The organism is Pantoea sp. Taur (assembly GCF_009830025.1).
Classification (GTDB): domain Bacteria; phylum Pseudomonadota; class Gammaproteobacteria; order Enterobacterales; family Enterobacteriaceae; genus Pantoea; species Pantoea communis.
This window is the reverse complement of sequence record NZ_SZZZ01000006.1, coordinates 171,855-227,917: the sequence shown is the minus strand read 5'-3', so window position 1 is coordinate 227,917 and position 56,063 is coordinate 171,855. Positions and strand designations below refer to the sequence as shown.

Here is a 56,063-nt window from a genome sequence, read left to right as displayed (position 1 = left end):
CTGGCGTAAAAAGCTGCTGCGTCATGGAATTGCGCTGTATGAGATGAAGCCGCAAGCCAACGCCAGTGACGCCCCGCATGACCGCGGGTTAACCGGTAATTCCGGTTCGAGCTTGCATGCGAAAACCTTCACCGTCGATAACCGGAAAGTGTTTATCGGCTCCTTCAATTTTGACCCCCGCTCTGCGGTGCTTAACACCGAAATGGGGCTGGTGATTGAGAGTGAAACCCTGGCGCAGCAAACTCATCAGCGTTTTATTGCCGGGATGCGCGATCGCGCCTGGACACTGCGTCTGGACAACTGGGGGCGGGTGAACTGGGTTGAGTATCCCGGTGAAGCAGGTGAGGTGGTGCACAAACATGAGCCGCAGTGTACCTGGATACAGCGACTGCTGGTGCGATTGGTGTGGCGCTTACCGGTGGAGTGGTTGTTGTAAATGACGCAGGACATGCTGGCGCACCGGACAACAATCGCCCCCACATTGTGGGGGCTGATGCCGATTACCGTGTAGCAGAGGGCGCTTTAACCGCATTGCGCTGAGGTTTACCGGAGAACAGGAAACGCAGCAGTGGGATGCGCAGATGGATTTCATACAGCATAAAAGCAATGCCAAACACCATCAGCAGACCGACAAAGAAACCTAGCGTGTTGCTGCTAATATGCGGGGTAACGTAAATGCCATACAGAATCGTCAGCGGATGGTGCACCAGATAGATAAACAGTGAGGCATTGACTAAATACATGATGCGCGGGGAATGGCTGTTCAGCAGCTTGTGACCAAAGCTAAAGCAGACATTCAGCATACAAAGTCCCATCAGGGTTGAGATCACCTCATCAATTTCATACAGCCAGCCATCGCCGCTGCTGTATCGCTGATTCAGGCTGTAAGCGATAAATACCGCAATGGCGCCAAAACACATCACCGGATTGAAACGCACAAACAAGGCTTTGAGCGCCTGATGTTTCCATGCTAATGCGCCCAGCATAAAGAACGGCAGGAACGTCAGGGTTTGCATCACGGCCACGCTGAACAGACCATCGGCGAACACGGCCGGTACGGCATAGAACAGCGCGCGGCGGAACAGACACCAGACCAATGCATAAGCCAGAAATGCCAGCGTCAGTTTCCCCCAGCCTACCTGCTGATAATCAATCTTCCGCTGCTGAGTGCTCAGCCAGCGGAAGGTCAGCATGCCGAATGCCGTCAGAATCACTAAAACCAGTAAAAACCACAGGTGAGAAATCAGTTCCCACGCCAGCGTGTTGTACTTGTCATACAAAGAAAAGCTATCCCAATGACCCACTTTGTCGGTCAGATTTTTTAGCATAAAAAACTGCGGCAGGGTAATGAGCGGAATGGCGGTTAACAGCGGGATACCTACACGCTCCATGCGGACCTTCAGCCAGTGTTGTGGCTGGTAGCGCAGGTAAAGCATGTAGGAAAAATAACCAGAAATAACAAAGAACACCTGCATGCGGAAGGCGTGGATGAAGTCATTCAAAACGGTTAACCACATCGAGGCATCGTGGCTATTCACGGCCCAGCGCTGTGTGGAGTAAATCAACGAGACGTGAAAGGGCACGCCTAATAACATTAAGTACGCTCGAATGGAGTCGAGAAAATATTCGCGTTCGGGTTTTGCTGAACTCATAAGCTTCCAATTTGTCAGTTTACTTGCCGGTTTCACCCTGAAACCGGATTATGCTGGATGAAAATTCTACCGCCTGTAAACAGCGTATACTATCAGGTGATTCTGTATCTTAACCTGAAGGGTTTAATTATCCGAAAAGCACACTTTCAGCTTACAAATCAGCGGAACAATCTTGTGCATAAGCTGTCGGAAAACCGAATAATCCTTTAAGATAAACGGGTTTGATCTGAGCACACGAAAGGGGGGGATGTGCTAAATAAAGTGAATAAAAAAGTGGGACTGGTAAAAATGCGCTGGGTAGGCGCGGCAGTTCTGCTGGCGTTGTACGCCAACAATAGCTGGGCGTTCAACATTGATGATGTGGCAAAACAAGCCAAGGCGCTGGCAGGGAAAGGTTACGAAGCGCCGAAGAGCAATTTACCCTCTCAGTTTCGTGATATGAAATTTGCGGATTATCAGCAGATCCAGTTTAACCACGACAAAGCATACTGGGGCAAACTGCGCACGCCGTTTAAGCTCGAGTTTTACCATCAGGGCATGTATTTCGATACGCCGGTGAAAATTAATGAAGTCACCGCCTCATCAGTACGTGAAATCAAATATAACCCTGACTATTTCAACTTCGGCAACGTGAAACACGATGCTGATTCCGTCAAGAACCTCGGGTTTGCCGGATTCAAAGTACTGTATCCTTTAAACAAAAAGGGTAAAGACGACGAAATCACCAGTTTCCTGGGCGCCAGCTATTTCCGCGTGATTGGCGAAGGTCAGGTGTATGGTCTTTCAGCGCGCGGCTTAGCGATTGATACTGCACTGCCATCAGGTGAAGAGTTCCCGCGCTTTAAAGAGTTCTGGATTGAACGTCCAAAACCTCAGGACAAGCAGCTGGTGATCTATGCACTGCTGGATTCGCCACGTGCGTCCGGTGCTTATCGCTTCATTATCAAACCGGGCAAAGAGTCGACGGTGGATGTACAGTCTAAGGTTTACCTGCGTGACAACGTCGGCAAACTGGGCGTGGCACCACTGACCAGCATGTTCCTGTTTGGTGCTAACCAGCCATCACCGGTGACCAATTTCCGTAACGAGTTACATGACTCGAATGGGCTGTCCATTCACGCGGGCAACGGTGAGTGGATTTGGCGTCCGCTGAACAACCCGAAACACCTGGCGGTGAGCACCTTTACCATCGAAAATCCGAAAGGGTTCGGATTGCTGCAGCGTGGCCGTGATTTCAGCCATTACCAGGATCTCGACGATCGCTACGATCTGCGTCCAAGCGGTTGGGTTGAGCCACAGGGTGACTGGGGTAAAGGCCGTGTCGAACTGGTCGAAATCCCGACAGCGGATGAAACCAACGACAACATCGTGGCTTTCTGGACGCCTGAGAAATTGCCAGAGCCGGGCAAAGAGATGAATTTCCAATATCGTCTGCACTTCACGCGTGATGAAAACCAACTGCATCAGGATGATGTGGCATGGGTGAAAAACACGCTGCGTTCTGCGGGTGATGTGAAGCAGTCTAACCTGGTACGTCAGCCGGATGGCTCAATTGCCTTTACTATCGACTTCGTCGGTAAAGCGATGAGCAAACTGCCGGACAATACTCAGGTCGCGCCTCAGGTCAGTGTAGGCAACAATGCCGACGTGGTTGAGCAGAGTGTACGCTACAACCCGGTGACCAAAGGCTGGCGTTTGGTATTGCGTCTGCGCGTGAAAGATAACAAGCAGCCGACCGAAATGCGTGCGGCGCTGGTGAGCGGCGACAAGACATTGACGGAAACCTGGAGCTATCAGCTACCTGCCAATGAATAAATCGACTTTTTTACCTCAATCTTACGTGGAGGCCCTGCCGCTTGATGCGGCGGGGCGCGCTCGTCTGAGTGATTCGTTACAGAATGCCCAGGCGTTCCACGCTATTCATACGGCGCTGGGGCAAGATGTTGCCGCCAGCGATCGCCCGGATGATGCGCCGCTAAAATCGGTGTCATCACGCGTACAGATGGCCTGGCCGGATTCACTGGCCGAGGGTCAACAACTCAGTAAGGATTATCTCGACCGCACCACGCTGAAGGCGATGCCTAAAGTGAAGCGCTCGCTGATGTTCCCTGAGATCTGGCGCACCAACCCGATCGCGCGTGCATGGGATTCTATGCGTGGGAAAAAATCCACGCCGCGTTATGCCACAGCGGAAGAGCAAAAGACCGAAGATAAGTGGCGTCATGTCGGTTCTATGCGCCGTTATGTCCTGCTGATTCTGACGATTTTACAGACGGTAGTGGCGACCTGGTACATGAAAACCATTCTGCCATATCAGGGCTGGACGCTGCTCGATCCTATCGAGTTGTTTAACCAGAACTGGCTGCAGTCGGTAGAGCTGATCCTGCCTTACATTTTGCAAACCGGGATATTGTTCCTGTTTGCCATTCTGTTCTGCTGGGTGTCCGCTGGTTTCTGGACCGCGTTGATGGGCTTCCTGCAGTTGATGATGGGTCGCGACAAATACAGCATTTCGTATTCGACCACGGGTGATGAGCCGCTCAATCCGGAGCATCGTACTGCGCTGATCATGCCGATCTGTAACGAAGACGTTGAACGCGTATTCGCCGGTCTGCGTGCCACCTGGGAATCGGTGCAGCGCACAGGTAATGCCGAGCACTTCGATGTCTATATCCTGAGCGACAGCTACGATGCTGATATCGCCATCGCTGAGCAGAAAGCCTGGATGGAGCTGGTGCGTGATGTCGGAGGCGCAGGCAAGATTTTCTATCGCCGTCGCCGTCGTCGTGTGAAGCGTAAAAGCGGTAACATCGATGACTTCTGCCGTCGCTGGGGCAGCAATTACAGCTACATGGTGGTGCTGGATGCTGACAGCGTGATGAGCGGTGAGTGTCTCACCGGACTGGTGCGCATGATGGAAGCCAATCCGAACGCCGGTATAATCCAGTCGTCGCCAAAAGCGTCAGGCATGGACACGCTGTATGCGCGTTGTCAGCAGTTCGCGACCCGCGTCTATGGCCCGCTGTTTACCGCCGGTCTGCACTTCTGGCAGTTGGGTGAATCGCACTACTGGGGCCATAACGCCATCATCCGTGTTCAGCCGTTCATCGAGCACTGTGCGTTAGCACCGCTGCCTGGTGAAGGTTCTTTTGCCGGTTCAATTCTGTCACATGACTTCGTTGAAGCCGCGCTGATGCGCCGTGCCGGTTGGGGAGTGTGGATCGCCTATGATCTGCCGGGCTCTTACGAGGAACTGCCGCCGAACCTGCTGGATGAACTGAAGCGTGACCGTCGCTGGTGCCACGGTAACCTGATGAACTTCCGCCTGTTCCTGGTGAAGGGGATGCACCCGGTTCACCGTGCGGTGTTCCTGACCGGTGTGATGTCTTATCTGTCAGCACCGTTGTGGTTTATGTTCCTCGCCTTGTCCACCGCGTTGCAGGTGGTACATACGCTGATGGAACCGACCTACTTCCTGCAACCGCGCCAGCTGTTCCCGGTGTGGCCGCAGTGGCGTCCTGATTTGGCGATCGCGCTGTTCTCTACCACGTTGGTACTGCTGTTCCTGCCGAAGCTGCTCAGTGTGGTGTTGATCTGGTTCAAAGGTGCCAAACCGTATGGTGGTGCCATTCGTCTGTTCTGCTCGCTGATTCTGGAAATGCTGTTCTCGGTGTTGCTGGCACCGGTGCGTATGCTGTTCCACACGGTATTCGTGGTCAGCGCGTTCCTCGGCTGGGAAGTGGTGTGGAACTCACCGCAGCGTGATGACGATGCTACACCATGGGGCGAAGCTTTCCGTCGTCATGGTTCTCAGATGCTGTTAGGTATCGTTTGGGCGGCCGGTATGGGTGTGCTCGATCTGAACTTCTTATGGTGGCTGGCGCCGATTGTGTTCTCACTGATTCTGTCGCCGTTTGTGTCGGTGATGTCGAGCCGTGCAACGGTGGGACAGAAGAGTAAGAATGCGAAGCTGTTCCTGATCCCGGAAGAGTATGAACCACCAAAAGAGCTGGTTGATACCGATCACTACCTGCAGTTGAACCGCGAGCGGGCGTTGAAGAATGGCTTTATGCATGCCTTGTTCAACCCGGCATTCAATGCACTGGCAACCGCAATGGCCACGTCGCGTCACAAACAGAGTGCGTTGCTGGATCATGCACGCGACCGCCGTGTCGATCAGGCACTGAGCGATGCGCCTGAGAAACTGAACCGCGAGCAGCGTTTGCAGCTCATCAGTGACCCAGTAGTGCTGGCGCGCGTGCACTCACGCCTGTGGGAAAGTGCAGAGAAATATCATCAATGGGTGGAGAGTTATCAGAAATTGACACTCAATCCTGAGGCGCTTCCACAGCGCTAACCTCGAAAACCTAAAAGCGGCAGCGATGCCGCTTTTTTTTGCCAACATTCTGACTAACACAATCTTTACGCGCACAGGTGTAGTTATTCCACCCGTGACCCGGTTAAACTAACGCCAGTTCATTGTGAGTAAATGTTGTGAATTATTTCCTTAAATTAACCCTATTGTGTGCCACCACACTCGTGTTGAGCGGCTGCGGCAGTATTATCAGCCGAACCATCCCAGGACAGGGACATGGCAGCCAGTATTATCCTGGTGTGCAATGGGATGTGCGTGACGGGCCATGGCGCGTGCTGACCATCCTTGATCTGCCACTCTCGCTGGTGATGGATACGCTGTTGCTGCCCGTCGATGCCAGCCACGGCCCTTACGAGTAACGCTTACGCCCATTTATCCGATGGGCTATCGTCATCTTCCCATTCCTCTGCCGCAGCTTCACCCTCTTCGAGATCGCGTGGTGGCTCCAGCTGGAATTCCCCTTCATCCCACTCGTGCAGGGTGTTTTCCGACTGCCACTCCTGACGCAGTTCCACCTCGTCGAAATCGCCGTCAAATATCGCCTGGGCTGCTTCGCCGCTGCAGATCGGCAGGCATTCACCTTGCTCATCTTCACCGTCAAAGAACTCTGCCTGCCACATGATGTCACCATCCTGCATCACGTACTTTTGTAGCGAGAACTGGCTCACGCTGGCATCGTCTTCGTGCACATCCGTCTGGCTGGCGAGAAACTCCTCGCGTGCGGCGTCGATAGCTTCTTCAAGCGTGCTGTACAAGCTCATAATGAACTCCATGTCTGTTGAAAGGGATTTCACAGAAGAATAGACGAAAAATGGAAGTGTGCAGGGCAGGCATAGAATAACGGCGGGCGGATGAATGCAATTCAACCGCCCAAACCGTTTAGATCATCTTTTGCGGGAAATGCAGTACAGGACGTACTGACTCGCGAATAATAGGAGCAGAGTAACGAATGCAGCATTTAATACAGGGTTTCACCTTTTTAAAATTAATACGAGCGGTTGATAAAGCCTGATTTAAATTATAGAGCGTACCGATAAAAACCATATCCTCCTTAACGGGTAGACGTTTACACTCTTTCCGATGCAAGAGGTGGTAGCCCTCTTGATCAGTACTGATTGTCACGTAGTAATAGATGCCTTTATTCATATTATAGGTTCCTGCGATATATTTGCTGTGTGTAATCTTTTTATATTTTTAGAAGGGCAGTTATTTGGCTAACTGTCACGGTTGAAATTAACTGGAATCGATTTCGCTAACAAATTCCAGAAAGGAATAAGCATAGCTCTTCTTTTGTAGAAACAGAATATAAAGGGGGTGGACTAAGACAATACCTTGTTATGTAAGTTAATTTTACTGGATTGATAAGCGGAGCAAAAGCATTCAGCAATATTAAATAGGAATAGGCCTGGAATGCGTGAAAATTAGATCCGTGGCCACCTGTTTCAATTGATGAAGCTTTTTGATGCTGCTGGATGAGAATTCAAAGAGATGCGCATTTTAGTGTTTACATTTCGTTAACAAAGATTAATATTCTGCATTTCTACAGGTTATTCTGCTCCATGGATCAAGTTAAAGCTGGACCGAACAATGCCATCAGCCTGAATTCAGACTGGTCCGGTTTGACTAAAATTGACAGACTATCGTCGTGAAATAACGCAAATTTCTTCAGGAAAGCGTGGAGCACAGACTGTGCTCCACATCACATTAATACAGCGATGGTTGACCTTCAGGGCGGGTTTTAAAACGGCGGTGCAACCACATGTACTGCTCTGGTGCCAACAGAACGGTTTCTTCAACCACTTTATTCATCACGATAGCGGTATCGAGTTCATTCTCGAGCGAGAACTTATGGCGAATGTCAGGCATCATTTTAAGCTCATAACCGCGTCCGTTGGGCAGGCGGCGGGCGAGAAACGGGATCACGCTGGGATTGCCCAATCGAATCAACATATGCGTGCCCGTGGTGGTTGCCGCATCCTGCACGGCAAAGAACGGGGCAAACACGCTACTGCGCGGGCCATAATCATGATCAGGCGCGTACCAGATGATGTCGTTGTTCTTCATGGCGCGAATCATGCCTTTGAGATCTTTGCGATCCAGCATGCTCTTATTTGAGCGCATGCGTCCCCAGGTTTGCAGCCAGTCGATGAGCTTATTGTCATTCGGCCGGTAAACGCCAATGCCTGGGTTGTGCATGCCAAACACGCGAGCACCCAGCTCCAGCGTCAGGAAATGCATGCCAATCAATAAAATGCCGCGTTTTTCCGCAAGCGCATGGCTGACGTGTTCGAGCCCGGAAGTGGCCACCCATTTTTGAATACGCCAGTCAGGCCAGAACCAAGCCATACCGGTTTCAATCAGCCCCATGCCAACCGATTCAAAGTTGTGCTTCACCATGGCTTCACGTTCGCTGGTAGGCATATCCGGAAAACAGAGTTCCAGGTTACGTTGCGCGACTTCCACACGACGTTTTAAGAAGCGCATGGCAATGCGGCCCAGGCCACAGCCAATCGTATGCAGCACCGGGTAAGGAAGTAACACCAGCAGATAAAGAAAGCCGATACCTATCCAGGTCAGCCAGTAACGCGGGTGAAGAAGTTCACGGGAAAATTGGGGAAGTTGAGTCATGGAAATGTCAGTATCCTGCGTCTTGTGCCAGAGAGTCCGGTTTCTGTTATTTGTCGTGATTATGCCATTTTTTCGTGCTGACTGAAATCAAGCATAGCCTGCAGGCGGGTGTAAGGCAGTCAGATTGCGCATTAATCTACAACTGCGGCGGAGAATTGCGTCGGTAATCACGCCATTCAGGATTATCTGACCAGGGGCTTTGCATCGAGCGGAATTCAGGTATCATGTGCGCGCTAAATTTCTCTGATTGCTAACAGGATCGAACACCATGCCAGTGTTACATAACCTTGTTTCCAATAAAGAGCTGAAAGAACGTATGCTGGCTGAAAACGAGCCGCGTACCACAGTCTCTTTTTACAAGTACTTCCAGATTGCCGACCCGAAAGTCTTCCGTGATGCCCTCTACATTGCGCTAACAAAGCTCAAGGTCTTTGGACGCGTCTACGTGGCAAAAGAGGGGATCAACGCGCAAATAAGCGTTCCTGCCAGCCAGTACGAAGCCATGAAAACTGCACTGTATGCGTTTGACCCGGCGTTAAATAACCTGCGAATGAACATTGCGCTGGACGATGATGGCAAATCTTTCTGGGTACTGCGCCTGAAAGTTCGTGAGCGCATTGTGGCCGATGGCATTGAAGATGAAAGCTTTGATGCCAGCGATGTCGGTGCCTATTTAAAAGCCGCAGACGTCAATGCGATGCTGGATGATCCCGATGCGGTGTTTGTCGACATGCGTAATCACTACGAATTCGAAGTGGGCCATTTCGATCAGGCGATGGAAGTCCCGGCCGACACCTTCCGCGATCAGCTGCCGATGGCCGTGGATATGCTGCAGGAGCATAAAGACAAAAAGATTGTCATGTACTGCACCGGCGGGATCCGCTGCGAAAAAGCCAGTGCGTGGATGAAACACAAAGGCTTCAATGATGTTTACCACATTGAAGGCGGCATCATTGAATATACCCGCCGTGCGCGTGAGCAGGGTTTGCCTGTCCGTTTCAAAGGTAAAAACTTTGTGTTTGATGAACGTATGGGCGAACGTATTTCTGACGATATTCTCTCGAGTTGCCACCAGTGCGGCGTGCCGTGCGATAGTCACACTAACTGCGTCAATGACGGATGCCATCTGCTGTTCATTCAGTGCCCGAGCTGTGCGGAGAAATACCACAACTGCTGCAGCCCGCTGTGCATGGAAGAGGCGACATTAACACCGGAAGAGCAGCGTTCACGCCGCGCAGGCCGTGAAAACGGTAATAAAGTGTTCAACAAGTCGCGTGGTTTACTCAATATGACGATGGCGATCCCCGCGCCAGAGAAAAAGTAAACGACATCCAGCCTGAAGTCACATGATCTCAGGCTGGCTCTGACTTACTGCCGCACACCTTCCACAGAAACAATCAGCTCTGCTTTCTGCGATGCCGGTCCAAGATCTTTAGTGATATTGAATTCCTTCAACACAATTTCACCGTGAGCTTCAAAGCCGGCACGATAGCCACCCCAGGGATCTTTACCTTCGCCCAGCAGGCGTGCATCCAGGGTGATCGGTTTTGTCACGCCATTGAGCGTCAGATCACCTGTGATCTTATAATCGTTACCCTCTTTTTTGACTGCCGTTGAGGCGAAAGTCGCTTGCGGGAATTTGGCGGTGTTAAGAAAATCGGCACTGCGAATATGCTTGTCGCGTTCGGCATGGTTAGTGTCGAGGCTGGCGGTGTTCAGCGTGACGCTAACCTTATCGCTCGCAGGGTTAGCTTCGTCAAAGCTGAAAGTCCCGTCAAAATCCTTAAACGTGCCGTATAACCAGCTATAACCCAGGTGCTGGATACGGAACTGTACGAAGGCGTGCTGGCCTTCTTTATCAAATTTATAGTCTGCTGCGCTGGCCAGCAAACTGGTGCCTAACAGACTGGCGGCACTCAGTGTCAGTAGCGTCTTCTTGAGCATTTTACTTCTCCTTTTCAGAGGTTAACGGGATGCGGTAACCCAGCATCCTTTTCAATGTGACGTCTCGATCAATAAAATGGTGTTTTAATGCCGCCAGCCCATGCAGCGCGGAAAACAGCACTAATCCCCAGGCCAGCCACAAATGCAGATCGCCAGCCAAATCAGCCTGTTCACCTGCTCCACTTAACAGGGCGGGCACTTCGAACCATCCGAACACAGAGATAGCTTTGCCATCGGCGGTCGATATCAGGTAGCCGCTTACCAGTAGCAGCAACAACAAGCCATACAACAGCCCGTGAGCCAGGCTGGCGGAGCGGCGAATTAAGGGAGAATAGTGTGGTAAGAGTGCGGGTGGGGGAGAAATAACACGCCAGCCAAGGCGCAGCAGTAATGTGGCAAATAGGAGCATGCCAATGCCTTTGTGGATTTCCGGGGCGCTGTGATACCAGCCATCGTAATATCCCAATCCGACCATCCACAGACCCAGCGCAAACATGCCGTAAATGACCAGCGCCATGAGCCAATGCAACATAATCGTCATTAGCCCGAAATGTTGTCTGGAGTTACGCCACATACAAGTGAATCCATATCTGGAAATAGGTGGTAATAAGCATCCATACTTTGAAATATGAAAGCAATTAAGCTTACCTTTCTATAAAATTTAAAAAGACATTCGGAAATTGTGCGTTTATATCGATGTCTGCGTCAGAAATATTGACGATGGTTGTATAGGTGGCGGGGAAATAAAATTGAATTGAATATTGCTACACCTAATGCGGCAATCTTAACGCTAAAATGTCAGGAAAGAACTGTTAATGTAAGCTTGCGTCAATATAAGGCTGGCGCCTGAGGCGCCAGCGAGACAACGTTAAGCAAAGCGCGAAAGTGAAAACGGCTTCAGGTCAAAGGAGAAGGGCTTATCCTGGGCAAATTCACTGGCAAGTTCACCTAATACGCTGGCAAATTTAAATCCGTGTCCACTCAAGCCGGTAATAATTAATCGATTTGGCTCGCCTGGAAGGGTATCTATAATAAAGTCTTCGTCAGGTGTGTTGTCATAACTGCAGGCCTCACCGTGTAAGCAAACGCCAACCCCCGGTAAGAACTGACGCAGGAAACTGAAGGCTTCACTGCCATCTGCAGCGATACTGCCGAAAGGTTTACGATCTTCGGGTTTCTGCATCAGCTGCCCGCCATCGTGACGTCCCACTTTTAATGCATTGTTGTCGGCAGGGAAGCCATAAAAGTGACTGCCATCAGGCATCTCCACCGTGAAGCCTGGAAATTGGTTGTTCTCGCTATAACGTCCATCTGCCTGATACCAGGCAAAGACTTTACGCACCGGTTGTACTGGCAAATCTTTTACCAGCTCACTCACCCAGGTTCCGGCACTGACCAATAATTTACGCGCGCGAAACACGCCGTCGCGGGTAGTGACTTGCTGCAAGTCACCATCGCGTGCGATCTCACTCACCGGGCAATTAAACAGTTGTGCGCAGCCCGCCTGTTCAGCCAGCTGTATCCAGCTACGAACCGCCTGCTCACATTTCAGGAAGCCGGAGTGAGGTTCGAATACCCCAATGTAGCCGTCGGGCACAGAGATCTGCGGCCAGCGCTTGCGCACTTCGTCTGCCTGCAGGATTTTTACTTCCAGTTGATACGTTTTGGCGCTGTCGATGACATTTTGGATAAATGAGGAAGTGAGGGGGGCCAGATTGAGGATGCCGCTTCGATGCATAATGCGTTCACCGCTCTGACGTTCCAGCTCATCCCACAAGGTTTGTGCGCGCAGCACCAGCGGGACATAGCGTTCACCTTCGCCATAGGCATGGCGGATCAGGCGTGTTTCACCGTGGTGTGTGCCCTGGCTGTGCGGAGGATGGGCACTATCAATCATCAATACCGATAAGCCTGCCTGGGTTGCGTAAAAACCGGCGGCGGCTCCCACCGATCCGCTGCCCACCACAATCAGATCATAAACCATAACCACATCACTCCTGCCAAACGACGAAATTTTTCAACAGCATAGCAAAAAAATCGTGTCCATGAAAAAGGCACCCTATTGGGTGCCCTTTCACGCGAAGTAAGAAATTAGTGCTTTTGATTATCGCGTAGGTATTGCTCTGTGGACTCAATCTTTGCAATGCCAGCTTCGAGTATCGAGATGAACTGTCTGGCTACGTCGGTAGTCAGCCAGTAGGTGGGTCCCACGTCAGCTTCTTCTTCTTTCTGATCCTGCGATGATAGCGAGTGCAGGCGGATCATCATGGCGTCATAACTGTCTACGGTACTGATGTCCCATCCAACCAGCGGATGAGTCTGAATGACGTCTTTATTTCTGTCCATTATAACCTCCTTATTACTCGTTAAACGAAGTGCTTCTTGAGGTTCAATGCGGCTTTTCTTGCACTAGCGGAACAATTATAACATGAAACAGGCGGTACAATAGTTAAAACGTGTGGCGATTAAAAAGAGAACGATAATAAATGCGTTCAGAATGCGACTTTTGTCGAATAATAAAGTGCCCGCTGCTTCGGGCCTTTATTCGATAATCGTGACAGTGGCTACACCTTAGTTATCGGCGGTGTTAGGGGAAAACTTTACGCTGCAGCGACAAGTAAAAAAAGGCCAGTTTCAGGCCTGCGCTTCTGGAGGCAGCTGGCCATTACGCCGCTGAATCTCTTCAGCCAACCGAGTAAAGTGCTGCTGTAACTGTGCGTCGTGGTTCTGATTTTGCGCTTCGAGCGACAGATTATGCACCAGTAACTGACTGGCGCGATCGTCGAGGCAGAACGTCAAACTGGCAAAGGCATTTTCCAGCACCGTTAAACGTCGCTGCTGTTCAGCAATTAATGCCAGCAATTCACCGAAGGTCATCGCCTCTTCTGGTTTTTCAGTAGTCATGTAAAACACCTCCCGTAAGCATGACGAGGCAAGGATAGGGGATCGTTAAACATGAGTCTAGATGCAGCGACTTTATCTGGCGAGAGGGAAATTAAAACAAAAAAACCGGGTGGCGAAACCCGGCAAAAACGGCACAGTGGCAGTTAATCAGTAATAAACCAGTCGTCTGCGCTTTCCCACGTTTCTTGTAAAATATCGCTAATGCGTTCGCGTGACGCTTTACAGCCACCAAAAACGCTCAATTGATTGCCACCCGCATAACGGACTTTGACATGGTGATCGTCATCGGGAAAATCACGGGAAATACGACGGGTAAGTTCGGCACTGAGTGCATCCAGTGCACCTGCGGGAAGGGGCTGAGTTTTCGCTACGGTAATTTCAACACGCATAAAAGCCTCCGGGATAATATACTGGTTATTTGTACAGTAAAATTATCCCAAAGGCAAGCTGTGCAATATTATTCTTTGATACGCCAGTTTAGGGTTTCACCTGCCAGGAACGGCACCAGCTTGTCATCGGCCACGTTGATGGTGTCCTGCACTGTCCAGGACTCACGTACCAGCGTCAGTGTGCCCTCATTCAGCGGCAGGCCGTAGAAGTTCGGACCGTTTTCTGAACAGAACGCTTCGAAATGTTCCAGCGCATTCAACTCTTCGAATACCGTGGCATAAGCAGGCAGTGATGTCGGGGCGTTAAACACACCGGCACAGCCGCAGCTCGCCTCTTTAAGGTGACGAAGATGTGGTGCGGTGTCCGTGCCAAGGAATACGCGACGATTGCCGCTGGCCACCAGGCTGCGCAGCGCTTCCTGATGAATATTGCGTTTCAGGATCGGCAGGCAATAGAGATGAGGGCGAACACCGCCCACCAGCATGTGGTTACGGTTAAACATCAAATGCTGTGGTGTAATGGTGGCACCCAGCAGGTCGTTGCCCGCAGCCAGATATTCTGCCGCTTCTTTAGTGGTGATGTGTTCCATCACCACTTTCAGGGCTGGGAAGCGCTGACGCAGCGGTTCCAGCACGGTTTCGATAAAGCGTGCTTCACGGTCAAAAATATCGATGTGCGAATCCGTGACTTCACCGTGTACCAGCATCGGCATACCGATCTGCTGCATACGATCCAGCACGCTGGCAATGGAGTCAATATTGGTGACGCCGTGGCTGGAGTTGGTGGTGGCATGCGCGGGATAGAGTTTCGCTGCGGTAAAAGTCCCGTTGCGGAAGCCACGCTCAATTTCATCCGCATCTAATGAATCGGTGAGGTAGCAGGTCATCAGTGGCGTAAAAGCGTGTTCAGCGGGCAGCGCAGCCATAATGCGCTCGCGATAGGCAATGGCGGCCTCGACGCTGGTCACCGGTGGAACCAGGTTTGGCATGACAATCGCACGACCATTGACCGCACTGGTATAAGGCAAAACTGCATTAAGCATCGCGCCATCGCGCAGATGGATATGCCAATCGTCAGGGCGGCGAATCGTGATTTGCTGGGGTTGGGCTGTCATTCAAAAAGGCTCCGGCTGAGAAAAAACGAATGGGCACGTTTAGGCCGGGGAGTAATCATAAGGGTGTGAGCAACCGTTTGCACGGGATTTTATTGCCGGAAACAAAAACCGCACCCGAAGGTGCGGTAGTTGAGGTTAATCCGTAAACGGAATCACCAATTGTCCCGGTTTCACTTCAATACCCTTGGCAAATTTCTTCGCCAGTGCTTCCCCTTTACTACGGTCTTCGCTCAGCACATAGGCAGGCTTCTCATTGAAGTAGCGTTTGAGAGACTCATTAAGATAAGGCGTCAGTGTTTTCATGATGGACGCCATCTTTTCTGGTTGTACTTGCGCGTCGACAATTTCAATATCATGCAGATAAATCGCGCCTTCCTGTGCATTGAAAATCGGCTGCGCTTTCATCTTCAGCTGCATCTCAGCCTGCTGCGGACCAAACAGCGAGCTGACATTGATGTTTGCTTTGCCGGAGAGGGTAATCTTACCGGGTTCTTCACGCCCAATCTGACTGGTGAGATCGCTGAGCACGATGTGTGCATTGACCAGCCCGGATACGCCGACGTCTTTTTCGAAGTTATTGCGCTTCTGCAGCGCTTGATTCACTTCCTGTTCGCTAATGGTGTATTGCGTCAATTGATTACAGCCGCTCAACAGCACGGCTAAAAACAGGGCTAATAGCCCAGACATCGCCTTTTTCATAGATCCTCATCCTGAACGATACGGCAAAACAGCCATAGCCTGCCTGAAACCGGGCCAGGTGTCACCAGGAGAGGGATGAGAAACGCCGCAGCGTTTCTCATCGGACGGGGCTATGCCGCGATGGAAGAGAGCAGGTTAATCTGGGTTTGCTTCGCCATATTGTCGCGGTAATCCGCTACGCGACTCGGCCATTCGATGCCAGCCACTAAGGTGAGCGAACGCAGGAGCGGAAACAGATTGATATCGTCTTCAGACAGTTCGCCATTCACGGCATTGGGTTTGACGATGAGCTTATCGAGTTGACGCAGGTCATCACTGATGTTTTTTATCAGCCCGGGCGCGTGTTTACGTAGCTCAGTGAAATCTCCGACGCTGGCCTGTTTTTTCTCACGGAAGTAACTCCGCGCTTCCGGCGTGGCAAATTCCGCAAACGAGGCATCAGCGATGCGCGGAATCAGCAGCTTATTGATATAGCCGTTAACGCGGCGCAGCCATTCGCTGATGGCGGGGTTGTTTTTGCCATTAAGCAGCGGCTCGCGATCCTGCTTATCCACCAATCGGACAATGTCCATACTCTCTGGCATCGCACTGCCATCGGCTTTTTGCAGAATGGGGGCCATCTTCTGCCCGATGAGTTTTTTTGGCATCTGCTCATCGTCATTGAGCATAACGATCAATTCAACCGGCAGGTTCTTTAAGCCAAAAATCATGCGTGCTTTCACGCAGAAAGGGCAGTGATCGTAGATGTAGAGTTTCATCCCGTTTCTCCTGTGTAAATCTAAGGGTGACAAAGGTCACCCTTTTTCCGGACGTGCGGGAAGTATGGAAGAGATCCTCCGAAGGGGCAAACTAGCTGCTGAAGATGATCGGTGCCACCGGGCGCGGCTGGAACTGCCACCACAATGCCAGCAGAGTGATGATGCCAACGCTGCTCAGCAACATCCAGGGCAGTTCAGGCAGAGCCAATTGCTGGCCCATGTCGAACATCCACCCACCACCGGAGTAGCCAATCAGACCGCCGATGGCCAGACCTAAACGACTGAATCCCATGTAACTGCCCCGCGCGCGTGAACTGGCCAACGATGCGCTGAGCGTCTCGCGTGCCGGTTCGGCGATGATGGACCCCAGGTAGAACACGCCGATTAACAAAAACAGCGAAGGGAGAGATTGGGTCATGCCGACAGGCAGCAGGCTAAAGGTCATCAGGAATAAACCCGCCATAAGCCGGGTTTCCAGGCGGAAGCGTTTTTCGCTCCAGCGGGCCAGCGGATAGAGCAGGCTGAGCGACAGCATGGCTTCGATGGCGTACATCCATTTCACGGCGGCGGGCGCACCAGCCACCTGATTCACCATCACCGGCAGCATCAGCATGACCTGCACGGCCAGAATGTAGTAGCCGGTCAACGTCAGCACATAGAGGCGAAAACGTTTATCCTGCCAGACACGCTGCATACCTTCGCGCATCGCAATGCGTTCGGTTGAGATGCGCCACGCCGGTAGCCACACGGCGTTAAATATCGCCGCAGCGACAAACACCGCTGCACCCACCCAGCACACCAGGCGGAAATCCCACGCCAGCAACCAACTGCCAATCAGCGCCCCTAGCACCGCTCCCGCGCTGTCCTGCATCATCAGCAGCGAGAAGAAGCGACCGCGTTCACGAGCGCGCACCAGTTTCATCACCATGGCGCTGCGGGGTGGGTCAAACAAGGTGCCACCGAGTCCGGAAAGTAAACAGGCTAGCCACAGCATCCAGGGTTGATGCGCCAGCGCCATGCAGGCAAATCCGGCTGCGCGCATCAGCATGCCCGTCACAATCAGCGGACGTGCGCCAAAACGGTCCGCAATCGCGCCGCCGAAAATGCCTAGCCCCTGCTGTACAAATTGACGCAAACCCAGCGCGATACCCACCATTAACGCCGCCCAGCCCAGTTGCTCAACGAAATGGATAGAAATCAGTGGAAATACCACGAAAAAGCCTAACACCACCAACATGTTATCGACTAAGAGGAATGTTTTACCGAGGCGTCGTGCCCGCGCTACCCGAGACATGCTTAATCCTGAGCAAGAGAAGAGAAAAGTGACCAGTTGGTCTATTTTCCGCCTGCGCTGACGGGAAAGACAGCGTATCCAGGATGATATTTTTTCATCGAATCCGCAGAAAAATTAATCCTGGATAAGGATGAATTGCGTGGCAGGGTCTTGAGGGTTTTACCGTAGTGAAAGGGACGGTTATAGTGAGAAGTATCGCCTCAGGCGTACATCTTTCTTAAAGTTATGGATTTCAGGAGTCATGATGTTTGGCTATCGTTCTGCTGGACCCCGCGTGCGCCTGACTACCGATCGTTTGGTGGTCCGTTTAGTTCACGAGCGCGATGCCTGGCGATTGGCAGATTATTATGCAGAGAACCGCGTCTTCCTCAAACCCTGGGAGCCGGTGCGCGACGAAAGCCACTGCTACCCCTCAGGCTGGCAGGCACGCCTTGGGCTGATCGCGGATATGCATAAACAGGGCTCTGCCTACTATTTTGTGCTGATGGACCCGGAAGAGCATGAAGTGCGCGGAGTGGCCAATTTTAGCAACGTGCTGCGCGGTTCATTTCACGCTTGTTACCTCGGTTACTCATTAGGCGAGAAGTGGCAGGGGCAAGGCATGATGTTTGAAGCGTTGCAGTCAGCGATTCGCTATATGCAACGACAGCAACGCATTCACCGCATTATGGCTAACTATATGCCGCATAATCAGCGCAGCGGTGATTTGCTGGCGCGTCTCGGATTCGAGAAAGAGGGTTATGCCAAAGATTACCTGCTGATTGATGGACGCTGGCAGGATCACGTGCTGACCGCGCTGACGTGGCAGGAGTGGACCGCGGATCGTCGTGGACAATAAAAGGAAAACCGCATGAAGATGGCTTTATCGGCGCAGGCGCTGCGTGTGATCGGTTGCCTGTTAGAGAAACAGGTCACCACTCCGGATCAATATCCGCTTTCCCTTAACGGCGTGGTCACCGCCTGTAATCAAAAATCCAACCGTGAACCGGTGATGAACCTGAGTGAAATGGAGGTGCAATCTCAGCTTGATGAGCTGGTGAAAAAGCATCTGGCCACCTCCAATAACGGGTTCGGTCAACGCGTCAGTAAGTATGAACAGCGCTTCTGTAACTCTGCATTCGGTAATTTGCAGCTTAACAGCGCAGAAGTGGCGGTGCTGACGCTACTGTTCTTACGCGGCGCACAGACGCCGGGTGAGCTACGTACCCGTAGTGGACGTTTGCATGAGTTCAGCGATATGAATGAGGTCGAGCAAACGTTGAACGGCTTAATCACCCGTGATGACGGCCCGATGGTGGTGCGTCTGGCACGTGAGCCGGGTAAACGCGAAAGCCGTTATATGCATCTGTTCGGCGGCGATGTGGCTGAAGCACCCGCCGCGAGCACGGATGAGATGGACAGTGAAGATTTGGTCAGCCGGGTTGCGCAGTTGGAACAACAGGTGGCTCAGCTGCAATCCCAGCTGGAGCACCTGTTGCAGAAGGAGCAATAACATGACGCTACGTATCGGTATTGTTGGATTAGGCGGCATCGCGCAAAAAGCCTGGTTGCCCGTGTTGTCGCACGCCACCGACTGGCAGCTGGCAGGGGCGTTTTCGCCGAATCAGGCTAAAGCCCAGCCGATTTGCGACAGCTACCGCATGCCATATTTCAGTCAGCTGGACGCGCTGGCAGCCGCCAGTGATGCGGTCTTTGTGCACAGCAGCACCGCCAGTCATTTTGAAGTGGTGCAGGCGTTGCTGCTGGCGGGCAAAGATGTTTGCGTGGATAAACCATTAGCCGAAACCCTGCAGCAGGCGGAAGCGCTGGTGGCACTGGCAGAGAAGCGCAAACGTAAACTGATGGTGGCGTTTAATCGTCGCTTTGCGCCACGCTATCAACAGTTGAAAGCGGAAATGCCGCGAGCGGCTTCACTGCGTATTGAGAAGCATCGCGCGGATAGCGTGGGTCCAGGGGATTTGCGCTTTACTCTGCTGGATGACTACCTGCACGTGGTGGATACGGCGCTGTGGCTGGCAGGGGGCAAACTCACGCGTGAGCAGGGCTTTATTGAAACCAATGAGGAGGGGGCGATGCTGTACGCCGAACATCACTTCTCGGCGGGAGCGTTGCAAATCACCACCAGTATGCATCGTCGCGCCGGCACACAGCGCGAAGTGGTGAGCGCCATCTGCGACGGTGACTACATCGAAATTAATGAGATGCGTGATTGGCAGCAGGAGAACCTCGGCGGCTTACGTACCGACCCGGTAGCCTCCTGGCAAAGCCATCTTGCTCAGCGTGGTTTCAGCGGTGCGGCACAGCATTTTATCCAGTGCGTACAAAATCAGACGATGCCTGAAACCAGCGGTGAACAGGCGCTGGCGGCGCAGCGTCTGGTGGAAAAACTGTGGCGCGATGCCGAACAGGAATAACCCCTTGTAACACTCAATGCTGGTCATTTCCCGCCGTGGCAGTAGACTATCGCCGGACATCAGCAGATGTCCGCGCTAAGCTGCTCATTTATCCGACACTTTTCAGGATGCGCCACTCAAAATGAATTTGTTGAAATCGCTGGCTGCGGTCAGTTCGATGACCCTTTTTTCCCGCGTGCTGGGCTTTGCCCGTGATGCCATAGTGGCACGCGTTTTCGGTGCCGGTATGGCCACCGATGCCTTCTTCGTGGCCTTTAAACTGCCCAATTTGCTGCGCCGTATCTTTGCGGAAGGCGCCTTTTCTCAGGCGTTTGTGCCCATTCTTGCCGAATACAAAAGCAAGCAGGGCGAAGAGGCCACACGCGTATTTGTGGCCTACGTTTCCGGCTTGCTGACGCTGGTGCTGGCGGTGGTGACGGTGCTCGGCATGATTGCCGCACCCTGGGTGATTATGGTCACTGCGCCCGGATTTGCTGATACCGCCGATAAATTCGCGCTGACCAGTTCGCTACTACGCGTTACCTTTCCTTATATTCTGCTGATCTCCCTGGCGTCGCTGGCCGGTGCGATACTCAACACCTGGAATCGCTTCTCGGTTCCGGCATTTGCGCCGACGTTATTAAACATCAGCATGATTGGCTTTGCGGTGTTTGCTGCCCCGCATTTCCATCCACCGGTGATGGCGCTGGCATGGGCTGTGGTGGTCGGTGGGGTGTTGCAACTGTTCTACCAACTGCCGCACTTGAAGAAAATCGGCATGCTGGTGTTGCCGCGCCTCAACCTGCGTGACGCCGGTGTATGGCGCGTCATGCGCCAAATGGGACCGGCGATTCTTGGCGTATCGGTGAGCCAAATATCCCTGATCATCAACACCATTTTCGCCTCATTCCTCGTCTCGGGTTCAGTGTCGTGGATGTACTATGCTGACCGTTTAATGGAGTTCCCGTCGGGCGTATTGGGTGTCGCACTGGGCACGATTTTGCTGCCATCGTTAGCGAAGAGTTTCGCCAGCGGCAATCATGATGAGTACTCGCGTCTGATGGATTGGGGCCTGCGCCTCTGCTTCCTGTTGGCCCTGCCGAGCGCCGTTGCCCTCGGCATTCTCTCTGGCCCACTGACCGTGGCACTGTTCCAGTACGGTAAATTCACCGCGTTCGATGCCGCCATGACGCAGCGTGCGCTGGTGGCGTATTCGGTAGGATTGATGGGGCTGATTGTGGTCAAAGTGCTAGCGCCCGGATTCTATTCGCGTCAGGACATTAAGACCCCGGTGAAGATTGCGATTGTGACGCTGATCATGACGCAGGTGATGAACCTGGCGTTTATCGGCCCGCTCAAACATGCCGGATTGTCGTTGTCGATTGGATTAGCGGCTTGTCTAAATGCCGCGCTGCTGTACTGGCAATTACGTAAACAGGATATCTTCCAGCCGCAGCCGGGTTGGTTTAGCTTCCTGGTGCGTCTGATGATTGCGGTTGTGGTCATGGCAGCAGCGCTGCTGGGCATTCTGCATGTGATGCCGGCCTGGGAAGAAGGGCAGATGTGGTGGCGGTTACTGCGTCTGGCTGCAGTCTGTGCTATTGGCGGTGGTGCTTACTTTGTCATGCTGGGTCTGTTGGGCTTCCGCCCGAGAGATTTTGCCCGCCGCACGCTGGCATAAAAAAATCCCGCCTCGGCGGGATTTTTCTTTATTAACCTTTGCGGCTGAGCGTCGACTGACCTTTGCCTAATCCATCGGGACCGTAAAACGCCTGAGTCTGGTGCGGTTTCAGTACCGAGAGCGCATCATTGGTGAAGCTGATTTGATGCTGCAGCAGAATACCGTTATGAGTGTTGGTATCGCGCAAACGGCGGGTATGCTGCTGAATGCTCTGCCAGCGGCGTTCACGATCGCTGTGACCATCATAGGGCGCCTGAGTACCGAGTGATTTTTCGGTATTTCGGCGCATGTCGTCCAGATAATTCAACGTCGTCAGCAGCGCGCTTTTATCTTCTGATATGCGCTGCAACAGGTTGCCATTAACCTGGCCGGCAGACAGTTGCTGTTGCTCTTCATCCATCACCACAGTGAGTGAAGCCAGCACGTCCTGCATTTTATCTAAGGTGGTCAGCAGATTGTCCATTGGGATTAGTTACCCTCTAAATACGCCTTGGTATCGGCGATCAGCGCGTCGGCGATCTTACCGGTATCCATTTTCAGTTCGCCATTACGAATAGCGGTTTTCAGTTGTTCAACACGTGCAGTGTTGATGTCTTTGCTGCCCGGCTGCATTAACTGCGCCTGAGCCGTGCTCAACTTCACTTCAGCACCGCTTTCACTGGTGCTGGCGTTGGTTGAAGCAGTAACGTTTTGGCGCACCTTGCCGTTGTTATCGTTGGTGTCGCGGGATTGTACAGTGCTCACCGGAATTAAAGGCTGCGTTCTGTCGATGCTCATGGTCGTGCTCCTGTAAGGTCAGCTGAGGGTCAGTCAACTGAGTCAGCATAGGGTAATGTCTTTGTTGATATCTCTATCGGCAGAACAACAAGGTTCTTTAACGCTTTATAGCGATATCAGAATATTCCCATCCGCGTCGACGCGCCCACTGACAACCTGACCATTTCCCATGCGCACGCGCACCATTTGTGCCGCGCTGGCGTTGTTCAGCGCACGTCCTTCGCTACTGGCATTAAACCCGTTTCCGCTGGCTACCACCATCACATTTTGTCCTGCTTTAACCCGCCAGGGCTGACGTAGCATCATCGCGGTCACCGGCTGTCCAGGCGGGATATCGCGCAGCGCAATCGCATCGGCCACGCTGTTGTTATCGAACAGGGCTCGCGGAGGCAGTTCATCCAGACGCCCGGTCTCGAGACGGAAATCATTCGGGTCGAGGGTACTGCCACGTGCGACCTGACGGCTGGCAACTAAATACTGACCGGTCACCTGTACCTGAACCTGCAGGAAACGACGATTCTGATCGCAACTGGCGGCAATGCTGAGATTACCCCACTGGCGGCTGTTGCCCGGCAGTTGTAACGCCGGTGCCTCGCAGGTCGGCCACTGCTCTTTGGGCGTGCGCACCACTACGGTCATCCCCGCGGCATGTTGCGGATCGCGCGCTTTAAAAAACTGCGTTAACTGTGCGGTCAGGTCCGCCGCATGGCCGGGCAGCGCGAAGGCCAACAACAACGTGGCCAGCAAAGATAAAGAACTGCGCATAAACGCCTCCTGTCGAGAAGATGGCCTGAGTCTACTCTTCGCGCGAAAAATTCAATGTCAAAAATAGCCGTGATTTTTGCTGCTATTCAGACGATCGCCCTTGCATTTGTCCACTTAAGCTGTCAGCTCGATATTCTCATTCGCGGAGGAAGCATGCTCGACAAACTCGATGCCGCGCTGCGATTTGGTACAGAAGCGTTAAATCTGCGTGCTCAGCGCCAGGAAATCCTGGCGTCCAATATTGCCAACGCCGATACCCCGGGCTACCAGGCGCGGGATATCGACTTTGCCAGCCAGCTGAGCAAGGTGATGGAAAATGGTCGCGCGGAGGGGAGCAGCATGGCGCTGAAAGTCACCTCTTCACGCCACATCGCTGCTGAAACCAACTCTCAGCCATCCATGGACCTGATGTACCGCATTCCCGATCAACCTGCCGCGGATGGCAACACCGTGGATATGGATCGTGAACGTACGCAGTTTGCTGATAACAGCCTGAAATACCAAACCGATCTCACCCTCATCAGTAGCCAAATCAAAGGCATGATGAGCGTTCTGCAGGGGCAATAACCATGGCATTGCTGAATATTTTTGATATCGCCGGTTCTGCGATGACCGCGCAATCACAGCGCCTCAACGTCAGTGCCAGTAACCTGGCCAACGCCGACAGCGTCACCGGGCCGGATGGCCAGCCTTATGTGGCAAAACAGGTGATATTCCAGACCGATGCCGCCCCTGGCGCGGCGACCGGTGGCGTCAAGGTCGCGGGCGTGGTGAACGATCCTACCCCAGCCAAATTGGTGTACGACCCAGGTAATCCGATGGCGGATGAGAAGGGTTACGTCAAGATGCCAAACGTCGATGTCGTATCAGAAACCGTTAACACCATGTCAGCGTCTCGCAGCTATCAGGCCAACGTCGAAGTGTTGAACACGGTGAAATCAATGATGATGAAAACCCTGACGATGGGTCAATAACGGAGCATAAATATGAGCGTAGCAGTCGGCGTTAATGCCAATCTTGACCCAACGGTACTGAGTTCAACCAGTTCATCGAGCACTGGAAATACTTCAGAAGACCTGCAGAACCAGTTCCTGACCATGCTGGTGACGCAGTTGCAGAACCAGGACCCCACCAATCCGATGGATAACAGCCAGCTCACCACGCAGCTGGCACAGATCAACACCCTGAGCGGCATTGAGAAGCTGAATACCACCCTGGGTTCCATCTCTGGCCAGCTCACCACCAGCCAGTCGCTGCAGAGCACTACGCTGATCGGCCATGGTGTGATGATCGATGGCAGCCAGATCCTGGTTGGTAGTGGTACCACGACACCATTCGGTGTCGAGTTAACTACCGCATCCACAGCGACCACGGCGACGATCAAGGACAGCAGCGGTACGGTGGTTCGCACCATTGATTTGGGTGCGCTGTCTTCCGGTGTGCATACCTTCTCGTGGGACGGCACCGATGCAAATGGCGCTACTGTTGCAGACGGTAAATATTCAGTATCCATTGCAGCCAGCAATGGCACAACACAACTGGTGGCTCAGCCGCTCAACTATGCCTACGTCAATGGCGTGAGTACGGTCGATGACACCTCCAAACTGGATCTCGGCACCATGGGCTCCGCGACCCTCGATGAAATTCGTCAGATTCTCTGATTAACCTTTTAGCAGGAGAAATAATATGTCTTTTTCACAAGCGGTAAGTGGTCTGAGTGCTGCCTCCAGTAACCTCGACGTCATCGGTAACAACATTGCCAACTCCGCCACTGCCGGCTTTAAATCCAGCACCATCTCTTTTGCCGATATGTTCGCCGGTTCAAACGTGGGTATGGGTACGAAAGTGGCTGCAGTCATCCAGAACTTCAACGATGGCACCACCACCACTACCAGCCGTGGTCTCGATGTGGCATTGAGCGGTAACGGTTTCTTCCGTATGACCGACTCCAGTGGAGCAGTTTATTATTCACGCAACGGTCAGTTTACTTTGGATGAGAACCGTAATCTGGTGAACACCCAGGGTCTCTCAGTAACCGGATATCCGGCCACAGGGACTCCACCGACAATTCAAACCGGTGCAAACCCGGTCGCGCTGAGTGTGCCTACCACTCAGATGTCAGCACGTGCCACAACGACTGCGACACAAGTAGCGAATTTGAACTCAACCAGTACTGCATTGGACGATACCGCATTTGATGCCTCCAACGTCGACACTTACAACGCCAAAAGTACGGTAACCGTGTATGACTCACAGGGTAATGATCATGCTTTGGATCTGTACTATGTGAAAACGGCTGATAACACCTGGAGTGTTCACGCTATTGATTCCACGACAGGAACAAGCGCTGGCGATTTTGCAGCAGTCTTTGACTCTAGTGGCAACATGACGAGCTTAGGCGGTGTGGCTGGAGCAACTTCAGTATCCCTGACCATCAACGGTTCTAATGGGGCCGCAGCAGGGCAGGCAATCACATTGAGTATGAGTGGTAGCCTGCAGCAGAACACCGGGACGACTACATTTGGTAACCCAACTCAGGATGGATACGCGCCTGGCGATCTGACCAGCTACGCGATTAACGACGATGGCACTATCACAGGCACCTACTCCAACCAGCAGACTCAGTTGCTTGGTCAGATCGTACTGGCAAGCTTCTCAAACCCAGAAGGTCTGAAATCCGAAGGCGACAACGTCTGGTCAGCCACCAGCTCTTCAGGTCAGGCTGCTATTGGGCTTGCCAACACCGGTACTTACGGTTCGCTCACTTCGGGTGCACTGGAGGCGTCTAACGTCGACATGAGCCAGGAGTTGGTCAACATGATCGTGGCGCAGCGTAACTATCAGGCCAACGCCCAGACCATCAAAACGCAGGACCAGATTCTTAACACCTTGGTTAACTTACGTTAATTCGCTAACGGGATTGCACTATGGATCACGCAATATATACCGCGATGGGCGCCGCCAGTCAGACGATGGAACAACAATCGGTGACCGCCAGCAACCTCGCCAACGCCTCAACGCCGGGCTTTCGCGCCCAGCTCAACGCGTTGCGTGCGGTGCCGGTCAACGGCTGGTCGCTGCCGACGCGCACCTTAGTGGCTGCCTCAACGCCGGGTGCCGATATGACGCCAGGGGCGATGGACAACACCGGACGCCCGCTCGATGTGGCCGTACAGCAAGATGGCTGGCTGGCGGTGCGTACCGCTGACGGTTCTGAAGCCTATACCCGCAACGGCAACATGCAGATCAGCTCGACCGGTATTTTGACCATTCAGGGCAATCCCGTGATGGGCGATGGCGGTCCAATCGCCATTCCACAAGGCTCCGAACTGACCATCGCGGCTGACGGTACCATCACTTCGCGTAATGCGGGTGATGCACCGAACGCCACGGTGCAGATTGGCAAGCTGAAGCTGGTTAAGGCCACGGGCAAAGAGTTACAGCGTGGTGACGACGGCATGTTCCGTCCAACCCAGGCGACGCAGGCGACACGCGGTGCGGCTTTAGCTCCTGATGCAACGGTCGCGGTCATGCCAGGTGTGTTGGAAGGCAGCAACGTTAAGCCAGTGGAAACCATGGTCGACATGATCGCCAACGCCCGACGTTTCGAGATGCAGATGAAAGTCATCACTAACGTCGATGAAAACGAACAAAAAGCCAATCAACTGCTCAACATGAGCAGCTAAGGCTTAAGGAAAACAACATGATTCGTTCTTTATGGATCGCTAAAACCGGCCTTGACGCCCAGCAAACCAATATGGACGTCATTTCGAACAACCTTGCGAACGTTTCAACCAACGGGTTTAAACGTTCGCGTGCCGTGTTCGAAGATCTGATGTATCAGACGCTGCGTCAGCCGGGCACGCAGTCATCGGAACAGACCACATTGCCTTCAGGCTTGCAGATTGGTACCGGTGTGCGCCCAGTGACCACCGAGCGTCTGCATACCCAGGGCAACTTGTCGCAGACCAGCAACTCAAAAGACGTGGCGATCAACGGTCAGGGTTATTTCGAAGTGCAGATGCCAGACGGTACCTCTTCATATACGCGTGACGGTTCATTCCAGGTAGATCAGAACGGTCAGCTGGTGACCAACGCCGGCTATCCGGTTCAGCCTGGGATCACTATTCCGGCGAACGCCACCAGCATCACCATCTCGCGTGACGGTGTGGTGAGCGTGACGCAGCAGGGGCAGACCAACCCAGCGCAGGTGGGACAGTTGACGCTGAGCACCTTTATGAACGATGCGGGCCTCGATAGCCTGGGTGAAAACCTCTATCAGGAAACGCAGGCATCCGGTGCGGCGACGCAGAGTACGCCAGGGCAGAACGGCGCTGGTTTGCTGTATCAGGGTTATGTTGAAACCTCTAACGTCAACGTGGCGGAAGAGTTGGTCACCATGATTCAGACGCAGCGTGCTTATGAAATCAACAGCAAAGCGATCACCACCTCTGATCAGATGCTGCAGAAATTAACCCAGGTTTAATCTGGGGCCGTTGGGCCAGCCTGGCTGGCCCGATTAAGAACATGAATAAGGTCAGAACTCCGTGGCGAAGCAAGTGATTCTCAAGCCTGGGCATTGGTTAGTAGCCACGCTGCTACTGACATTAAACGGTTGTGCGTTAGTCCCGCGTACGCCTCTGGTGCAGGGTGCCACAACGGCAGAACCCACGCCTTCCGCACCGCCAGTGGTAAACGGTTCCATTTTCCAGGGCGTTGCGCCACTGAACTATGGCTATCAGCCGCTGTTCGAAGACCGCCGTCCACGTAACATTGGCGATACTCTGACGATTACGCTGCAAGAAAATGTCAGCGCCAGCAAAAGTTCTTCAGCCAATGCGAGTCGCGATGGCAGCAACAGCTTTGGCGTGAGCACTGTGCCAACCGGCCTGAGCGGTCTGGTCGGCGCCGCCGGTGAGAAAGCCGGACTGGATGCCAATGGCAAAAATGACTTCGCTGGCAAAGGTGGCGCAACGGCCAATAACACCTTTACCGGCACAATCACCGTCACCGTGAATCAGGTGTTGTCGAATGGCAACCTGCGCGTGGTCGGTGAGAAACAGATCGAAATTAACCAGGGAACCGAATTTATTCGCTTCTCCGGTGTGGTTAACCCACGCACCATCAGCGCCAGCAACGCCGTGTTGTCAACGCAGGTGGCCGATGCACGTATTGAGTATGTCGGAAACGGGTATATCAATGAGGCGCAAACCATGGGCTGGTTCCAGCGTTTCTTCCTGAACGTGTCGCCGATGTAATCGAGGTAATGATGAAAATGAACACTCTGCTGCGTCTGAGCCTGAGTCTGCTGCTCGGTGTCAGTTTGATGGCCCAGGCTGACCGCATTCGCGATCTGACATCCGTACAGGGCGTGCGCGAAAACCAGCTGATCGGTTACGGCCTGGTGGTGGGGCTTGATGGGACAGGTGACCAGACAACGCAAACCCCGTTTACCACCCAGACGGTAAGCAACATGCTGTCGCAGCTCGGTATCACCGTGCCCACCGGCACCAATATGCAGCTGAAAAACGTGGCGGCGGTTATGGTCACGGCAAAGCTGCCGTCGTTTGCACGGCAGGGGCAGAATATTGACGTAGTGGTCTCTTCGCTGGGTAACGCCAAAAGCCTGCGCGGTGGCACGCTGTTAATGACGCCGATGAAAGGGGTTGATAACCAGGTGTACGCGCTGGCGCAGGGAAATATTCTGGTAGGCGGTGCAGGTGCATCTGCAGGTGGCAGCAGTGTGCAGGTTAACCAGCTAAACGGTGGCCGCATTACTAATGGTGCAACGGTAGAGCGCGAGCTGCAAAGTAACTTTGGCAGCCAAAACACCATCAATCTCCAACTGAATACTGAAGATTTCACCATGGCGCAGCGTATTGCCGATGCGATTAATAGCCGTGGCGTGGGTTCAGCGCAACCACTCGATGCGCGTACCGTGCAGATCCGCGTTTCACCCAACAACAGTTCACAGGTGCGCCTGCTGTCAGAAATCCAGAATATAGACGTTTCCGTACCGGTTGAAGATGCCAAAGTCATCATCAACTCGCGTACCGGTTCGGTGGTCATGAACCGCGAGGTAACGCTCAATACCTGTGCTGTGGCGCAAGGCAACTTGTCGGTGACAGTGAATCAGCAGCAGAACGTCAGCCAGCCGAACACGCCGTTCGCCGGTGGACAAACCGTGGCGACTACGCAGACGCAGATCGACTTGCGCCAGAGCGGCGGAGCCTTGCAGCGTGTTAACGCCAGCGCCAACCTCAATAACGTGGTCCGTGCCCTGAACGCCCTGGGCGCAACGCCGATTGAGCTGATGTCGATTCTGCAGTCGATGCAAAGTGCAGGCTGTCTGCGCGCCAAACTGGAAATCATCTGATGACCGATACGCAATCGCTGATGAGTGCGGCCTATGACAGCCGCTCACTGAACAACCTGAAACGCGAAGCAGCCGCCGACCCGAAAGGGAAGGCGCTGCAGGTGGCAAAACAGGTTGAGGGAATGTTCGTACAGATGATGTTGAAAAGCATGCGTGAAGCGTTGCCGCAGGATGGCATCTTCAGCAGCGACTCAACGAAGATGTACACCTCAATGTACGATCAGCAGATTGCGCAGGAAATCGGTAAACGCGGGCTGGGTATGGCGGATTTGATCGTCAAACAGATGCAGCCCGCGCAAGAGCCTGATGAAACCGCTGGCACGGTACCGATGAAGCTGGATAACAGCTTCATTTATAGCAATCTGCCTTCCAACCAACTGGAGCAGATGGTACGCAAAGCGGTGCCGCGTCTGCCGGTCTCGCCGTCCAGTTTCCCAGCGGATAGCAACGACTTTATTGCCCAGTTATCCCAACCCGCGCAGGCTGCGAGTCAGCAGAGTGGTATTCCACATCACTTGATCCTTGCCCAGGCGGCGCTGGAATCGGGTTGGGGACAACGCCAGATTCTGACGCGCGACGGCAAGCCGAGCTACAACGTGTTTGGCATCAAGGCCGGTGGTGACTGGAAGGGCGCAACCACCGATATCATGACCACCGAATATGAAGGTGGCGTGGCGAAGAAAGTGCGTGCCACCTTCCGTGTGTATGGTTCCTATATGGAAGCACTCAGCGACTACGTCAAACTGCTGTCCAATAACCCGCGCTATGCCGCCGTTGCCAATGCCGCAACGCCGGAGCAGGGCGCACGAGCCCTGCAGGCAGCGGGCTACGCCACCGATCCGAAATATGCGCAGAAATTGGTGGGAATGATCCAGCAATTCAAAAACATGGGCGAGAAAGTCGTGAAGGCGTACAGCCAGGATATCACCGATTTGTTCTGATTTTTTATCTCAAGTTTCACTTAAGCACGCCGATAACCATCATAAGCTGCGGGCGTTTTAGCCCGCCCAATCGCACTGATGACTGCCAGCCCGGTTAACGGGAAATAAAGGAACCGAGATGTCCAGCATAATTAACTCAGCGATGAGTGGGCTGAGCGCCGCACAGGCCGCATTAAGCACCACCAGTAACAACATCAGCAACTACACGGTAGCGGGTTACTCACGTCAGACCATCCTGCTTAGCCAGTCCAATAGTACGTTATCAGGCACCAGCTACTACGGTAACGGCGTGAATGTCACTGGTGTGCAGCGCGAATATGATGAGTTTATTACCGCGCAGTTACGCGGCTCCAGCGCTAACTACAGTGCAGTCAACACACAATATAATCAGATTTCCAATATCGATGATTTACTGTCGACGTCGACTACCAGCCTGTCGACTTCCATTCAAAGCTTCTTCACCAACGTGTCTAACGTGGTGAGCAATGCGAATGATCCATCAGCACGCCAGTCGATGCTGAGTTATGCGCAAGGTCTGGTCAATCAATTCCAGACCACGGCGCAATATCTGACAAGTATGCAAAACAGTGTTAACACGGATATCACATCGAGCGTTGACCAGATAAACACATATACCAGTCAGATTGCAGACCTTAATGTGCAAATTGCCAAACTAACCACGGCAAGCGGTGCGGCACCAAATGATTTATTGGACCAGCGTGATGAGCTAGTCAATAACCTGAACAATGTGGTTGGCGTGACTGTGTCGCAGCAGGATGGAAATTACATCGTATCCATGGGCAGCACGACATTGGTCAGCGGCAAAAATACCACCCAACTGGTGGCGATGCCATCCAGTAGTGATCCTTCACGCATTACCGTAGGTTATGTCGATAAGCTAGCGGGTAACGTGGAAATTCCTGAGAAGACACTGACGACCGGTTCATTAGGTGGGCTGTTAGCCTTCCGTACGCAAGACCTTGATACAGCACAGAATCAATTAGGCCAGTTGGCCGCAGCCTTCACCACCAGCTTCAATGCGGTGCAAACCGCAGGGTATGACAGTAACGGTAATCAAGGCACTGATTTCTTCACCATTGGCAGCCCAACCGTATTAAGCAACACCAAAAACACCGGTAGTGCAACGGTGACGGCTGAGTGGTCTGATAGCAGCGCATTGAAAGCATCGAACTACACGGTGAGTTATGACGGCACCAACTGGTCTGTAACGCGTATGTCAGACAACGTAAAAGTGACGGCGACACCCGGCACCGATGCGGATGGGAATACCACACTGAGTTTTGATGGTCTCGATCTTACCGTAAGTGGAACTGCTCAGGCGAAAGACAGTTTCCTGGTCAAACCGGTGCAAAATGTTATCGGCGACATGTCGGTTGCCATCACTGATGAGTCGCAAATTGCTGCTGCATCCTCAGCGACCAGCGGTGAAAGTGACAACACCAATGCGCAGAAAATGTTGGATCTGCAGGATGCAAACCTGGTGAATGGCAACGCCACGCTGGCACAAGCCTATGCCACCATCGTGAGCACCGTTGGTAATAAAACCAGCACGCTGGAAACGGCTAGCACCACCCAGGAGAGTGTGGTGAGCCAATTGACCGACCGTCAACAATCCGTGTCTGGTGTTAACCTCGATGAAGAGTATGCCAACCTGACTAAATATCAGCAGTTTTACACGGCGAATGCCCAGGTATTGCAAACAGCGAACACGATTTTTAATGCGCTGATTGGCATCATGAGCTAAGTAGAGAGAGGATAAAAGCCCATGCGTCTTAGTACTAATATGATTTTCAACCAGCAGGTCCGCGGGATTACCGAGTCACAGGCATCCTGGTTGAAAGTGGGGCAGCAGCTTTCCAGTGGACTGCGCGTTAACACGCCATCAGACGATCCTATTGCTGCGGCAAGCTCAGTTGTGTTGGCGCAGTCACAAGCAAAAAGTAGTCAATATGCCACTGCGCGCACTTTTGCTACACAAAGTCTGTCGTTGGAAGAGAACACACTGCAAAGCGTCACCAATGGCATTATTGATGCGCAGTCCGCGCTTGTTGCGGCGTCAACCGGCACCTTGAGTGATGACGATCGTGCATCCTATGCCACTCAGCTTCAGGGCTTACGCGATCAGTTACTTGGCCTGGCGAACAGCAAAGATGCAAGCGGTCGTTATATCTTTGCCGGCTATAAAACAGAAGCTGAGCCGTTTAGCGATACCGGTACAGGTGTTACCTACGTCGGCGGAAGTGATGCCATCAGCCAGAAGGTGGATGACAGCCGCACGATGACGGTAGGAAACACCGGTGACTCTGTCTTTATGTCGATCACCAGCAATGCGAAAACTGAGCCTGACGGCAGCGCCAGTGAAACTAATTTGTTTAATATGTTGGATAGCGCCATTGCAGCACTGAAGGTGCCACAAGATGATGCCGATGATGCAACTAAGCAAGCATTCCAGGATGCAATGGATAAAACGAACCGCGGCCTGAGCAACTCTTTGAACAATGTGTTGGCGGTTCGCTCGGATGTCGGTATTAAACTCGACGAACTGGACACGCTGGATTCCCAAGGTGATACCAATGACACCATCATGGCGACTCAGATGAGTAATCTGGTGGAAGTGGATTACACCCAGGCTATCTCCAGCTACACCATGCAACAGACAGCACTGCAAGCGTCTTACAAGACCTTCACTGATATGTCGAAGATGTCACTGTTCCAGCTGAATTCATAAGATCTGACTTGAAAATTTGAGCGTGCTTAAACCGGGCGCGCTTAGTTTCTCCCACCGCCTTTTGGGGCCGTGGGATTTTTTTTGCCTGTCATTTCGTCGCACCGTTCATCGCACCTGGCACCTGCGGAGCCGCGGTCTGTTTGTGTACTCTGCCAGATCACCACCTCTTCGCACCTGCCTCCTGCGGCGCAGCGGTCTGTTTGTTTACTCTGCCAGATCATCACCAGTCATTGCGGCAGAGCAGGATCGACAGGCAATAAAAAACCCCGAACCAGTCGGGGTTTTGTTAACGCTGATTAGCAACTAAGACTTAAACGCTTTCCGGACGTGTAGCCGGTGCCGTCGCCTGATGCGTGGCGCTATGGCCGCCCGCAGAGCCACGGCCTTCGAAGTCAAACGGTGGGCGAACCCAATCGCTGTGACGAACGACTTCTGGCTCCCATGCCGGAGCAGGTGCTTTGGTCATCGGCGCCGTGGCGTGGTGCTTCCAGCGGGTTTGAGCGTTGCTCACTGCGGTATCACGTGCAGCAACAGGAGCATGCGGTTCAGTAACCGGTGCAGCAGGCGCTTCAGCAGCCACGGGTGCAGCCAGTACTTCTTCCACTTGCGCCGCAACAGCAGGCTCAACGTCAGCAGGCGCTTGCTCAACCGCTGCAACAGCAGGCTGAACTTCAGCAGGCGCTTGCTCAGCCACGGCTTCGCTTACCTGTGGTGCGGTAATTTCCGCAGCAGGGACTTCTTCAGCCGGTGTCACTTCAGTAGCAGAAACTGTTTCAGTCGATGCAGGCGCCGCAGCCGGTGCCACTTCAGACGATGCAGCAGCAACTTCCGTAGCGGGTGCAACTTCAGCCTGAATATCTTCAACGTCATTAGCGATGACCGTGTCAGCCGGTGCCGTTGTCACTTCATCGGCCGGTACGGCTTCAGCAGCGGTTTGTTGTGCAATCTGCTCAACTGCGGCAGAAATCACGGCAGGCTCTTCGTTAACAGGCGCAGCGACTGGGGTCAGGTCATCGGTGTTCACCACCGGCACTTCAGTGTGTGCCTGTGGTTCAGACTGATGAACAGCCTCTTGCGCTGCTGGCTGAGCAACTTGTTCTGCTGCTGCCGCAACCGGCAGTGCGTCCGTTTCACCGGTATGTTGATAGCTGTAATCAGGCATTTCGTTCAGCGCTTCCTGAGAGGAGAACTGATCGTGGGCCTGAGCAACCGGGTAGGTAATCCAGACTTTGCCGGATGCCATCTCTGGAGAAGAGGCAGCCGATTCCAGCGGCATGGCAGATTGGGTTGGGTAACGCTCATCACGGTAGCGACGACGACGTTGGCCGCTCACGCGCAGATGACGTGGTGAACGACGTGAGCGACGCGGCATGTTGGCGCTATCACGGTTCTCGTTATCATCCTGTTCATCCTGAGCGACTTCAGATTGCTCATTGAATGCAGTGCGCTGTGCATTTTCCACAACCGCTTCCGTGGCTGCTGGTGCTGGGATGGCTGCCGCCACTTCGCCAGTATCACCCACGCGCACGCGCTGGGTCAGTTGACGCTGTTTACGGCGTGGCATGACCTGCACACGTTCTTCTTCCTGCGCAACGTTTTCATCAGTGATTTCGGTCTGAGCAACGGTTTCAGCGGCTTTTTGATCCTGCTGCTGATTACGTTTCTCATCCTGACGACGACGCTGGCGTTCAGCTCGCTGCTCACGACGCTGTTGCTGCTGCTCATCACGCTGCTGCAGCTGCTCATCGGTCAGCGCTGGACGTTCACCACGAGGCTCGTTCTGACGCTTGTTACGGCGATTGTCCTGATTGTCACGCGGCTCGCGGGCTTCACGTGGTTCACGCGATTCGCGTGGCTCACGTGCTTCACGCGGTTCACGGCCTTCGCGACCCTGAGCATTTTCTCCGTTGCGCGGAGTGCGATCGCGACGATTATTGCTACGACGGTTGTTACGGCGGTCACCACGCTGCTGATTATTCTCACTATCAGCGGCTTTCTCTTCTGGTTTAGCTTCAACAGGTGCAGCAGCAGGCGTATCGCCAGCAAACAGTTTTTTCAAACCGCCCAACAGACGAGCGACAAAGCCAGTGCTGGCAACGGCAGGCGCCGCAGCGGCAGCTGCCGGTTTCGCATCCGCTTTAACCGCACTACGGCTCTCTTTTTCCACTTCAACCGGCGCAGGCGGCGCATCAGGCATCACAAAGGCGGCCAGGGCTGGCTGCTCAGGACGACGACGTTCGGCATGCTCTTCTTCCGAAGGCAGCGCCATTTCGGCTTCATGCAGTTTCGGCAGGTGGTAAGACAGTGTCTGCGTCTCTTCGCCTTTGCGCACGCGCAGCACAGAGTAATGTGGCGTTTCCATCTGATCGTTTGGCACGATGATGGCACGCACGCCACCCTGGCGTTTCTCGATCGCACTGACTGCATCACGTTTTTCGTTCAGCAGGTAAGAGGCGACGGGCACCGGTACAATCGCATGCACTTCTTTGGTGTTGTCTTTCAGCGCTTCTTCTTCAATCAGACGCAAGATAGACAGCGAGAGCGATTCGTTATCACGGATGGTGCCGGTGCCGCTACAGCGTGGGCAGACGTGATGGCTGGATTCACCCAATGATGGGCTAAGACGCTGACGCGACATTTCCAGCAGACCGAAACGCGAAATGTGACTGATTTGAATGCGTGCACGATCCTGACGAACCGCTTCACGCAGACGGTTTTCAACCGCGCGCTGGTGTCGAACCGGTGTCATGTCGATGAAGTCGATGACAATCAGGCCGCCGAGGTCGCGCAGGCGCAACTGACGAGCGATTTCATCAGCCGCTTCGAGGTTAGTATTGAATGCCGTCTCTTCGATGTCGCCACCGCGTGTTGCACGGGCGGAGTTGATATCGATGGCGGTCAGCGCTTCGGTGCTATCGATAACAATTGAGCCACCGGAAGGCAAGCGCACTTCGCGCTGGAATGCCGATTCAATCTGCGACTCAATTTGGTAGTGGCTGAACAGCGGAATTTCACCGGTATACAGTTTGATTTTGCTGCTGAAGTCCGGGCGACCGAGCGCAGCAATATGCTGACGGGCCAGCTCCAGTACTTTCGGGTTATCGATGAGAATCTCACCAATATCCTGACGCAGATAGTCGCGGAAGGCACGTACAATGACGTTGCTTTCCTGGTGGATCAGGAACGGGGCAGGGCGGCTATCAGCAGCTTTTTTGATCGCTTCCCAGTGCTTCAGTCGGAAACTCAGGTCCCACTGCAGCGATTCGGCAGATTTGCCAACGCCTGCGGTACGCACGATCAAACCCATACCGTCTGGCAGTTCCAGTGCGGACAGCGCTTCCTTCAGTTCGGTGCGATCGTCACCTTCAATACGGCGGGAAATACCCCCGGCACGCGGGTTATTCGGCATCAGGACTAAATAGCTACCGGCCAGAGAAATGAAGGTGGTTAAGGCTGCACCTTTATTTCCACGCTCCTCTTTATCGATTTGCACGATAACTTCCTGACCTTCACGCAACACCTCTTTGATGTTAGGACGGCCATGTGCGTTGTAATTAGCAGGGAAGTATTCGCGGGAAATTTCTTTCAGAGGGAGGAAACCGTGGCGTTCAGCACCGTAATCGACAAATGCCGCTTCGAGGCTGGGTTCAACACGGGTGATTTTACCTTTGTAGATATTGGCTTTTTTCTGCTCGTGTCCGGGGCTTTCGATATCCAGATCGTACAGACGTTGGCCGTCAACAAGGGCAACGCGCAACTCTTCCTGCTGAGATGCGTTAATTAACATTCTTTTCATCGTGACTTACTCGTTATTCTCACATGAGTGATGTAGCTGCGGGCATCGTTACCCTGGACGAGAATCAACCGATGGCCCCGTGTCTTAATGCACTGACGTCAACCTCACGGCTGTCGTCGGCTAAAGGGGCGCAAATCTTGTCGGTGGCCTGTTTTTCATAAGGAAAAACAGCGCCTGAAGGTGGAATAGCTATAGAAAATTCAGAAATCCACACATCCCAGTCTGTCGTCCAGGCTGCAACCCGCAGCCCGCTAAGTGCCTGATTTAACATTACGTCTTACGCCATTGCTGCGTGTCCGTTCAATCCGGCAAAATGACTTATTTCGCTCTTTTTTCCTGCCTGAATTTTTCCAGGGCAGAAACCCCTGCATTATTCCATTGCTCACTCACATATAGCAAGGCGACTTTTGCCGAGCTGTGAAGTTTGTGCATCCTTAACCTGTTCATTTGCAGGGCTTAACATCGCATCGGTGAAAAAGTCATCATTATGACCTTTTGTCCGCGCGACAAAGAGAGAGTTAAGCACAGAAAAAGGGGTGGCGCTATCCAGGGACACTATTTAGAATCGCCGCCATGAAAACAGAGAATCCCGGCGTACTTTATGTCGCCATTACGGCTGAAAATGCCGAACAACGTATTGATAACTTTTTGCGCACTCAGCTCAAGGGCGTGCCGAAAAGTATGATTTATCGCATCTTGCGTAAAGGCGAGGTGCGCGTGAATAAAGGACGCGTGAAACCCGAGTATAAGCTGCAGGTGGGGGATGAAGTGCGCATTCCGCCAGTGCGTGTGGCCGAGCGTGAAGAGCAGGCGGTATCACCGAAACTCGATAAGGTTGCCGCGCTGGCGAATGCCATCCTGTATGAGGACGATCATCTACTGGTGCTGAACAAGCCATCAGGTACCGCCGTACACGGGGGGAGCGGTCTTAGCTTTGGTGTAATTGAAGGTCTGCGCGCGCTGCGTCCTGAAGCCCGTTTCCTCGAACTGGTACATCGTCTTGACCGCGACACTTCCGGTATTTTGCTGGTGGCAAAAAAACGTTCTGCGCTGCGTTCGCTGCATGAGCAGTTACGTGAAAAGGGCATGCAGAAAGATTATCTGGCGCTGGTGCGCGGTGACTGGCCTTCACATTTGAAAGCGGTGCAGGCACCGTTGCTGAAAAATATTTTGCAAAGCGGTGAGCGCGTGGTGCGTGTCAGTGCGGAAGGCAAGCCCTCCGAGACCCGTTTCAAAGTGGAAGAGCGTTTTGGTTTCGCCACTCTGGTAAAAGCCAGTCCGGTGACCGGGCGCACGCACCAGATCCGTGTGCACACGCTGCATGGTGGCCATCCTATCGCTTTTGACGATCGCTATGGCGATCGGGACTTTGATCGTCAGCTCGCGTCAACGGGCCTGGCGCGGTTGTTCCTGCATGCTGCAGCGCTGACCTTTACCCATCCGAATACCGGGGAAGTCCTGCGAATGGAAGCGCCGCTGGATAATGCGCTGAAACACTGCCTGGCGCAGTTGCGTCAGAAAAAAGCCTGATTTTCCGGGCATCAACCCAGCGCGTTGATGCCCACTTTGATCAGCATCTTATTTAACGCTATCAGCGGTAATCTAATCAGCGTATTGGGATCGCGCCCCTCCAGCCACTCAAACAAGCAAATCCCCATACCTTCGCTTTTAAAGCTGCCCGCACAATTCAACGGCTGCTCTTTTTCCACATAGTGACGAATTTCTGCCTGACTTAAATGACGGAAATGTACGTTGAACGGTTCACAAACCACCTGCTGTTGTGCCGTTTGTGGCTGAATCAAGGCGAGCCCGGTATAAAACGTAATCACTTTGCCACTGGCCGCAGCCAGTTGCCGGCAGGCATTCTCCACCGTATGCGGTTTTCCGGTGATGTTGCCATCAAGCACGCAGACCTGATCGGAACCAATAATCCAGCTTTGTGGAAACCGAGCGGCTAGCGCCTGGGCTTTTGCCAGTGCTAAGCGTTGCACTAACTGCGGTGCGGTTTCGTTCGGTTGCGGCGTCTCATCGCAATCGGGCGCAACGGCAATAAAAGGCAGGCCAAGCTTGCTCAGCAAGGCCTGACGGAATGGGGAAGTGGAGGCAAGAATTAACGGTGTCATGATTTTTTTTCAGAATAGATAGCGTAAAGATGACAGGCATTTTAAACTATGCGCCGCACTGGATGCGACTAACGGGTGAAAGATGCTGTAAACCGGCCTTTTTCTTTGACTCTATGACGTTACAAAGTTAATATGCGCGCCCTATGCAAAAGGTAAAATTACCCCTGACGATCGATCTGGCCCGCGCCGCGCAAAAGCGCCTTGATTACCAAGGTGTGTATGCACCTGAATTGGTGGCGCGCCTGGCCGAAACGGTCGTGAGTGTGGACAGTGATGTGGAATGCACCATGTCGTTTGCGATTGACAACCAGCGCTTAGCGGTTCTGCAAGGAACAGCTGATGTGCAGGTGACATTGTCGTGTCAACGCTGCAACCAGTCATTCCCGCATGCTGTCCACGTAAGCTATTGCTTCAGTCCTGTCTCTTCTGATGAGCAGGCCGAGGCACTGCCGGAAGCTTACGAGCCAGTTGATATCAATGATTTCGGCGAAATCGACTTGCTGGCAGTTATCGAAGATGAACTCATCCTCGCGCTGCCTGTAGTTCCGGTGCATGATTCTGAACACTGTGAAGTGTCCGACGCGGACATGGTATTTGGCAAGTTGCCTGAAGAGGCAGAAAAACCAAATCCCTTTGCCGTATTAGCCAGTTTAAAGCGTAAGTAATAGGAGTAAGGTCCATGGCCGTACAACAGAATAAACCAACCCGTTCTAAGCGTGGTATGCGTCGTTCGCACGATGCGCTGACCACCGCAGCTCTGTCAGTAGATAAAGTTTCTGGTGAAACTCATCTGCGTCACCATATCACTGCGGATGGTTACTACCGCGGTCGCAAGGTTATCACCAAGTAATTCTTTGCGGTTACGCAAGGCGATACCTTGACACGTTTGACCCTGGCAGTTGATGCCATGGGCGGGGATTTCGGTCCCTGCGTGACAGTGCCTGCATCCTTGCAGGCACTGGCCTCTCATACGAATCTGGTTCTTCTTCTGGTCGGTGATCCCGACATCATCTCGTCATTTCTTGCCAAAGCGGATTCCTCGTTACTGGGGCGTGTGCAGGTGATCCCTGCCGAATCGGTTATTGCAAGTGATGCCAAGCCTTCACAAGCCATTCGAAACAGCCGCGGCAGCTCGATGCGTGTGGCACTCGAGCTGGTGAAAGAGGGTAACGCGCAAGCCTGCATCAGTGCAGGCAATACCGGCGCGTTAATGGGGCTGGCAAAAATGTTATTGAAGCCGCTGGATGGCATTGAGCGTCCGGCGCTGATGACCGTTCTGCCGCATCAGCAGCAGGGTAAAACGGTGGTGCTGGATCTCGGCGCTAATGTGGAATCGGATAGCGATATGTTGGTGCAGTTTGCCATCATGGGCGCTGTCATGGCCGAGGAAGTGCTGGAAATCGACAGACCGCGTGTCGCGCTGCTCAACATTGGGCAGGAAGAGACCAAGGGGCTGGAAACGATTCGCACAGCATCTACGGTTCTGCGGGATACGCCGCAAATCAACTATATTGGTTATCTTGAGGGGAATGATCTCCTCACCGGCAAGACGGATGTGCTGGTCTGTGATGGCTTCGTGGGAAACGTCACGCTTAAAACCATGGAAGGCGTGGTAAGAATGTTTCTTTCTCTGCTCAAGTCGTCAGAGGATGGGAAAAAACGGGCGTGGTGGTTGAAATGGGTAGGGCGCTGGCTGCAAAAGCGTCTGGCTAAACGTTTCGGCCATCTCAACCCCGACCAGTACAATGGCGCTTGTCTGTTAGGATTGCGCGGAACAGTGATCAAAAGCCACGGTGCGGCGAATCAACGTGCGTTTGCCGTGGCGATAGAGCAGGCAGAGCAGGCGGTGCGCAGGCAAGTCCCAGAGAGGATTGCGGCGCGCCTTGACGCTGTATTAGCCAGGAGTGACAAAGCGTAGATGTTTACCAAAATTATCGGTACGGGCAGCTATTTGCCTGAGCAGGTTCGCTCCAATGCGGATCTGGAAAAAATGGTGGAGACTTCGGACGAGTGGATTGTCACGCGTACCGGTATCCGTGAGCGCCGTATTGCCGCGCCAGATGAAACGGTTGCCACTATGGGCTTTGCGGCTGCACAGCGCGCGCTGGAAATGGCAGGCGTTGCGGCCAGCGATGTGGGTCTGATTATTGTGGCAACCACCTCTTCCAGCCATGCCTTCCCAAGTTCAGCGTGCATGATCCAGCAGATGCTGGAGATCAATGACTGCGCTTCTTTCGATCTGGCCGCTGCATGTGCAGGTTTCACCTATGCACTTAGCGTTGCCGATCAGTACATCAAAAACGGTGTGGTCAAACACGCGCTGGTGATCGGTGCGGACGTCTTAGCCCGCACCCTCGATCCTAACGATCGTGGCACTATCATCCTGTTTGGTGACGGCGCTGGCGCTGTGGTGCTGGGGCAAAGTGAAGAGCCCGGTATCCTGTCAACGCATCTGCATGCTGACGGTCGTTATGGCAAGCTGTTGACACTGCCGTATCAGGATCGTGAACATCAGGATGAGCCAGCCTATCTCACGATGGCCGGTAATGAAGTCTTTAAAGTTGCTGTGACCGAGCTTGCCCATATCGTGGACGAGACGCTGCAAGCCAACAACCTTGATCGCGAAATGCTCGACTGGCTGGTGCCGCATCAGGCGAACCTGCGCATTATCAGCGCAACAGCCAGAAAGCTCGGCATGGGCATGGAAAAAGTGGTGGTGACGCTGGATCGTCATGGCAACACTTCAGCGGCTTCGGTGCCAAGTGCACTGGATGAAGCGGTGCGAGATGGCCGTATCAAGCCTGGCCAACTGATTTTGCTGGAAGCCTTTGGTGGCGGTTTCACCTGGGGTTCTGCGCTGGTTCGCTTTTGATTGACAGGAACGACAGATGACACAATTTGCTTTTGTTTTCCCAGGACAGGGCTCACAGACCGTCGGCATGCTGGCCGATCTGGCTGTGGAAAACCCGCAGGTTGAAGCCACTTTCCGTGAAGCTTCTGACGCACTGGGATATGACTTATGGCAGTTGGTACAACAAGGTCCAGCTGAAGAACTGAATAAGACCTGGCAGACGCAACCTGCGTTGCTGGCAGCCTCCGTCGCGATTTATCGCGTCTGGCAGAGCAAAAATGGCCCGCAGCCTGCGCTGATGGCCGGCCATAGCCTGGGTGAATACTCTGCGCTGGTATGTGCTGGCGTACTGAACTTTGCGGACGCAATCAAGTTAGTCGAATTACGCGGCAAACTGATGCAGGAAGCGGTTCCTGAAGGGACCGGTGCCATGCAGGCAATCATCGGGCTTGATGATGAGTCTATCCGTAAAGCGTGCGAAGAAAGCGCGCAAGGTCAGGTGGTTTCGCCGGTGAACTTCAATTCGCCAGGCCAGGTGGTTATCGCGGGTAACAAAGAAGCGGTTGAGCGTGCAGGTGCTGCCTGTAAAGCGGCCGGTGCCAAGCGTGCGTTGCCATTACCTGTGAGCGTTCCTTCGCATTGCGCGTTGATGAAGCCTGCAGCAGATAAACTGGCTGTGGCACTGGAAAACATCACTTTCAATGCACCGACTGTGCCTGTCGTCAATAACGTAGACGTCAAGTGTGAAACCGATGCCGCTGCGATTCGCAGTGCACTGGTTCGCCAGTTGTATAGCCCGGTGCGCTGGACCGAAGCCGTTGAGGTTATTGCCACCCAAGGCGTTGGCCAGTTGTTGGAGATCGGTCCAGGTAAAGTCCTGACCGGTCTGACCAAACGTATTGTGGATAGCCTGACCGCTGCAGCCGTGAACGATTCTGCGTCACTCTCTGCTGCGCTTACACAGGAATAAGAGGAAAAACATGAGCTTTGAAGGTAAAGTAGCGCTGGTGACTGGCGCAAGCCGCGGCATTGGCCGTGCAATCGCGGAAACGCTGGTTGCGCGTGGTGCGAAAGTGGTGGGAACCGCCACCAGCGAAAGCGGTGCGGAAGCAATCAGTGCTTACCTCGGCGATAACGGCAAAGGTCTGCTGTTGAACGTGACCGATGCGGCCTCTATTGAGAGCGTGCTCGAGAAAGTTCGCGCTGAATTTGGCGAAGTGGACATTTTAGTCAATAATGCAGGCATTACGCGTGATAATCTGTTGATGCGCATGAAGGACGATGAGTGGGCGGATATCCTCGATACCAACCTGACATCAGTCTTCCGTCTTTCTAAGGCGGTTATGCGTGCCATGATGAAAAAACGCGTGGGCCGTATCATTACCATCGGTTCTGTAGTTGGAACCATGGGTAACGCGGGTCAAACAAACTATGCGGCAGCAAAAGCAGGTTTGATTGGCTTTAGCAAATCACTGGCGCGAGAAGTCGCGTCACGTGGCATTACCGTAAACGTCGTGGCTCCGGGCTTTATTGAGACGGACATGACGCGTGCACTGAACGAAGATCAGCGCTCGGGCATTTTGGCAGAAGTGCCGGCAGGTCGTTTAGGCGACCCGCAGGAGATTGCCAATGCTGTTGCATTCTTAGCCTCTGACGAAGCCTCTTACATCACGGGTGAGACGCTCCACGTCAATGGCGGCATGTACATGGTCTGATAATCACGAAAACATTTGCATTATCTGCGGTAAACACCGCAGAATAGCGCAAAATCGTGGTTCGACCAGCCGGGATTTTGTTGCATCTTTTTCAACATTTTATACACTACGAAAACCATCGCGAAAGCGAGTTTTGATAGGAAATTAAATAGTATGAGCGATATCGAACAACGCGTTAAGAAAATCGTAGCTGAGCAGCTGGGTGTTAAAGAAGACGAAGTGATTAACACTGCTTCTTTCGTTGAAGACCTGGGTGCAGATTCTCTTGACACCGTTGAGCTGGTAATGGCTCTGGAAGAAGAGTTTGATACTGAAATTCCAGACGAAGAAGCTGAGAAAATCACTACCGTTCAGGCAGCGATCGATTACATCAATAGCCACCAAGGCTAATGAATATCTTCAGGCGGTCACCTCGACCGCCTGAGTTTTATGTTTGCCCCACATAGCGTTATTTTTTCCCTCCCTGGAGGACGTACGTGTCTAAGCGTCGTGTAGTTGTGACTGGTCTTGGCATGTTGTCTCCTGTCGGCAATACCGTAGAGTCTACCTGGAGTGCTCTCCTTGCCGGTCAGAGCGGCATCAGCCTGATCGACCATTTTGATACTAGTGCCTACGCAACACGCTTTGCGGGCTTAGTAAGAGATTTTAATTGCGATGAATTCATCTCGCGCAAAGATCAGCGCAAGATGGATGACTTCATCCAATACGGCATTGTGGCTGGTATTCAGGCTATGGCGGACTCCGGTCTGGTCGTGACTGATGAGAATGCCGGTCGCATCGGCGCAGCTATCGGTTCCGGCATCGGCGGACTGGGTTTAATTGAAGACAACCACAGTTCACTGGTTAACGGCGGTCCGCGCAAAATCAGCCCGTTCTTTGTTCCTTCTACCATTGTTAACATGGTGGCAGGTCACCTGACCATCATGTACGGTCTGAAAGGTCCAAGCATTTCTATTGCAACCGCTTGTACTTCAGGCGTGCATAACATTGGTCATGCTGCGCGTATCATTGCGTACAACGACGCCGATGTCATGCTGGCCGGTGGTGCTGAAAAAGCCAGTACCCCGCTGGGTGTGGGTGGCTTTGGTGCTGCACGTGCGCTCTCAACCAATAACGATAATCCGCAGGCGGCAAGCCGTCCGTGGGATAAAGACCGTGATGGTTTCGTATTGGGCGATGGTGCAGGCATTGTGGTGCTGGAAGAGTACGAGCATGCGAAAAAGCGCGGTGCGAAAATTTATGCTGAAATCATCGGTTTCGGCATGAGCAGCGATGCTTACCACATGACGTCTCCACCGGAGGACGGTTCAGGTGCTGCAGCAGCGATGGTGAATGCATTGCGTGACGCGCAGCTGAATGCTGAACAGATTGGCTACGTCAACGCGCATGGCACCTCAACGCCAGCGGGTGACAAAGCTGAAGCTCAGGCGGTCAAGTCTGTATTTGGTGCAGCGGCTCACAGCGTGATGGTGAGTTCTACCAAATCCATGACTGGGCACCTGCTGGGTGCAGCAGGCGCGGTAGAAGCGATTTATTCGATTCTGGCGCTGCGCGACCAGGCGGTTCCGCCAACCATCAACCTGGATAACCCAGATGAAGGTTGTGACCTCGACTTCGTGCCGCATACAGCACGTCAGGTGAGCGGACTGGAGTACACGCTGTGTAACTCCTTTGGATTTGGCGGCACCAACGGCTCGCTGATCTTCCGCAAGGTCTAAGTTTTACCCAGCCAAACAGAGGCCCGCAATGCGGGCCTTTTTTATATTTTGTCACGCAGTGGCGTGGATTCTTACCGCTGTCAGTGGTATTCAGACTGGCAGGGTAGCCAAAGGTGAGCGGTATGTGGATAAACGGCGTAGAGCAGTTCGAACTTTCTGCGCGCGATCGCGCGGTGCAGTTTGGTGATGGCTGTTTTACCACTGCTGCGGTAGTGGCAGGCAAGATACAACTGCTGAACGCCCATTTGCAGCGATTGCAGGAAGGCTGTGAGCGTTTATTCATTCCCTTACCGGATATGGCGCAGCTGGCCGAGGAGATGCAGCATGCCGCCAATGGTCAAACCCAGTCCGTTTTAAAAGTGATTCTGACGCCAGGCGCCGGTGGTCGGGGATATAGCCGAGCCGGTTGCACAACCCCGACACGCATCCTCTCCCTCTCTCCGTGGCCGCAACACTACGCCACTTTGCAGCAGCAGGGTGCAGCGCTTATAACCAGCCCCGTGAGACTGGCGCGCAATCCACTGCTCGCCGGCCTCAAACATCTTAACCGTCTGGAACAGGTGCTGATCCGTCAGCAGCTTGACCACACCGATGCTGATGAGGCGCTGGTGCTTGACACTGCAGGGACGGTGGTGGAATGCTGTGCGGCCAATTTATTCTGGCGCAAAGGTGATCAGGTTTTCACGCCGCGTCTTGAGCAAGCGGGTGTCGATGGCATTATGCGCCGTTATCTGATGGCGCAGATAGCGTCGGAAGGCCAGGCTTGTCAGTTGATTGAAGGAAGCAGGGAGGATGTGCTGAACGCCGATGAAGTGGTGATCTGCAATGCCCTGATGCCGGTTTTACCTGTGCGGAAAATTGACGATGTTTCGTTCACCGCACGCACGCTGTACCAGCAGCTGTATAACAGTTGCCAGAAGATGGAAGCATCATGACCCGAATGAAAAAAATACTCGCCAGCGCTGTGGCGATTGCCGGCCTCGCGGCGGCATTGAGTTATTGGCAGATTGAACGTTTTGCCGATACCCCTTTGACCATTAATCAGGAAACGATCTACACATTGCCCGCGGGTAGTGGTCGGGTCGTGCTGGAAGCGCAACTGGAAAGCCAGCACATCATTCCGGAAAGTATCTGGTTTGGGCCGCTTTTGAAACTTGAGCCTGAACTCGCGAAGTTCAAAGCCGGCACCTACCGACTGGAAAGCAATATGACGGTAAGACAGCTGTTGCAGTTACTGGCCAGCGGTAAAGAAGCGCAATTTCCGGTGCGGTTTGTCGAGGGCTCGCGCCTGAAGGAGTGGTTGGCCGAACTGCGTCAAGCGCCCTATATCAAACATACGCTAACTGACGATCAGTTTGCGACTGTCGCCGCTGCGCTGAAAATGGATGCAAATCAGCTTGAAGGCGCTTTCTATCCCGACACCTATTTGTATACAGCTAACACCAGTGATATATCGCTGCTGGAGCGGGCACACACGCGCATGAATAAACTGGTGGATGAGATCTGGCAGGGGCGGATGGACAATCTGCCTTATAAAAATGAGCAAGATCTGGTCACCATGGCCTCGATTATCGAAAAAGAGACCGGCGTGACGGAAGAGCGCGCGCGCGTTGCCTCGGTATTTATTAATCGCTTGCGCACCGGCATGAAGCTGCAAACCGACCCTACCGTGATTTACGGTATGGGTGATAACTACACCGGTACGATTACGCGTAAAGACCTCGAAACGCCGACCGATTACAATACCTACACGATTAGCGGATTGCCGCCAGGTCCTATCGCGATGCCAGGCCGAGCCTCGCTGGAAGCGGCGGCGCATCCAGAAAAAACCAACTATCTCTATTTTGTCGCGGATGGCAAAGGCGGACATACCTTTACCACCAATCTCGCCAGCCATAATAAAGCGGTGCAGGTCTATCGGCTGGCTATGAAGGAAAAAAATGAAAAGTAAGTTTATCGTCATTGAAGGCCTTGAAGGTGCGGGCAAAACCACTGCGCGTGATGCTATCGTGGCGGTGCTGCATGAGCAGGGTATCGACGATGTGGTGTTCACTCGTGAGCCTGGCGGCACGCCGCTGGCTGAACAATTGCGTGTACTGGTGAAGCAGGGAATAGATGGCGAACAGGTGACTGACAAAGCTGAACTGTTGATGCTGTATGCCGCCCGTGTTCAATTGGTCGAGAACGTGATTAAGCCTGCGTTAGCGCGTGGCGCCTGGGTGGTTGGTGACCGTCACGACCTCTCATCCCAGGCTTACCAGGGCGGTGGACGTGGCCTGGATACGCAGTTGATGACCACCCTGCGTGATGCGGTATTGGGCGACTTCCGTCCGGACTTGACCCTCTACCTGGATGTGACACCGGAAATTGGCCTGCAACGTGCGCGTGCTCGCGGGGAACTCGATCGTATTGAGCAGGAATCACTGCGTTTCTTTGAACGCACACGTGACCGTTATCTGGCGTTGGCTGCCAGCGATGACACCATTTTAACCATTGATGCCACACAAAATATTGCAGAAGTGACATCGTCACTTAAATCAGCGCTACAAAAATGGCTGGCAGGTCAGGCGGCATGAACTGGTATCCGTGGCTGAATCAGCCCTATCGGCAGATTATCAGCCGTCATCAAAGCGGTCAGGCACACCATGCCTTGCTGATACAGGCCATTAATGGCATGGGTGACGATGCGTTAGTCTGGGGTGTTAGCCGCTGGTTAATGTGCCAACATCCGGAAGGCTTGAAGAGTTGCGGCCATTGCCACGGCTGCCAGCTGATGCAGGCGCAGACGCATCCTGACTGGTATCGTCTGGAAGCAGAAAAAGGCAAATCTTCACTGGGTATTGATGCGGTACGTGACGTCACCGAGAAGCTCTACCATTTTGCTCAGCAGGGCGGAGCAAAGATTGTCTGGTTGCCGGATGCGGCGCAGCTCACTGAAGCCGCCGCCAATGCGTTGTTGAAAACGCTGGAAGAGCCTCCTGCCAACTGCTGGTTTTTCCTCAGCGTCCGTGAGCCATCACGTTTGCTGGCGACCTTGCGCAGCCGCTGCATGACATGGCATCTTTCCCCGCCGGAAGAGTTGCCCAGTTTGCAATGGCTGCAGAAACAGCTGCCGCAATCCGAGCCAGTACTGCGAGCCGCTCTGCGCTTGAGCAATGGCGCACCTGCTGCGGCGTTGACCCTGCTGCAGCCTGAGCGTTGGCAGGCACGTGAGAAGCTGTGTGAAACCTTGCTCAGCGCGTTGAACCGCGATGTACTGCAACTGCTGCCCGCGCTGAACAGCGACGATGTGGCAGAGCGCCTCAGCTGGCTGATTTCATTACTGGTGGATGCCATGAAAGTGCAGCAGGGTGCCAGCAACTGGTTAAGCAACGGCGACCATCCTGAGGTCGTATCGCAACTGGCTCAGCAGCTTAACAGCAGTGCGCTCAACGCCAGCGCCCAGCAGTGGATGCAGTGTCGTGAGCAACTGTTGCATGTCGCCGCCCTGAACCGTGAACTGATTTTGACCGATCGCCTGTTAGCCTGGGGACGCTTAATGTCGCCCATGGCGGTCGGCTAAGCGTAAAAGAGAGAAGTATGTTTATTGTTGATTCGCACTGCCATCTTGATGGCCTGGACTATGAGAAGCAGCATCGCGATCTGGACGATGTGATCGCCAAAGCCGCCGCGCGTGACGTGAAGTTTATGCTGGCGATTGCCACCACGCTGCCGGATTACTACAAGATCAAGCAATTGGTCGGCGACAGGGAAAACATCGCCCTGGCGTGCGGCGTGCATCCGTTAAATCAGGAAGCACCGTACGATGTCGAAGAGTTTCGTCGACTGGCAGCTGAAGAGCAGGTGATTGCACTGGGCGAAACCGGGCTGGATTACTTCTATCAGCAGGAGACCAAAGCGCAGCAGCAAGCCTCGTTCCGTGAACACATCCGTACAGGCATCGCGCTGAATAAGCCGATCATCGTACATACCCGTGATGCACGTGAAGACACGCTGGCAATCCTGCGTGAAGAGCAGGTGGAAAAATGTGGTGGCGTTCTGCACTGCTTTACTGAAGATAAAGAGACTGCGGCGCAGTTGCTGGATATGGGCTTTTATATCTCCTTCTCCGGCATTTTGACCTTCCGCAATGCTGAGCAGATTCGTGATGCCGCGCGTTATGTGCCGCTGGATCGCATGCTGGTCGAGACTGACTCGCCGTATCTGGCGCCGGTTCCGCATCGTGGCAAAGAAAACCAGCCAGCCTTTACACGTGATGTCGCGGATTATATGGCTGTACTGAAGGGTGTGGATATCGAAACGCTGGCTGCAGCGACCACAGAAAACTTCTCGCGTCTGTTCCATGTCCCGATGAGCCGTCTCGGCGGCTAATCCGCTTTATTTTAAACTCCGTATTAATTCTATAATCACTGACCTGTGCGGCATATAACGCGGCACGGGCAGTGATTTATTGCTGTTTCTCCAGGCAATTCAGTCAAAAACAACAGAAAGCAAGCGTTCGTCTTGAGCGAAACGTGATAGCCGTCAAAGTAACAAATATCGATTTATTTTACCCTTCGTAATAAATCAAAAGACGCTCAGCGTCACCCCGGTGAAGGATCCTCCCCCTTTGCCAGCGCACTGCGCAAATATGCACTCATACTCAGGAGCTTTTATGTTCAAGAACGCATTTGCGAACCTGCAAAAAGTAGGTAAATCGCTGATGTTGCCGGTATCGGTTTTGCCGATTGCCGGTATTTTATTAGGTGTTGGTTCGGCTAACTTCAGCTGGTTGCCTGCTGTCGTTTCACATGTCATGGCGGAGGCGGGTGGTTCCGTGTTCGCCAACATGCCGCTGATCTTTGCGATTGGCGTGGCGCTCGGTTTTACCAATAACGATGGCGTATCGGCGCTGGCTTCCGTGGTGGCTTACGGCATCATGGTGAAAACCATGGCGGTGGTTGCACCACTGGTGTTGCACTTACCGCCAGCGGAAATTGAGGCCAAACACCTTGCCGATACCGGGGTATTAGGCGGGATCATTGCCGGCTCCATCGCCGCGTATATGTTTAACCGTTTCTACCGTATCAAGCTGCCTGAATATCTTGGCTTCTTTGCGGGCAAGCGTTTTGTGCCGATCATTTCCGGTCTGACCGCGATTTTCACTGGCATCGTGTTGTCCTTTATCTGGCCACCGATTGGTACCGCGATTCAGGATTTCTCCCAGTGGGCGGCTTATCAGAACCCGGTGGTGGCGTTCGGCATTTACGGTGTCGTTGAGCGTTCGCTGGTGCCGTTTGGTCTGCACCATATCTGGAACGTGCCTTTCCAGATGCAGATTGGTGAGTTCACCAACGCCGCAGGTCAGGTATTCCACGGTGATATCCCACGCTATATGGCGGGCGATCCAACCGCAGGTAAACTCTCTGGCGGCTTCCTGTTCAAAATGTACGGTCTGCCTGCGGCCGCGATTGCTATCTGGCACTCGGCTAAGCCGGAAAACCGCGCCAAAGTGGGCGGCATTATGATTTCCGCCGCGCTGACCTCGTTCCTGACTGGTATTACTGAACCGATCGAGTTTTCGTTCATGTTTGTGGCGCCGATTTTGTATGTGATCCATGCAATTCTGGCGGGTCTGGCATTCCCAATCTGTATTCTGCTGGGCATGCGTGATGGCACCAGCTTCTCACACGGTCTGATTGACTTTGTGGTGCTGAGCGGTAACAGCAGCAAGATCTGGTTGTTCCCGATTGTCGGTATCATTTACGGCCTGATTTATTACACCGTTTTCCGTGTGTTGATTGTGAAGCTGAATCTGAAAACACCTGGACGTGAGGACACTGCAATGGAGCAGAGCAGCGCTACTGGTAGCGAGATGGCAGGCAAACTGGTGACTGCATTTGGTGGTAAAGAGAACATTACCAATCTTGATGCCTGTATTACGCGTCTGCGTGTGAGTGTCGCGGATGTGGCAAAAGTGAATCAAACTGAACTGAAAAACCTCGGCGCGCGTGGCGTGGTGGTGGCAGGTTCCGGTGTTCAGGCGATTTTCGGGACCAAGTCCGATAACCTGAAAACTGAGATGGATGATTATATTCGTAATATGTAAAGGCTTGGGCTCGGCCTGAGGTCAAGGTCAAGGTCAAGGTCAAGGTCAAGGTCAAGGCAGAGGCCGAGCCTGTGCGATGAAGCGGCGGCAGATCGTAAAGACGCCATAAACCATCCCTGGGGCTCGGCCCGCGACATCCCTGTCGCGGGACGCTTTACTCCTCTGCCGCCGCTTCCTCGCACCTCACTTTTGGTGCTGTATTGGAAAAAAACCTCGTTGTTTACTCAACTTAACAGACGCATCGCCAGAAATTAGGGTATCGGTGTTAGCGGTATTGGGTGGTCACGCTATGTTTCACTGCCCATGGTTGCTGACTCGGAATGCTTTATACGTCTGCCGCCGTTTACTCCCACTTCAACGTGATTGCGGTTACAAATAAACCCGCAGATACTCCGTCAGACACAGAAGCGCCATCGCCTGACCATAGGGCATCGACGTCAGCGGTACCTGGCGGTAATACTCCAAATCGCTGCCCATTGCGGTGCCAAACGACACCTGTTTTAACTCCCCGTCTTCATCAATATTGGCGATCACGCCACGCAAGGCTTTTTCCGCCATCGGGCGATACTCGTCAGACAAATACCGTTTACGCACCGCTTTGAGAATTCCATAAGCGAATCCCGCCGTGGCAGACGCTTCCGGATAGCTTTGTGGATCGTCGAGTAGGGTATGCCAGAGACCGCTGCTGTGCTGACAAGCGGCTAATGCCTTTACCTGACTGGCCAATACCTGCTGCAGGAAACGACGCGTGGCATGTTGTTCCGGCCAGTTCATCATTTCGAGGAAATCCGGGATCACGATGGTCAGCCAACTATTGCCTCGTGCCCAGCGGGCATTAGCAAAATTGTGTCGGCCAGCGAAGGTCCAGCCGTGGAACCACAAACCGGTTTGACGATCCATCAGGTATTGAGTGTGGATCAGGAATTGATAGCTGGCTTCTTCAACAAACTCCGGGCGATCGAGTAACTGGCCGATCTTCGCCAGCGCCATCACGCTCATCATTAAGGTGTCGTCCCACAGCTGCTGGGTATTTTCGTTGTTGTAAACGATGTGCTGCAGACCGCCTTGCTCAGTGCGCGGCATTTCATACATCACCCACTCAGCCCAGCGTTCCAGCACCGGCCGCCATGCTGCATGACCGGTCTCTTCATAACGATAAGCCAGCGTCAGGAACGGGCATACCGTGTTCACGTTCTTTGTCGGTGTGCCTTCTGCTAAGCGCGCGCTAAACCAGTCATCGATAATCTTCAGGGTTGCCTGATCGCCCGTCTGCTGGGTGTAATGCAGCATGCCATACAGCCCGATGCCGTGCGTCCATTCCCAGCCAGCCCAACCCTTAGTGTCAATGACGCGGCCATCATCCAGCCGCAGCAAAAACTCGCCGCTGTGATCGGTGATATTGACCAGATTGTCAGTGAGTTTGTGGATGAGTTGCACTAATTCACTGCGTGGCAACAGGTATTCAGGCTGGCACAACAAGGCGCTGTGTTTTACAGGAAATACAGTCATGGTTCATTCCTATCGTTAATCAGGGTAGGGAGAGGGTGAAGCGAGTCGCGTTGTGTGGTCAGCGCGGGCGCTGCGGGCTTGTTACGGTTGAGGTAACCGACGTTGTTGTTGCCCCATAAGTTTTCATACGGCATACCCGCCAGGGTTTCGACGATGGTGCGCGCCTGCGGTGTTATACGTTCCGGGACCACACGGCCCGCTTCACGCATCTTCAGCGTCTCTTCGCGCAGAACAGTGTGGGTATGCAGATTCAGTTTGAAGCGCAGCGACACAATAAAGCCGCAGATCAGCACGCCAACGGTGCCGACGCTGAGGATCAGCAGAATGGTATGGCCCACCGCAGGAATCTGTTCAGTTTTACCGGAGGTGAAACCCGCCAGCTGCAACATGATGCCAACGATCATCACGGCACCGGCCTGCGAGGCTTTACGCGTCAATGTCATGATCCCGGCGAATATGCCTTCACGTCGCTGTCCGGTGATCACTTCATCGACATCGGCGATATAGGTGTAGGTATTCCACGGCACGTAGTTGATGCCGCCACGTCCTAAACCGGCGAAGGCCGAGATCAGCACTAACAGCGCGAAGTTATCGTTCATCCCGCTGTACCACAGTCCAGCGTAGGAGAGGGCGCTGAGGCCAAACAGCATCACCACCAGACGATAGGCTGGGGCCGGTCCGAGGCGTATACACAACGGGATCATTGCCATCACCGCTATAAATTGCAGCACCGCCATCGTTCCCATCAGGCTGGAAGCGATTTGCGCGCTCTGCATCAGTACAAACACCACGTACCAGGTAAATACCGCATTAAACACGTCCTGAGCGATGTAACCGCCCAGATACATGCCAAGATGCTGGCGAAAGATACGGATGCGCAGCGTGGAGGCGAGCTCGATATACAGTCGTTTCAGGCTTTGGAACAGCGAGAGTTGCGTCTTTTCTTCTTCAGCCCGACGTGACTCGGCGGAAAAATCCTCCGGTGCGCGTTCCCAGGTGAAGCGCCACACCAGGAATAGCACCAGCGCACAGATGACCGAGAACACCAGGCTGGCATAAAAGAAGGAGATGGGATTCTCTTTGCCAAACCAGCCAATCAGGATGCCTGGCAGGAAGGCGGCCAGAATCGATGACAGTTGTGCCAGCGCGATACGCGCGCCGGAGAAGCGGGTCTTTTGTTTAAAGTCGTCGGTCATCTCCGGCACCAGCGTTTCGTACGGCACCAGAATCATGGTGTAGACCATATCGAACAGCAGATAGGTCAGCAGATACCACCAGAAACTCATGTCGCCGATCCACATCAGGCTATAGCTAAAAACACACGGAATACCGAGCAGGATAAAGAACTTGCGGCGACCGAAGCGTTTGCCAAGCCAGGTGGATCCGAAGTTATCGGTGAGAAAACCCATCAGCGGGCTGACGACCGCATCCAGCACGCGGGCAGCAGCAAAAATAAAGGTGGCTTCAATCGGCGAAAGCCCACAGAAGGTAGTGTAGAAATAGAGCAACCAGGCGGCGGTAAGCGCCGTGGTGCCGGCGCCGAGGAAATCCCCGGAACCGTAAGCCAGATAATGGCCCAGACTAATTTTACGAGACTGCATGGCAGGTTCTCCTTGAAATCGACGGATGACACATCCCTCATTACTCCGTACTGCTTGCCCGGATTGGATAGAAAGTAGAGCGCGGTGCAGCGGCAAACCTTCGCAATTTGGCAAGGCCTGATGGTTTTGTGGCAAAAACACAAAGAAACTGGCGTGATAACTCTAATTTATAAAACAGCGTTTCATTTTGGTGGGCTGCGATGACGTAAATTTGAGAGGGAGAGCACAGCAATGCTGTCTGGGAGATGAAATGGCGTAAAGGCAGCCATTTAACAGAAGAAAAGTGGTACTGAGGTTGAAAGCAAACGAATTCCTCGCGCATACTGCCTGACTGAACTCAGGCTTAAGGAAATGCACCATGGCTGAAGAAACCATTTTCAGTAAAATCATTCGTCGCGAAATCCCCGCCGACGTGGTTTATCAGGACGAACTGGTCACCGCCTTCCGCGACATCGCGCCTAAAGCGCCAACGCACATTCTGATTATCCCTAATGTATTGATCCCCACCGCCAATGACGTGCAGGAAGCACACGAGCATGCGTTGGGCCGTATGATTACCGTGGCGGCGAAAATCGCGAAACAGGAAGGGATTGCCGAGGATGGCTATCGTCTGATCATGAACTGTAATCGTCATGGTGGTCAGGAGGTTTATCATATTCATATGCACCTGGTCGGCGGTCAGCCGCTGGGTCCGATGCTGTCTATCTAACCTCAGGCGGACCTTGTGATGCGTCAATGGCTGAGTGGCCTGCTGTTGCTGACCCTTGTCGGGTGCAGCAGTGACAAACCGATGATCAACACCTCGCAATCGCTGGTGATGGAGTCTTCCGTGCTTTCTGCGGGCATCATCACCGATGAACCCACGCTGGCCAGCCGCGATGGGCAAATGCGAGCCTCGAGCGTCCTCTTTAATCAGCGGGAAACGCCAGTGACCGTACATTATCGTTTCTATTGGTATGACGAGAAGGGACTGGAGATTACCCCGGAAGAGCCGGCTCAGACCCAAGTCGTCCCGGCGCATGGCAGCACTGAAGTTGTCTCGCAAATCGGTAACCTGACCGCCAGTAAGGTGCGTCTCTATCTTTATCTCTGAGGAGTAACCTGTGATTCGCAGTGTAAAACGTTCCAGCGCGCTATTATTTGCGTTGATGCTCACCGGTTGTGTGGTGAAACAGCAAACCCCAGCGCCGGTTGAACCGACCCAGCCGACGACGCCAACTCA

General features: G+C 53.3%; 60 protein-coding genes (2 of these 60 cut by a window edge). 38 read left to right on the top strand and 22 right to left on the bottom strand.

Annotation, left to right across the window (positions count from 1 at the left end):
- On the top strand, positions 1–436 hold the final stretch of the coding sequence (locus FD744_RS11285; RefSeq protein WP_160868238.1) for a phosphatidylserine/phosphatidylglycerophosphate/cardiolipin synthase family protein. The gene continues 1,022 nt to the left of window position 1, outside the view; only the last 436 of its 1,458 coding nucleotides appear in the window; the start codon falls outside the window, past its left edge; its stop codon occupies positions 434–436.
- Positions 437–500: 64 nt separating this feature from the next.
- Here the strand turns inward: FD744_RS11285 and mdoC are convergent, their stop codons facing one another.
- Complete coding sequence (mdoC, locus tag FD744_RS11280) at positions 501–1,652, bottom strand: glucans biosynthesis protein MdoC (RefSeq protein ID WP_160868237.1); 1,152 nt, start codon at positions 1,650–1,652, stop codon at positions 501–503.
- Positions 1,653–1,931: 279 nt separating this feature from the next.
- Here mdoC and FD744_RS11275 point away from each other — a divergent pair, with 279 nt between their 5' ends.
- The 3 genes from FD744_RS11275 to FD744_RS11265 all read left to right on the top strand — a co-directional run bounded on the left by FD744_RS11275 (position 1,932) and on the right by FD744_RS11265 (position 6,386).
- Positions 1,932–3,467: a glucan biosynthesis protein G gene (locus tag FD744_RS11275; protein WP_182058499.1), complete on the top strand. Its 1,536-nt coding sequence runs from the start codon at positions 1,932–1,934 to the stop codon at positions 3,465–3,467.
- On the top strand, positions 3,460–6,009 hold the full coding sequence (gene mdoH / locus FD744_RS11270; RefSeq protein ID WP_160868236.1) for a glucans biosynthesis glucosyltransferase MdoH: 2,550 nt from the start codon (positions 3,460–3,462) through the stop codon (positions 6,007–6,009). The genes FD744_RS11275 and mdoH overlap by 8 nt, the downstream gene beginning before the upstream one ends.
- A gap of 137 nt (positions 6,010–6,146) precedes the next feature.
- Positions 6,147–6,386 carry a YceK/YidQ family lipoprotein gene (locus FD744_RS11265; RefSeq protein WP_058959606.1) on the top strand — a complete coding sequence of 80 codons (240 nt, stop codon included), beginning with the start codon at positions 6,147–6,149 and terminating at the stop codon, positions 6,384–6,386.
- 3 nt (positions 6,387–6,389) lie between these two features.
- Here FD744_RS11265 and FD744_RS11260 read toward each other — a convergent pair whose 3' ends face one another.
- From FD744_RS11260 to FD744_RS11250, 3 genes are all read right to left on the bottom strand, one after another.
- Positions 6,390–6,788, bottom strand: coding sequence for a MysB family protein (locus tag FD744_RS11260; RefSeq protein ID WP_034820175.1), 399 nt, complete (start codon positions 6,786–6,788; stop codon positions 6,390–6,392).
- 118 nt (positions 6,789–6,906) lie between these two features.
- Positions 6,907–7,173, bottom strand: a complete 267-nt coding sequence (locus tag FD744_RS11255) for a hypothetical protein (protein WP_034820172.1) — start codon at positions 7,171–7,173, stop codon at positions 6,907–6,909.
- Positions 7,174–7,731: 558 nt separating this feature from the next.
- A complete protein-coding gene (locus tag FD744_RS11250; RefSeq protein ID WP_034820169.1) occupies positions 7,732–8,655 on the bottom strand; it encodes a Kdo(2)-lipid IV(A) acyltransferase in 924 nt (307 codons plus the stop codon).
- Positions 8,656–8,923: 268 nt separating this feature from the next.
- Here FD744_RS11250 and FD744_RS11245 point away from each other — a divergent pair, with 268 nt between their 5' ends.
- Positions 8,924–9,979, top strand: a complete 1,056-nt coding sequence (locus FD744_RS11245) for a rhodanese-related sulfurtransferase (protein ID WP_058959603.1) — start codon at positions 8,924–8,926, stop codon at positions 9,977–9,979.
- A 44-nt stretch (positions 9,980–10,023) separates the two neighbouring features.
- On the opposite strand, the gene FD744_RS11240 is transcribed toward FD744_RS11245, so the two are convergent.
- The 10 genes from FD744_RS11240 to mdtH form a co-directional block, all read right to left on the bottom strand.
- Entirely contained in the window at positions 10,024–10,599 is a 576-nt protein-coding gene (locus FD744_RS11240) for a YceI family protein (protein ID WP_160868235.1), read from the bottom strand.
- A gap of 1 nt (position 10,600) precedes the next feature.
- Positions 10,601–11,173: a cytochrome b gene (locus FD744_RS11235; protein ID WP_097119601.1), complete on the bottom strand. Its 573-nt coding sequence runs from the start codon at positions 11,171–11,173 to the stop codon at positions 10,601–10,603.
- Positions 11,174–11,467: 294 nt separating this feature from the next.
- Positions 11,468–12,583, bottom strand: coding sequence for an N-methyl-L-tryptophan oxidase (gene solA / locus FD744_RS11230; protein WP_034820146.1), 1,116 nt, complete (start codon positions 12,581–12,583; stop codon positions 11,468–11,470).
- A gap of 107 nt (positions 12,584–12,690) precedes the next feature.
- Positions 12,691–12,945 carry a biofilm formation regulator BssS gene (bssS, locus tag FD744_RS11225; RefSeq protein ID WP_013508627.1) on the bottom strand — a complete coding sequence of 85 codons (255 nt, stop codon included), beginning with the start codon at positions 12,943–12,945 and terminating at the stop codon, positions 12,691–12,693.
- A gap of 288 nt (positions 12,946–13,233) precedes the next feature.
- On the bottom strand, positions 13,234–13,503 hold the full coding sequence (locus tag FD744_RS11220) for a hypothetical protein (RefSeq protein WP_034820140.1): 270 nt from the start codon (positions 13,501–13,503) through the stop codon (positions 13,234–13,236).
- A gap of 143 nt (positions 13,504–13,646) precedes the next feature.
- Positions 13,647–13,892: a DNA damage-inducible protein I gene (gene dinI / locus FD744_RS11215; protein ID WP_034820137.1), complete on the bottom strand. Its 246-nt coding sequence runs from the start codon at positions 13,890–13,892 to the stop codon at positions 13,647–13,649.
- A gap of 68 nt (positions 13,893–13,960) precedes the next feature.
- The gene (pyrC, locus tag FD744_RS11210) at positions 13,961–15,007 is read right to left on the bottom strand and encodes a dihydroorotase (RefSeq protein WP_160868234.1); all 1,047 of its coding nucleotides are present in this window, start codon (positions 15,005–15,007) and stop codon (positions 13,961–13,963) included.
- A 135-nt stretch (positions 15,008–15,142) separates the two neighbouring features.
- Complete coding sequence (locus tag FD744_RS11205; protein ID WP_038647632.1) at positions 15,143–15,706, bottom strand: lipoprotein; 564 nt, start codon at positions 15,704–15,706, stop codon at positions 15,143–15,145.
- Between the two features lie 110 nt (positions 15,707–15,816).
- Entirely contained in the window at positions 15,817–16,464 is a 648-nt protein-coding gene (gene grxB / locus FD744_RS11200; RefSeq protein WP_058959598.1) for a glutaredoxin 2, read from the bottom strand.
- A gap of 91 nt (positions 16,465–16,555) precedes the next feature.
- Complete coding sequence (mdtH, locus tag FD744_RS11195) at positions 16,556–17,758, bottom strand: multidrug efflux MFS transporter MdtH (RefSeq protein WP_160868233.1); 1,203 nt, start codon at positions 17,756–17,758, stop codon at positions 16,556–16,558.
- Between the two features lie 244 nt (positions 17,759–18,002).
- On the opposite strand from mdtH, the gene rimJ reads away from it, so the two are divergent.
- The 4 genes from rimJ to murJ all read left to right on the top strand — a co-directional run bounded on the left by rimJ (position 18,003) and on the right by murJ (position 21,832).
- The gene (rimJ, locus tag FD744_RS11190; RefSeq protein ID WP_034820126.1) at positions 18,003–18,596 is read left to right on the top strand and encodes a ribosomal protein S5-alanine N-acetyltransferase; all 594 of its coding nucleotides are present in this window, start codon (positions 18,003–18,005) and stop codon (positions 18,594–18,596) included.
- Positions 18,597–18,608: 12 nt separating this feature from the next.
- Entirely contained in the window at positions 18,609–19,250 is a 642-nt protein-coding gene (locus FD744_RS11185; RefSeq protein ID WP_034820121.1) for a DUF480 domain-containing protein, read from the top strand.
- A gap of 1 nt (position 19,251) precedes the next feature.
- Positions 19,252–20,172, top strand: coding sequence for a Gfo/Idh/MocA family protein (locus FD744_RS11180; protein WP_160868232.1), 921 nt, complete (start codon positions 19,252–19,254; stop codon positions 20,170–20,172).
- Between the two features lie 121 nt (positions 20,173–20,293).
- Positions 20,294–21,832: a murein biosynthesis integral membrane protein MurJ gene (gene murJ, locus FD744_RS11175; RefSeq protein WP_097119606.1), complete on the top strand. Its 1,539-nt coding sequence runs from the start codon at positions 20,294–20,296 to the stop codon at positions 21,830–21,832.
- 31 nt (positions 21,833–21,863) lie between these two features.
- On the opposite strand, the gene flgN is transcribed toward murJ, so the two are convergent.
- From flgN to flgA, 3 genes are all read right to left on the bottom strand, one after another.
- Positions 21,864–22,295, bottom strand: coding sequence for a flagellar export chaperone FlgN (flgN, locus tag FD744_RS11170; protein WP_058959595.1), 432 nt, complete (start codon positions 22,293–22,295; stop codon positions 21,864–21,866).
- Between the two features lie 5 nt (positions 22,296–22,300).
- Entirely contained in the window at positions 22,301–22,609 is a 309-nt protein-coding gene (gene flgM, locus FD744_RS11165) for a flagellar biosynthesis anti-sigma factor FlgM (RefSeq protein ID WP_034830662.1), read from the bottom strand.
- A gap of 105 nt (positions 22,610–22,714) precedes the next feature.
- A complete protein-coding gene (gene flgA / locus FD744_RS11160; protein WP_034830664.1) occupies positions 22,715–23,374 on the bottom strand; it encodes a flagellar basal body P-ring formation chaperone FlgA in 660 nt (219 codons plus the stop codon).
- 153 nt (positions 23,375–23,527) lie between these two features.
- Between flgA and flgB the strand changes: the two genes are divergently transcribed.
- The 11 genes from flgB (at position 23,528) to flgL (ending at position 33,440) form a co-directional block, all read left to right on the top strand.
- The gene (gene flgB, locus FD744_RS11155) at positions 23,528–23,941 is read left to right on the top strand and encodes a flagellar basal body rod protein FlgB (RefSeq protein WP_034830667.1); all 414 of its coding nucleotides are present in this window, start codon (positions 23,528–23,530) and stop codon (positions 23,939–23,941) included.
- Positions 23,942–23,943: 2 nt separating this feature from the next.
- Complete coding sequence (flgC, locus tag FD744_RS11150; RefSeq protein WP_034830669.1) at positions 23,944–24,348, top strand: flagellar basal body rod protein FlgC; 405 nt, start codon at positions 23,944–23,946, stop codon at positions 24,346–24,348.
- 12 nt (positions 24,349–24,360) lie between these two features.
- Positions 24,361–25,035: a flagellar hook assembly protein FlgD gene (flgD, locus tag FD744_RS11145; protein ID WP_160868231.1), complete on the top strand. Its 675-nt coding sequence runs from the start codon at positions 24,361–24,363 to the stop codon at positions 25,033–25,035.
- Positions 25,036–25,060: 25 nt separating this feature from the next.
- Positions 25,061–26,281: a flagellar hook protein FlgE gene (gene flgE / locus FD744_RS11140; RefSeq protein ID WP_160868230.1), complete on the top strand. Its 1,221-nt coding sequence runs from the start codon at positions 25,061–25,063 to the stop codon at positions 26,279–26,281.
- A gap of 20 nt (positions 26,282–26,301) precedes the next feature.
- On the top strand, positions 26,302–27,060 hold the full coding sequence (locus tag FD744_RS11135) for a flagellar basal body rod protein FlgF (protein ID WP_034830676.1): 759 nt from the start codon (positions 26,302–26,304) through the stop codon (positions 27,058–27,060).
- A 17-nt stretch (positions 27,061–27,077) separates the two neighbouring features.
- Complete coding sequence (gene flgG, locus FD744_RS11130; protein ID WP_034830678.1) at positions 27,078–27,860, top strand: flagellar basal-body rod protein FlgG; 783 nt, start codon at positions 27,078–27,080, stop codon at positions 27,858–27,860.
- A 61-nt stretch (positions 27,861–27,921) separates the two neighbouring features.
- Positions 27,922–28,632: a flagellar basal body L-ring protein FlgH gene (locus FD744_RS11125; RefSeq protein WP_034830679.1), complete on the top strand. Its 711-nt coding sequence runs from the start codon at positions 27,922–27,924 to the stop codon at positions 28,630–28,632.
- An 11-nt stretch (positions 28,633–28,643) separates the two neighbouring features.
- The gene (locus FD744_RS11120) at positions 28,644–29,750 is read left to right on the top strand and encodes a flagellar basal body P-ring protein FlgI (RefSeq protein WP_045813994.1); all 1,107 of its coding nucleotides are present in this window, start codon (positions 28,644–28,646) and stop codon (positions 29,748–29,750) included.
- Positions 29,750–30,691: a flagellar assembly peptidoglycan hydrolase FlgJ gene (flgJ, locus tag FD744_RS11115; RefSeq protein ID WP_034830681.1), complete on the top strand. Its 942-nt coding sequence runs from the start codon at positions 29,750–29,752 to the stop codon at positions 30,689–30,691. The genes FD744_RS11120 and flgJ overlap by 1 nt, the downstream gene beginning before the upstream one ends.
- A gap of 118 nt (positions 30,692–30,809) precedes the next feature.
- Positions 30,810–32,456, top strand: a complete 1,647-nt coding sequence (gene flgK / locus FD744_RS11110; RefSeq protein ID WP_160868229.1) for a flagellar hook-associated protein FlgK — start codon at positions 30,810–30,812, stop codon at positions 32,454–32,456.
- Positions 32,457–32,477: 21 nt separating this feature from the next.
- Entirely contained in the window at positions 32,478–33,440 is a 963-nt protein-coding gene (gene flgL, locus FD744_RS11105) for a flagellar hook-associated protein FlgL (protein ID WP_160868228.1), read from the top strand.
- A gap of 310 nt (positions 33,441–33,750) precedes the next feature.
- Here flgL and rne read toward each other — a convergent pair whose 3' ends face one another.
- Both rne and FD744_RS11095 read right to left on the bottom strand, forming a co-directional pair.
- Complete coding sequence (gene rne, locus FD744_RS11100) at positions 33,751–37,236, bottom strand: ribonuclease E (protein WP_160868227.1); 3,486 nt, start codon at positions 37,234–37,236, stop codon at positions 33,751–33,753.
- A gap of 64 nt (positions 37,237–37,300) precedes the next feature.
- A complete protein-coding gene (locus tag FD744_RS11095; protein ID WP_141399045.1) occupies positions 37,301–37,507 on the bottom strand; it encodes a hypothetical protein in 207 nt (68 codons plus the stop codon).
- A 302-nt stretch (positions 37,508–37,809) separates the two neighbouring features.
- Between FD744_RS11095 and rluC the strand changes: the two genes are divergently transcribed.
- Positions 37,810–38,766 (top strand): 23S rRNA pseudouridine(955/2504/2580) synthase RluC, encoded by a 957-nt coding sequence (gene rluC / locus FD744_RS11090; RefSeq protein WP_097119613.1) that lies wholly within the window; start codon positions 37,810–37,812, stop codon positions 38,764–38,766.
- Positions 38,767–38,777: 11 nt separating this feature from the next.
- Here the strand turns inward: rluC and FD744_RS11085 are convergent, their stop codons facing one another.
- A complete protein-coding gene (locus FD744_RS11085; protein WP_202403473.1) occupies positions 38,778–39,359 on the bottom strand; it encodes a nucleoside triphosphate pyrophosphatase in 582 nt (193 codons plus the stop codon).
- Between the two features lie 143 nt (positions 39,360–39,502).
- Between FD744_RS11085 and yceD the strand changes: the two genes are divergently transcribed.
- The 14 genes from yceD to ptsG all read left to right on the top strand — a co-directional run bounded on the left by yceD (position 39,503) and on the right by ptsG (position 51,731).
- The gene (gene yceD, locus FD744_RS11080; RefSeq protein ID WP_034830691.1) at positions 39,503–40,024 is read left to right on the top strand and encodes a 23S rRNA accumulation protein YceD; all 522 of its coding nucleotides are present in this window, start codon (positions 39,503–39,505) and stop codon (positions 40,022–40,024) included.
- Positions 40,025–40,038: 14 nt separating this feature from the next.
- On the top strand, positions 40,039–40,209 hold the full coding sequence (gene rpmF / locus FD744_RS11075) for a 50S ribosomal protein L32 (RefSeq protein WP_007885783.1): 171 nt from the start codon (positions 40,039–40,041) through the stop codon (positions 40,207–40,209).
- A gap of 27 nt (positions 40,210–40,236) precedes the next feature.
- Complete coding sequence (plsX, locus tag FD744_RS11070; protein WP_160868226.1) at positions 40,237–41,277, top strand: phosphate acyltransferase PlsX; 1,041 nt, start codon at positions 40,237–40,239, stop codon at positions 41,275–41,277.
- Positions 41,278–42,231 (top strand): beta-ketoacyl-ACP synthase III, encoded by a 954-nt coding sequence (locus FD744_RS11065; protein WP_034830694.1) that lies wholly within the window; start codon positions 41,278–41,280, stop codon positions 42,229–42,231.
- 16 nt (positions 42,232–42,247) lie between these two features.
- Positions 42,248–43,180 (top strand): ACP S-malonyltransferase, encoded by a 933-nt coding sequence (fabD, locus tag FD744_RS11060; RefSeq protein ID WP_160868225.1) that lies wholly within the window; start codon positions 42,248–42,250, stop codon positions 43,178–43,180.
- 10 nt (positions 43,181–43,190) lie between these two features.
- Positions 43,191–43,925 carry a 3-oxoacyl-ACP reductase FabG gene (fabG, locus tag FD744_RS11055; RefSeq protein WP_034830697.1) on the top strand — a complete coding sequence of 245 codons (735 nt, stop codon included), beginning with the start codon at positions 43,191–43,193 and terminating at the stop codon, positions 43,923–43,925.
- 153 nt (positions 43,926–44,078) lie between these two features.
- The gene (gene acpP, locus FD744_RS11050; protein WP_007885774.1) at positions 44,079–44,315 is read left to right on the top strand and encodes an acyl carrier protein; all 237 of its coding nucleotides are present in this window, start codon (positions 44,079–44,081) and stop codon (positions 44,313–44,315) included.
- 86 nt (positions 44,316–44,401) lie between these two features.
- Complete coding sequence (fabF, locus tag FD744_RS11045) at positions 44,402–45,643, top strand: beta-ketoacyl-ACP synthase II (RefSeq protein WP_034830699.1); 1,242 nt, start codon at positions 44,402–44,404, stop codon at positions 45,641–45,643.
- A 122-nt stretch (positions 45,644–45,765) separates the two neighbouring features.
- Complete coding sequence (gene pabC / locus FD744_RS11040; RefSeq protein ID WP_160868224.1) at positions 45,766–46,578, top strand: aminodeoxychorismate lyase; 813 nt, start codon at positions 45,766–45,768, stop codon at positions 46,576–46,578.
- Positions 46,575–47,594, top strand: a complete 1,020-nt coding sequence (gene mltG / locus FD744_RS11035; RefSeq protein WP_097119619.1) for an endolytic transglycosylase MltG — start codon at positions 46,575–46,577, stop codon at positions 47,592–47,594. The genes pabC and mltG overlap by 4 nt, the downstream gene beginning before the upstream one ends.
- On the top strand, positions 47,584–48,219 hold the full coding sequence (gene tmk / locus FD744_RS11030) for a dTMP kinase (RefSeq protein WP_058959580.1): 636 nt from the start codon (positions 47,584–47,586) through the stop codon (positions 48,217–48,219). Before mltG ends, tmk begins: the two co-directional genes overlap by 11 nt.
- The gene (gene holB, locus FD744_RS11025; RefSeq protein ID WP_160868223.1) at positions 48,216–49,205 is read left to right on the top strand and encodes a DNA polymerase III subunit delta'; all 990 of its coding nucleotides are present in this window, start codon (positions 48,216–48,218) and stop codon (positions 49,203–49,205) included. The genes tmk and holB overlap by 4 nt, the downstream gene beginning before the upstream one ends.
- Before the next feature lie 17 nt (positions 49,206–49,222).
- The gene (locus FD744_RS11020; RefSeq protein WP_034830707.1) at positions 49,223–50,014 is read left to right on the top strand and encodes a metal-dependent hydrolase; all 792 of its coding nucleotides are present in this window, start codon (positions 49,223–49,225) and stop codon (positions 50,012–50,014) included.
- A 283-nt stretch (positions 50,015–50,297) separates the two neighbouring features.
- Complete coding sequence (gene ptsG / locus FD744_RS11015; RefSeq protein ID WP_058959578.1) at positions 50,298–51,731, top strand: PTS glucose transporter subunit IIBC; 1,434 nt, start codon at positions 50,298–50,300, stop codon at positions 51,729–51,731.
- A gap of 369 nt (positions 51,732–52,100) precedes the next feature.
- Here the strand turns inward: ptsG and FD744_RS11010 are convergent, their stop codons facing one another.
- Both FD744_RS11010 and FD744_RS11005 read right to left on the bottom strand, forming a co-directional pair.
- Positions 52,101–53,240, bottom strand: coding sequence for a glycoside hydrolase family 105 protein (locus tag FD744_RS11010; RefSeq protein WP_160868222.1), 1,140 nt, complete (start codon positions 53,238–53,240; stop codon positions 52,101–52,103).
- Positions 53,237–54,841 (bottom strand): MFS transporter, encoded by a 1,605-nt coding sequence (locus FD744_RS11005; protein WP_160868221.1) that lies wholly within the window; start codon positions 54,839–54,841, stop codon positions 53,237–53,239. Before FD744_RS11005 ends, FD744_RS11010 begins: the two co-directional genes overlap by 4 nt.
- Positions 54,842–55,199: 358 nt before the next feature.
- Between FD744_RS11005 and hinT the strand changes: the two genes are divergently transcribed.
- The 3 genes in view from hinT to lpoB are tightly spaced (at most 18 nt apart) and all read left to right on the top strand, a layout consistent with a single transcriptional unit that may run on beyond the window.
- Positions 55,200–55,550, top strand: coding sequence for a purine nucleoside phosphoramidase (gene hinT / locus FD744_RS11000; protein WP_034822081.1), 351 nt, complete (start codon positions 55,200–55,202; stop codon positions 55,548–55,550).
- Positions 55,551–55,568: 18 nt separating this feature from the next.
- Positions 55,569–55,934 (top strand): YcfL family protein, encoded by a 366-nt coding sequence (locus FD744_RS10995; RefSeq protein ID WP_160868266.1) that lies wholly within the window; start codon positions 55,569–55,571, stop codon positions 55,932–55,934.
- Positions 55,935–55,944: 10 nt separating this feature from the next.
- Positions 55,945–56,063, top strand: partial view of a penicillin-binding protein activator LpoB gene (gene lpoB / locus FD744_RS10990; protein WP_034822075.1) — the 5' portion only. 478 nt of this gene lie beyond the right edge of the window; 119 of the gene's 597 nt are visible here — the first part of the coding sequence; the start codon lies at positions 55,945–55,947; its stop codon lies off the right edge, out of view.

What these genes read in the sequence shown, in the direction of transcription:
- mdoC (WP_160868237.1), bottom strand. Translation starts at nt 1,652, where the DNA reads ATGAGTTCAGCAAAACCCGAACGCGAATATTTTCTCGACTCCATTCGA.
- mdoH (WP_160868236.1), top strand. Translation starts at nt 3,460, where the DNA reads ATGAATAAATCGACTTTTTTACCTCAATCTTACGTGGAGGCCCTGCCG.
- FD744_RS11260 (WP_034820175.1), bottom strand. Translation starts at nt 6,788, where the DNA reads ATGAGCTTGTACAGCACGCTTGAAGAAGCTATCGACGCCGCACGCGAG.
- FD744_RS11255 (WP_034820172.1), bottom strand. Translation starts at nt 7,173, where the DNA reads ATGAATAAAGGCATCTATTACTACGTGACAATCAGTACTGATCAAGAG.
- FD744_RS11250 (WP_034820169.1), bottom strand. Translation starts at nt 8,655, where the DNA reads ATGACTCAACTTCCCCAATTTTCCCGTGAACTTCTTCACCCGCGTTAC.
- FD744_RS11245 (WP_058959603.1), top strand. Translation starts at nt 8,924, where the DNA reads ATGCCAGTGTTACATAACCTTGTTTCCAATAAAGAGCTGAAAGAACGT.
- FD744_RS11240 (WP_160868235.1), bottom strand. Translation starts at nt 10,599, where the DNA reads ATGCTCAAGAAGACGCTACTGACACTGAGTGCCGCCAGTCTGTTAGGC.
- FD744_RS11235 (WP_097119601.1), bottom strand. Translation starts at nt 11,173, where the DNA reads ATGTGGCGTAACTCCAGACAACATTTCGGGCTAATGACGATTATGTTG.
- solA (WP_034820146.1), bottom strand. Translation starts at nt 12,583, where the DNA reads ATGGTTTATGATCTGATTGTGGTGGGCAGCGGATCGGTGGGAGCCGCC.
- bssS (WP_013508627.1), bottom strand. Translation starts at nt 12,945, where the DNA reads ATGGACAGAAATAAAGACGTCATTCAGACTCATCCGCTGGTTGGATGG.
- FD744_RS11220 (WP_034820140.1), bottom strand. Translation starts at nt 13,503, where the DNA reads ATGACTACTGAAAAACCAGAAGAGGCGATGACCTTCGGTGAATTGCTG.
- dinI (WP_034820137.1), bottom strand. Translation starts at nt 13,892, where the DNA reads ATGCGTGTTGAAATTACCGTAGCGAAAACTCAGCCCCTTCCCGCAGGT.
- pyrC (WP_160868234.1), bottom strand. Translation starts at nt 15,007, where the DNA reads ATGACAGCCCAACCCCAGCAAATCACGATTCGCCGCCCTGACGATTGG.
- FD744_RS11205 (WP_038647632.1), bottom strand. Translation starts at nt 15,706, where the DNA reads ATGAAAAAGGCGATGTCTGGGCTATTAGCCCTGTTTTTAGCCGTGCTG.
- grxB (WP_058959598.1), bottom strand. Translation starts at nt 16,464, where the DNA reads ATGAAACTCTACATCTACGATCACTGCCCTTTCTGCGTGAAAGCACGC.
- mdtH (WP_160868233.1), bottom strand. Translation starts at nt 17,758, where the DNA reads ATGTCTCGGGTAGCGCGGGCACGACGCCTCGGTAAAACATTCCTCTTA.
- rimJ (WP_034820126.1), top strand. Translation starts at nt 18,003, where the DNA reads ATGTTTGGCTATCGTTCTGCTGGACCCCGCGTGCGCCTGACTACCGAT.
- FD744_RS11185 (WP_034820121.1), top strand. Translation starts at nt 18,609, where the DNA reads ATGAAGATGGCTTTATCGGCGCAGGCGCTGCGTGTGATCGGTTGCCTG.
- FD744_RS11180 (WP_160868232.1), top strand. Translation starts at nt 19,252, where the DNA reads ATGACGCTACGTATCGGTATTGTTGGATTAGGCGGCATCGCGCAAAAA.
- murJ (WP_097119606.1), top strand. Translation starts at nt 20,294, where the DNA reads ATGAATTTGTTGAAATCGCTGGCTGCGGTCAGTTCGATGACCCTTTTT.
- flgN (WP_058959595.1), bottom strand. Translation starts at nt 22,295, where the DNA reads ATGGACAATCTGCTGACCACCTTAGATAAAATGCAGGACGTGCTGGCT.
- flgM (WP_034830662.1), bottom strand. Translation starts at nt 22,609, where the DNA reads ATGAGCATCGACAGAACGCAGCCTTTAATTCCGGTGAGCACTGTACAA.
- flgA (WP_034830664.1), bottom strand. Translation starts at nt 23,374, where the DNA reads ATGCGCAGTTCTTTATCTTTGCTGGCCACGTTGTTGTTGGCCTTCGCG.
- flgB (WP_034830667.1), top strand. Translation starts at nt 23,528, where the DNA reads ATGCTCGACAAACTCGATGCCGCGCTGCGATTTGGTACAGAAGCGTTA.
- flgC (WP_034830669.1), top strand. Translation starts at nt 23,944, where the DNA reads ATGGCATTGCTGAATATTTTTGATATCGCCGGTTCTGCGATGACCGCG.
- flgD (WP_160868231.1), top strand. Translation starts at nt 24,361, where the DNA reads ATGAGCGTAGCAGTCGGCGTTAATGCCAATCTTGACCCAACGGTACTG.
- flgE (WP_160868230.1), top strand. Translation starts at nt 25,061, where the DNA reads ATGTCTTTTTCACAAGCGGTAAGTGGTCTGAGTGCTGCCTCCAGTAAC.
- FD744_RS11135 (WP_034830676.1), top strand. Translation starts at nt 26,302, where the DNA reads ATGGATCACGCAATATATACCGCGATGGGCGCCGCCAGTCAGACGATG.
- flgG (WP_034830678.1), top strand. Translation starts at nt 27,078, where the DNA reads ATGATTCGTTCTTTATGGATCGCTAAAACCGGCCTTGACGCCCAGCAA.
- FD744_RS11120 (WP_045813994.1), top strand. Translation starts at nt 28,644, where the DNA reads ATGAAAATGAACACTCTGCTGCGTCTGAGCCTGAGTCTGCTGCTCGGT.
- flgJ (WP_034830681.1), top strand. Translation starts at nt 29,750, where the DNA reads ATGACCGATACGCAATCGCTGATGAGTGCGGCCTATGACAGCCGCTCA.
- flgK (WP_160868229.1), top strand. Translation starts at nt 30,810, where the DNA reads ATGTCCAGCATAATTAACTCAGCGATGAGTGGGCTGAGCGCCGCACAG.
- flgL (WP_160868228.1), top strand. Translation starts at nt 32,478, where the DNA reads ATGCGTCTTAGTACTAATATGATTTTCAACCAGCAGGTCCGCGGGATT.
- rne (WP_160868227.1), bottom strand. Translation starts at nt 37,236, where the DNA reads ATGAAAAGAATGTTAATTAACGCATCTCAGCAGGAAGAGTTGCGCGTT.
- FD744_RS11095 (WP_141399045.1), bottom strand. Translation starts at nt 37,507, where the DNA reads ATGTTAAATCAGGCACTTAGCGGGCTGCGGGTTGCAGCCTGGACGACA.
- rluC (WP_097119613.1), top strand. Translation starts at nt 37,810, where the DNA reads ATGAAAACAGAGAATCCCGGCGTACTTTATGTCGCCATTACGGCTGAA.
- FD744_RS11085 (WP_202403473.1), bottom strand. Translation starts at nt 39,359, where the DNA reads ATGACACCGTTAATTCTTGCCTCCACTTCCCCATTCCGTCAGGCCTTG.
- yceD (WP_034830691.1), top strand. Translation starts at nt 39,503, where the DNA reads ATGCAAAAGGTAAAATTACCCCTGACGATCGATCTGGCCCGCGCCGCG.
- rpmF (WP_007885783.1), top strand. Translation starts at nt 40,039, where the DNA reads ATGGCCGTACAACAGAATAAACCAACCCGTTCTAAGCGTGGTATGCGT.
- FD744_RS11065 (WP_034830694.1), top strand. Translation starts at nt 41,278, where the DNA reads ATGTTTACCAAAATTATCGGTACGGGCAGCTATTTGCCTGAGCAGGTT.
- fabD (WP_160868225.1), top strand. Translation starts at nt 42,248, where the DNA reads ATGACACAATTTGCTTTTGTTTTCCCAGGACAGGGCTCACAGACCGTC.
- fabG (WP_034830697.1), top strand. Translation starts at nt 43,191, where the DNA reads ATGAGCTTTGAAGGTAAAGTAGCGCTGGTGACTGGCGCAAGCCGCGGC.
- acpP (WP_007885774.1), top strand. Translation starts at nt 44,079, where the DNA reads ATGAGCGATATCGAACAACGCGTTAAGAAAATCGTAGCTGAGCAGCTG.
- pabC (WP_160868224.1), top strand. Translation starts at nt 45,766, where the DNA reads ATGTGGATAAACGGCGTAGAGCAGTTCGAACTTTCTGCGCGCGATCGC.
- mltG (WP_097119619.1), top strand. Translation starts at nt 46,575, where the DNA reads ATGACCCGAATGAAAAAAATACTCGCCAGCGCTGTGGCGATTGCCGGC.
- tmk (WP_058959580.1), top strand. Translation starts at nt 47,584, where the DNA reads ATGAAAAGTAAGTTTATCGTCATTGAAGGCCTTGAAGGTGCGGGCAAA.
- holB (WP_160868223.1), top strand. Translation starts at nt 48,216, where the DNA reads ATGAACTGGTATCCGTGGCTGAATCAGCCCTATCGGCAGATTATCAGC.
- FD744_RS11020 (WP_034830707.1), top strand. Translation starts at nt 49,223, where the DNA reads ATGTTTATTGTTGATTCGCACTGCCATCTTGATGGCCTGGACTATGAG.
- ptsG (WP_058959578.1), top strand. Translation starts at nt 50,298, where the DNA reads ATGTTCAAGAACGCATTTGCGAACCTGCAAAAAGTAGGTAAATCGCTG.
- FD744_RS11010 (WP_160868222.1), bottom strand. Translation starts at nt 53,240, where the DNA reads ATGACTGTATTTCCTGTAAAACACAGCGCCTTGTTGTGCCAGCCTGAA.
- FD744_RS11005 (WP_160868221.1), bottom strand. Translation starts at nt 54,841, where the DNA reads ATGCAGTCTCGTAAAATTAGTCTGGGCCATTATCTGGCTTACGGTTCC.
- hinT (WP_034822081.1), top strand. Translation starts at nt 55,200, where the DNA reads ATGGCTGAAGAAACCATTTTCAGTAAAATCATTCGTCGCGAAATCCCC.
- FD744_RS10995 (WP_160868266.1), top strand. Translation starts at nt 55,569, where the DNA reads ATGCGTCAATGGCTGAGTGGCCTGCTGTTGCTGACCCTTGTCGGGTGC.